The sequence below is a fragment of the Methylovulum miyakonense HT12 genome (assembly GCF_000384075.1).
GTDB lineage: Bacteria > Pseudomonadota > Gammaproteobacteria > Methylococcales > Methylomonadaceae > Methylovulum > Methylovulum miyakonense.
The window spans coordinates 1,214,042-1,271,712 of sequence record NZ_KB913025.1 but is presented as its reverse complement, the minus strand read 5'-3'; the positions used below and the strand labels follow the sequence as shown (position 1 = coordinate 1,271,712).

Annotated in this window: 50 protein-coding genes (2 of these 50 running past the window's edge); 35 read left to right on the top strand and 15 right to left on the bottom strand. The window is 51.5% G+C overall.

Annotated elements, in window-relative coordinates; translation table 11 throughout:
- Positions 1-4, bottom strand: the 5' portion of a protein-coding gene (locus METMI_RS0106625) for a DUF6763 family protein (protein WP_019865488.1). 296 nt of this gene lie to the left of the window's left edge; 4 of the gene's 300 nt are visible here — the first part of the coding sequence; its start codon is at positions 2-4; its stop codon lies beyond the left edge, outside the window.
- Positions 5-75: 71 nt separating this feature from the next.
- Here METMI_RS0106625 and METMI_RS0106620 point away from each other — a divergent pair, with 71 nt between their 5' ends.
- The 8 genes from METMI_RS0106620 (at position 76) to METMI_RS0106585 (ending at position 8,703) form a co-directional block, all read left to right on the top strand.
- Positions 76-240: a hypothetical protein gene (locus tag METMI_RS0106620; RefSeq protein WP_156829782.1), complete on the top strand. Its 165-nt coding sequence runs from the start codon at positions 76-78 to the stop codon at positions 238-240.
- 28 nt (positions 241-268) lie between these two features.
- Positions 269-1,624 carry a DegQ family serine endoprotease gene (locus tag METMI_RS0106615; RefSeq protein WP_019865486.1) on the top strand — a complete coding sequence of 452 codons (1,356 nt, stop codon included), beginning with the start codon at positions 269-271 and terminating at the stop codon, positions 1,622-1,624.
- Positions 1,625-1,991: 367 nt separating this feature from the next.
- A complete protein-coding gene (gene msbA / locus METMI_RS0106610; RefSeq protein WP_019865485.1) occupies positions 1,992-3,743 on the top strand; it encodes a lipid A export permease/ATP-binding protein MsbA in 1,752 nt (583 codons plus the stop codon).
- Between the two features lie 70 nt (positions 3,744-3,813).
- Positions 3,814-4,410: a Uma2 family endonuclease gene (locus tag METMI_RS0106605; protein ID WP_019865484.1), complete on the top strand. Its 597-nt coding sequence runs from the start codon at positions 3,814-3,816 to the stop codon at positions 4,408-4,410.
- 12 nt (positions 4,411-4,422) lie between these two features.
- The gene (locus tag METMI_RS0106600) at positions 4,423-4,989 is read left to right on the top strand and encodes a D-sedoheptulose-7-phosphate isomerase (protein WP_019865483.1); all 567 of its coding nucleotides are present in this window, start codon (positions 4,423-4,425) and stop codon (positions 4,987-4,989) included.
- 45 nt (positions 4,990-5,034) lie between these two features.
- Positions 5,035-6,462 carry a bifunctional D-glycero-beta-D-manno-heptose-7-phosphate kinase/D-glycero-beta-D-manno-heptose 1-phosphate adenylyltransferase HldE gene (gene hldE / locus METMI_RS0106595; protein ID WP_019865482.1) on the top strand — a complete coding sequence of 476 codons (1,428 nt, stop codon included), beginning with the start codon at positions 5,035-5,037 and terminating at the stop codon, positions 6,460-6,462.
- On the top strand, positions 6,459-7,403 hold the full coding sequence (gene rfaD / locus METMI_RS0106590) for an ADP-glyceromanno-heptose 6-epimerase (protein ID WP_019865481.1): 945 nt from the start codon (positions 6,459-6,461) through the stop codon (positions 7,401-7,403). Before hldE ends, rfaD begins: the two co-directional genes overlap by 4 nt.
- Before the next feature lie 622 nt (positions 7,404-8,025).
- On the top strand, positions 8,026-8,703 hold the full coding sequence (locus METMI_RS0106585) for a hypothetical protein (RefSeq protein WP_019865480.1): 678 nt from the start codon (positions 8,026-8,028) through the stop codon (positions 8,701-8,703).
- Between the two features lie 301 nt (positions 8,704-9,004).
- Here METMI_RS0106585 and METMI_RS0106580 read toward each other — a convergent pair whose 3' ends face one another.
- Positions 9,005-9,688, bottom strand: coding sequence for a YggS family pyridoxal phosphate-dependent enzyme (locus tag METMI_RS0106580; protein WP_019865479.1), 684 nt, complete (start codon positions 9,686-9,688; stop codon positions 9,005-9,007).
- A gap of 115 nt (positions 9,689-9,803) precedes the next feature.
- On the opposite strand from METMI_RS0106580, the gene METMI_RS0106575 reads away from it, so the two are divergent.
- Genes METMI_RS0106575 through METMI_RS0106565 form a run of 3 tightly spaced genes read left to right on the top strand, consistent with a single transcriptional unit; the run spans position 9,804 to position 12,938 of the window.
- Positions 9,804-10,841, top strand: coding sequence for a type IV pilus twitching motility protein PilT (locus tag METMI_RS0106575; RefSeq protein ID WP_019865478.1), 1,038 nt, complete (start codon positions 9,804-9,806; stop codon positions 10,839-10,841).
- A gap of 8 nt (positions 10,842-10,849) precedes the next feature.
- Complete coding sequence (locus METMI_RS0106570; protein ID WP_019865477.1) at positions 10,850-11,989, top strand: PilT/PilU family type 4a pilus ATPase; 1,140 nt, start codon at positions 10,850-10,852, stop codon at positions 11,987-11,989.
- A 55-nt stretch (positions 11,990-12,044) separates the two neighbouring features.
- Entirely contained in the window at positions 12,045-12,938 is an 894-nt protein-coding gene (locus tag METMI_RS0106565; RefSeq protein ID WP_019865476.1) for a phosphoribosylaminoimidazolesuccinocarboxamide synthase, read from the top strand.
- Between the two features lie 99 nt (positions 12,939-13,037).
- Here the strand turns inward: METMI_RS0106565 and METMI_RS0106560 are convergent, their stop codons facing one another.
- The 10 genes from METMI_RS0106560 to METMI_RS0106515 all read right to left on the bottom strand — a co-directional run bounded on the left by METMI_RS0106560 (position 13,038) and on the right by METMI_RS0106515 (position 22,476).
- Positions 13,038-13,301, bottom strand: a complete 264-nt coding sequence (locus METMI_RS0106560) for a YbeD family protein (RefSeq protein WP_019865475.1) — start codon at positions 13,299-13,301, stop codon at positions 13,038-13,040.
- Positions 13,298-14,140 carry a D-amino acid aminotransferase gene (locus METMI_RS0106555; protein WP_019865474.1) on the bottom strand — a complete coding sequence of 281 codons (843 nt, stop codon included), beginning with the start codon at positions 14,138-14,140 and terminating at the stop codon, positions 13,298-13,300. The genes METMI_RS0106560 and METMI_RS0106555 overlap by 4 nt, the downstream gene beginning before the upstream one ends.
- A complete protein-coding gene (locus METMI_RS0106550) occupies positions 14,130-15,302 on the bottom strand; it encodes a D-alanyl-D-alanine carboxypeptidase family protein (protein WP_019865473.1) in 1,173 nt (390 codons plus the stop codon). The genes METMI_RS0106555 and METMI_RS0106550 overlap by 11 nt, the downstream gene beginning before the upstream one ends.
- A 226-nt stretch (positions 15,303-15,528) precedes the next feature.
- A complete protein-coding gene (locus METMI_RS28125) occupies positions 15,529-15,978 on the bottom strand; it encodes a septal ring lytic transglycosylase RlpA family protein (RefSeq protein ID WP_051102309.1) in 450 nt (149 codons plus the stop codon).
- Positions 15,926-16,975, bottom strand: a complete 1,050-nt coding sequence (mltB, locus tag METMI_RS23295) for a lytic murein transglycosylase B (protein WP_051102307.1) — start codon at positions 16,973-16,975, stop codon at positions 15,926-15,928. Before mltB ends, METMI_RS28125 begins: the two co-directional genes overlap by 53 nt.
- Positions 16,972-18,105 (bottom strand): rod shape-determining protein RodA, encoded by a 1,134-nt coding sequence (gene rodA, locus METMI_RS0106535; RefSeq protein ID WP_019865470.1) that lies wholly within the window; start codon positions 18,103-18,105, stop codon positions 16,972-16,974. Before rodA ends, mltB begins: the two co-directional genes overlap by 4 nt.
- The gene (gene mrdA / locus METMI_RS0106530; protein WP_019865469.1) at positions 18,095-19,948 is read right to left on the bottom strand and encodes a penicillin-binding protein 2; all 1,854 of its coding nucleotides are present in this window, start codon (positions 19,946-19,948) and stop codon (positions 18,095-18,097) included. Before mrdA ends, rodA begins: the two co-directional genes overlap by 11 nt.
- A gap of 11 nt (positions 19,949-19,959) precedes the next feature.
- Complete coding sequence (mreD, locus tag METMI_RS0106525) at positions 19,960-20,448, bottom strand: rod shape-determining protein MreD (protein ID WP_019865468.1); 489 nt, start codon at positions 20,446-20,448, stop codon at positions 19,960-19,962.
- A complete protein-coding gene (gene mreC, locus METMI_RS0106520) occupies positions 20,435-21,331 on the bottom strand; it encodes a rod shape-determining protein MreC (RefSeq protein WP_408630394.1) in 897 nt (298 codons plus the stop codon). Before mreC ends, mreD begins: the two co-directional genes overlap by 14 nt.
- Before the next feature lie 101 nt (positions 21,332-21,432).
- Positions 21,433-22,476, bottom strand: a complete 1,044-nt coding sequence (locus METMI_RS0106515) for a rod shape-determining protein (protein ID WP_019865466.1) — start codon at positions 22,474-22,476, stop codon at positions 21,433-21,435.
- 110 nt (positions 22,477-22,586) lie between these two features.
- Here METMI_RS0106515 and gatC point away from each other — a divergent pair, with 110 nt between their 5' ends.
- From gatC to METMI_RS0106455, 12 genes are all read left to right on the top strand, one after another.
- On the top strand, positions 22,587-22,874 hold the full coding sequence (gene gatC, locus METMI_RS0106510) for an Asp-tRNA(Asn)/Glu-tRNA(Gln) amidotransferase subunit GatC (RefSeq protein ID WP_019865465.1): 288 nt from the start codon (positions 22,587-22,589) through the stop codon (positions 22,872-22,874).
- Between the two features lie 10 nt (positions 22,875-22,884).
- Positions 22,885-24,330: an Asp-tRNA(Asn)/Glu-tRNA(Gln) amidotransferase subunit GatA gene (gene gatA, locus METMI_RS0106505; protein ID WP_019865464.1), complete on the top strand. Its 1,446-nt coding sequence runs from the start codon at positions 22,885-22,887 to the stop codon at positions 24,328-24,330.
- Positions 24,331-24,340: 10 nt separating this feature from the next.
- Complete coding sequence (locus METMI_RS0106500) at positions 24,341-24,946, top strand: Uma2 family endonuclease (RefSeq protein WP_019865463.1); 606 nt, start codon at positions 24,341-24,343, stop codon at positions 24,944-24,946.
- A 57-nt stretch (positions 24,947-25,003) separates the two neighbouring features.
- Complete coding sequence (locus METMI_RS0106495) at positions 25,004-26,083, top strand: YkgJ family cysteine cluster protein (protein WP_019865462.1); 1,080 nt, start codon at positions 25,004-25,006, stop codon at positions 26,081-26,083.
- A gap of 121 nt (positions 26,084-26,204) precedes the next feature.
- A complete protein-coding gene (locus METMI_RS0106490; protein ID WP_019865461.1) occupies positions 26,205-26,810 on the top strand; it encodes a Uma2 family endonuclease in 606 nt (201 codons plus the stop codon).
- Positions 26,811-26,837: 27 nt separating this feature from the next.
- Positions 26,838-28,280 carry an Asp-tRNA(Asn)/Glu-tRNA(Gln) amidotransferase subunit GatB gene (gene gatB, locus METMI_RS0106485; protein WP_019865460.1) on the top strand — a complete coding sequence of 481 codons (1,443 nt, stop codon included), beginning with the start codon at positions 26,838-26,840 and terminating at the stop codon, positions 28,278-28,280.
- Positions 28,281-28,314: 34 nt separating this feature from the next.
- Positions 28,315-28,470: a type II toxin-antitoxin system HicB family antitoxin gene (locus METMI_RS26065; protein ID WP_019865459.1), complete on the top strand. Its 156-nt coding sequence runs from the start codon at positions 28,315-28,317 to the stop codon at positions 28,468-28,470.
- Positions 28,467-28,694 carry an addiction module protein gene (locus METMI_RS0106475; RefSeq protein ID WP_019865458.1) on the top strand — a complete coding sequence of 76 codons (228 nt, stop codon included), beginning with the start codon at positions 28,467-28,469 and terminating at the stop codon, positions 28,692-28,694. The genes METMI_RS26065 and METMI_RS0106475 overlap by 4 nt, the downstream gene beginning before the upstream one ends.
- A complete protein-coding gene (locus METMI_RS0106470; protein WP_019865457.1) occupies positions 28,691-29,941 on the top strand; it encodes an AAA family ATPase in 1,251 nt (416 codons plus the stop codon). Before METMI_RS0106475 ends, METMI_RS0106470 begins: the two co-directional genes overlap by 4 nt.
- A gap of 4 nt (positions 29,942-29,945) precedes the next feature.
- Entirely contained in the window at positions 29,946-30,596 is a 651-nt protein-coding gene (locus METMI_RS23290; RefSeq protein ID WP_019865456.1) for a hypothetical protein, read from the top strand.
- Between the two features lie 76 nt (positions 30,597-30,672).
- A complete protein-coding gene (locus METMI_RS0106460; RefSeq protein ID WP_029151516.1) occupies positions 30,673-32,259 on the top strand; it encodes an ABC-F family ATPase in 1,587 nt (528 codons plus the stop codon).
- A 263-nt stretch (positions 32,260-32,522) separates the two neighbouring features.
- Entirely contained in the window at positions 32,523-33,971 is a 1,449-nt protein-coding gene (locus tag METMI_RS0106455) for an outer membrane protein assembly factor BamB family protein (RefSeq protein WP_019865454.1), read from the top strand.
- A 96-nt stretch (positions 33,972-34,067) separates the two neighbouring features.
- On the opposite strand, the gene pdxJ is transcribed toward METMI_RS0106455, so the two are convergent.
- Positions 34,068-34,811 (bottom strand): pyridoxine 5'-phosphate synthase, encoded by a 744-nt coding sequence (gene pdxJ, locus METMI_RS0106450; RefSeq protein ID WP_019865453.1) that lies wholly within the window; start codon positions 34,809-34,811, stop codon positions 34,068-34,070.
- Between the two features lie 642 nt (positions 34,812-35,453).
- On the opposite strand from pdxJ, the gene METMI_RS0106445 reads away from it, so the two are divergent.
- The 3 genes from METMI_RS0106445 to METMI_RS0106425 all read left to right on the top strand — a co-directional run bounded on the left by METMI_RS0106445 (position 35,454) and on the right by METMI_RS0106425 (position 38,546).
- Positions 35,454-36,185 (top strand): class I SAM-dependent methyltransferase, encoded by a 732-nt coding sequence (locus METMI_RS0106445; protein WP_019865452.1) that lies wholly within the window; start codon positions 35,454-35,456, stop codon positions 36,183-36,185.
- A 387-nt stretch (positions 36,186-36,572) separates the two neighbouring features.
- A complete protein-coding gene (locus METMI_RS0106435) occupies positions 36,573-37,355 on the top strand; it encodes a TIGR01458 family HAD-type hydrolase (RefSeq protein ID WP_019865450.1) in 783 nt (260 codons plus the stop codon).
- 894 nt (positions 37,356-38,249) lie between these two features.
- Positions 38,250-38,546 (top strand): hypothetical protein, encoded by a 297-nt coding sequence (locus METMI_RS0106425; protein WP_019865449.1) that lies wholly within the window; start codon positions 38,250-38,252, stop codon positions 38,544-38,546.
- 214 nt (positions 38,547-38,760) lie between these two features.
- Here the strand turns inward: METMI_RS0106425 and uvrD are convergent, their stop codons facing one another.
- Entirely contained in the window at positions 38,761-40,932 is a 2,172-nt protein-coding gene (gene uvrD / locus METMI_RS0106420; RefSeq protein ID WP_019865448.1) for a DNA helicase II, read from the bottom strand.
- Positions 40,933-41,049: 117 nt separating this feature from the next.
- On the opposite strand from uvrD, the gene METMI_RS0106415 reads away from it, so the two are divergent.
- A complete protein-coding gene (locus METMI_RS0106415) occupies positions 41,050-41,313 on the top strand; it encodes a YgaP family membrane protein (RefSeq protein ID WP_019865447.1) in 264 nt (87 codons plus the stop codon).
- A 44-nt stretch (positions 41,314-41,357) separates the two neighbouring features.
- Here METMI_RS0106415 and METMI_RS0106410 read toward each other — a convergent pair whose 3' ends face one another.
- Positions 41,358-41,795: an FxsA family protein gene (locus tag METMI_RS0106410; protein ID WP_019865446.1), complete on the bottom strand. Its 438-nt coding sequence runs from the start codon at positions 41,793-41,795 to the stop codon at positions 41,358-41,360.
- A 114-nt stretch (positions 41,796-41,909) separates the two neighbouring features.
- Here METMI_RS0106410 and cutA point away from each other — a divergent pair, with 114 nt between their 5' ends.
- The 8 genes from cutA to METMI_RS0106370 form a co-directional block, all read left to right on the top strand.
- On the top strand, positions 41,910-42,230 hold the full coding sequence (gene cutA, locus METMI_RS0106405) for a divalent-cation tolerance protein CutA (RefSeq protein WP_019865445.1): 321 nt from the start codon (positions 41,910-41,912) through the stop codon (positions 42,228-42,230).
- Complete coding sequence (gene dsbD, locus METMI_RS0106400; protein ID WP_019865444.1) at positions 42,218-44,437, top strand: protein-disulfide reductase DsbD; 2,220 nt, start codon at positions 42,218-42,220, stop codon at positions 44,435-44,437. Before cutA ends, dsbD begins: the two co-directional genes overlap by 13 nt.
- Complete coding sequence (locus tag METMI_RS0106395; RefSeq protein WP_019865443.1) at positions 44,434-44,958, top strand: TlpA family protein disulfide reductase; 525 nt, start codon at positions 44,434-44,436, stop codon at positions 44,956-44,958. Before dsbD ends, METMI_RS0106395 begins: the two co-directional genes overlap by 4 nt.
- 604 nt (positions 44,959-45,562) lie before the next feature.
- Positions 45,563-53,155 (top strand): type I polyketide synthase, encoded by a 7,593-nt coding sequence (locus METMI_RS0106390; protein WP_019865442.1) that lies wholly within the window; start codon positions 45,563-45,565, stop codon positions 53,153-53,155.
- A gap of 2 nt (positions 53,156-53,157) precedes the next feature.
- Positions 53,158-54,486, top strand: coding sequence for an aminotransferase class I/II-fold pyridoxal phosphate-dependent enzyme (locus tag METMI_RS0106385; RefSeq protein WP_019865441.1), 1,329 nt, complete (start codon positions 53,158-53,160; stop codon positions 54,484-54,486).
- Positions 54,483-55,754 carry a capsule biosynthesis protein gene (locus tag METMI_RS0106380; protein ID WP_019865440.1) on the top strand — a complete coding sequence of 424 codons (1,272 nt, stop codon included), beginning with the start codon at positions 54,483-54,485 and terminating at the stop codon, positions 55,752-55,754. The genes METMI_RS0106385 and METMI_RS0106380 overlap by 4 nt, the downstream gene beginning before the upstream one ends.
- Entirely contained in the window at positions 55,751-56,524 is a 774-nt protein-coding gene (locus METMI_RS0106375; RefSeq protein WP_019865439.1) for an SDR family NAD(P)-dependent oxidoreductase, read from the top strand. The genes METMI_RS0106380 and METMI_RS0106375 overlap by 4 nt, the downstream gene beginning before the upstream one ends.
- A 95-nt stretch (positions 56,525-56,619) precedes the next feature.
- Positions 56,620-57,671, top strand: partial view of an LTA synthase family protein gene (locus METMI_RS0106370; protein WP_232215186.1) — the 5' portion only. Its footprint extends 436 nt past the window's final position; 1,052 of the gene's 1,488 nt are visible here — the first part of the coding sequence; the start codon lies at positions 56,620-56,622; its stop codon lies beyond the right edge, outside the window.

The following is a 57,671-nucleotide window of genomic DNA, read 5'->3' as shown; positions in this document are numbered from 1 at the left end:
TCATGTGTGTTGCCTCAAAGTAAATTTATGTTGCTGCTGTCCCCGATAGGAAACCGCAATAGCAATATTATGGGTATGGCTAAAGAAATTGCCAAAACATTTTCGAAATCGGCGGTGTTCCTGCCAAACGGTTTTATACCAAAAATATCAGCAATAGGAGCCGTATTTATCGGCCATTTAGCTTGTAAAGGCCTTGTATTAAACATTTTTAAACCTATATTGTCTATCGGGCCTGTTTAATCCATTGACACACTGGGAATTTAACTCCATGAAATCACGATTGTTATTATTAGCCATGCTGCCGCTGTACTTGGGCTTGTCCTCAGCAAGTTATTCTGCTTTACCGCTGTATGCCGAAGGCCAGGCTTTGCCTTCGCTCGCCCCCATGCTTGAACGCAGTATGCCAGCCGTGGTGAACATCTCCACGGCCACCAACATTGAAATTAGCCAAAACCCCCTATTGCAAGACCCGTTCTTCCGGCATTTTTATAATTTGCCGAACCAGCCGCACCGCCAACAACAGCAAAAAAACAGTTTGGGTTCCGGGGTGATTATCGACAGCAGCCAAGGTTTGGTGTTGACCAATAACCACGTTATTGATAAAGCCGATAAAATTACGGTGACTTTAAACGATGGCCGCCAGCTTAATGCGGAACTGGTCGGCACTGACCCTGAAGCGGATGTGGCGATTATCCGCATTCCTGCCGACCATCTGACGCAGCTAGCATTCGCCGATTCCAGCCAGCTCAAAGTCGGTGATTTTGTCGTCGCCATCGGCAATCCGTTTGGCCTGGGGCAAACCGTCACATCCGGCATCATCAGCGCCTTAGGCCGTTCTGGCTTGGGCATCGAAGGTTATGAAGATTTTATCCAGACCGATGCGTCTATTAACCCGGGGAATTCCGGGGGGGCGTTGGTTAACTTGCGTGGCGAGTTCGTCGGTATGAACACGGCCATACTTGCCCCTACGGGTGGCAATGTCGGTATCGGTTTCGCCATTCCTGCCAATATGGTCATGTCGATCAAAGAATCACTGGTCAAGAACGGGGAAGTGCGGCGCGGTTTATTGGGAGTGACGACACAGGACTTAACACCGGAACTGATCAATGCGTTTAATCTGGAAAACAAGCATGGCGCAGTCATTAGCCGTATCGAAAGCGGCTCCCCCGCCGAAAAAGCAGGCTTGGAACCCGGTGATATCATTGTCGCCGCCAATGGCCGTGCCGTTAAAGATAGCCATGATATCCGTAATATTATCGGTTTGATGCAAATTGGCGATAATGTCGAGATAGATTATTACCACGGTAACGATAAAAAACGTACCTCAGCGACGATAGGCAAACCGGAGCGCCCGCAGTTGGCCGGTGAAAAACTGCACCGGAAATTGCGCGGTACCGTGTTAAGCTCCACCGATAGGAACCAGATTGAAGGCGTGTTGATTGAAAAGATCGACCAGTCTGCGGAAGTTTGGCGTATTGGCCTGCGCCCGGGTGATGTGATTGTCTCGGCAAACCGTTACCGGATCCGCAATCTGGATGAGCTAAAACAAGTGGTTAATCCGGGCGGCGCGTTGTTGATTAATATCCAACGTGGGCAAGAAGGCTTTTTCGTTGTGTTACAGTAGGCGTATTTTTAGTGGGCGGGAAAGGGATTTAATCCCGCCCATTGTCATACCCGTCGTCATAGATGGTGCTGATAATAGGGGAGGGGGGCTAAAATCAGTGCCTTTATTAACTTGCGATTAATGTTTTACTGATATTGTTAGCCCGCTAAAAATCCCACAACTGCTTGAAAAACCCGATGCCCAATCTCAATAAGGTGTGGATTAACCTTGCCGTTACTTTAAAATGCGCCACCCAAGAATATTAAAGCAGTGGCCAACACCATCCGCAATACCCCTACACCGAACTTCCCTCGCACCTATATTCCGCTTTGGTTTCGGTAAACCCCCGTTTCGATGCTGGACGGGTCAGTCCTTGACATTAATAAATATGCATAAAACAACCAAAACCAATAGCGAGATTTATAAACGCCTGCTCACTTATGTCAAACCGCATCGGCGGCTTTTTATTATCAGCATTTTTGGCTTCCTCATTTATTCCAGCACCCAGCCTTTGTTTGCCAGCCTGATCCAGCAAATTATTGACACCTTGCAGGCCAGGTCACGTGACAAGATGTATTACCTGCCGTTATTTTTTAGCGGTTTGGTCGTGCTGCGCGGTGTCGGCAATTATCTGGGCAACTATTTTTTGGCCAAGGTCTCGTTAAATGTCATCCATACCCTGCGCTGCGAGATTTTTGATAAATATACGCAGCTGCCCACCGCGCATTTTGATGACAATAACAGTGGCTACATGATTGCGCGGATCACGCATAATGTCGGGCAGGTGGCGCAGGCGACCACCGATGCGGTGCGCAAAGTGGTGCAAGAGGGTTTGACCGCCTTAGGTTTGCTGATTTATTTGTTTTATATCAACTGGCTGTTATCCCTGGTCTTTTTGGTCGTCGCCCCGGTGATTGCCTTGTTGGTAAATTACGTCAGCAAACGCTTGCGGATGTTAAGCAAGCGCATCCAAGAATCCATCGGTGATATGACCCACATCACCTCGGAATTGGTCAACGGGCACCGCATTGTCCGCAGTTATGGCGGCGAAGACTACGAGAAACGCCGCTTTTTGGAGAGCAGCCTTTATAATCGCCGCCAATCCTTAAAAGCCACCACGACCGGGGCGATACATAACCAGGCCATGCAATTGGTGATCGCCATCGCGCTGGCGTTTTTAATGTATATGGCCTTGTTTTTCATGGAGCAATCCAGCGTAGGTTCATTTGTCGGGTATTTGACGGCGGCGTTTTTATTGCCTAGGCCGTTCCGGCAATTGAGTGACGCCAACAGTGATATTCAGCGAGGCATCGTCGCGGCCGAATCCTTGTTTGAGGTGCTCGATACCGAAGGCGAGCCGGACATTGGAACATATGAAATTGCTCGCTGCCAAGGCACGTTAGAATTCAAGGATCTGACCTTCCAGTATGCTAGGGCCCACGAGCCAGCATTGGTTGACATTAACTTTAAGGCCGAATCCGGCCAGACCATTGCTTTGGTGGGGGCCTCGGGCGGCGGCAAGAGTACCTTGGCCAATCTGGTGTCGCGGTTTTATCCACATGAACACGGGCAGATTTTGTTGGACGGGGTGGAAGTTAATGACTATAAATTGGGCAATTTGCGCCAGCACATCGCCTTGGTGAACCAGCAAGTGATTTTGTTCAATGACACCATCGCCAATAACATCGCTTACGGGGCATTGGCGGGCGCAAGCCGCGAAGCCATCGAACAGGCGGCGACCGACGCCTACGCGATGGAATTTATCGGTAAACTGGAGCACGGATTAGATACGGAAATCGGCGAAAACGGCGTAAAATTGTCCGGTGGGCAGCGGCAACGCTTGGCCTTGGCGCGCGCCTTATTAAAAGATGCGCCGATCTTGATACTGGATGAAGCCACCTCCGCGCTGGACACCGAATCCGAGCGGTATATCCAAGCGGCTTTACAAAAAGTCATGGGCAACCGCACCACGCTGGTCATCGCGCACCGCTTATCGACCATAGAAAATGCCGATGTCATCTTGGTCATGGAGCAGGGGCGCATTGTCGAACGGGGCACGCATAACGAATTGCTGGCGAAAAATGGCGCGTATGCGAGGTTACATGCGATGCAGTTTAAGGAACACAAGGATGGGGAGTGAATGCATTAAGGTCGTTGTAACAATGGCAAGCATCCGCACATTTTGCCGAAAATAATGGGGATTATCCGATATGGTGGCGAACCTGATAGAAGAATTGGCATGGATGAGCGAAGAAGACTACTTGCGGACGGAATTGGAGCGCGAGACAAAGCATGAATATATTGATGGATATATTTATGCGATGTCTGGGGCGAGCAAAAACCATCAGCGTATTACGGTGAATATTGATAGGGTGTTCGGGTCGCATTTAAGTGGAAAACCTTGCGAGTCCTTTACCAGTGAGGTTAAGGTCAAAGTCGGCAGCAAGTTCTTTTATCCCGATATCATGGTGGTTTGCGAAGACAATAAGCAAGATTACTACACCGAAACGCCCGTTATCATCGTGGAAGTGCTGTCCAAATCGACTAGGCGCATGGATGAAACCGTTAAAAAATTGGCTTACCAAAATATCCCGGCCTTGCAAGAATATGTCCTCATCGAGCAAGATTTTGTCGATGTCGAAGTGTGTCGGCGCAACCAGGGCTGGGTGTCCAGCCATTATTTTTTGGGCGATACCGTTCACTTTGAAGCCATTGGCTTGGCGATGGCCGTGACGGACATTTACGAGCGTGTCGAAAATGAAGACATGCAGACGTTTTTAGCCCACGTAGAAACTATCATCCCGTAATCAGGAGTTTTTTTGAAAACATTCATATCAGTGCTGGAAGACCATAGGGAAATGATTGCCAACTTGGCAAGCTGCAATGGGGTGATCGAAGCGGCGGGCAATTTGTTGGCCGATACCTTAAACCATGGCGGTAAAATCCTTTTGTGCGGCAACGGCGGCAGCGCCGCCGATTGCCAGCATATCGCCGCCGAGCTGGTGGTGCGCTATGAAAAAGACCGTGCCGCCATGCCCGCGCTGGCCTTGACCACCGATTCGTCCATTTTGACCGCGCACAGCAACGATGTCGGCTTCGAAAGTGTGTTTTCCCGTCAGGTCGACGCCTTTGGCCAAGCGGGCGATTGCTTGGTCGCCATTTCCACGTCCGGCAAAAGCCCGAATATTGTCAAAGCCGCGCAGGTGGCCCGGCAAAAAGGCTTGTCCGTCATCGCCATGACGGGTGGTGATGGCGGGCAGTTGCTGCAACACGCCAGCATCGCCATCATTGTGCCCTCAAGCGTGACCGCAAGAATCCAAGAAGCGCATATCCTGATCGGGCATTGGTGGTGCGGTTGGATTGAAGGCCATTGTTCGAAACCCTAGCGACTGAAAACCCGCAGGGTTTATCCAAATATAAAGGAACCTCCCATGTTAGCCACCCTACCTGATTTCACTCGGGGCAAAATTATCGTTATCGGCGATGTCATGTTAGACCGTTACTGGTCCGGGCAAGCGGCGCGTATCTCCCCGGAAGCCCCCGTTCCAGTGGTGCGCGTCAATGACAGCGAAGACCGCGTTGGCGGGGCGGCGAATGTCGCGCTGAATATCGCCCGTTTGGGCGGGCAAGTCACGTTGCTAGGCGTGGTCGGCGATGATCCGGAAGGGCTGGAGTTGAAACAATTGCTGGAAACCGAAGGCGTGAATTGTGAGTTTGTGGTTGCGCCATCCGCCCGCACGATTTGTAAATTGCGTATCATGGCGCAGCATCAACAGCTTATCCGTGTTGACTTTGAAGATTTGCCGCTGCAATTCGACCGTGCTGGCTTACAAGCCAAACTAAAACAACAATTGCCAGAACATGATGTCCTGGTGTTTTCTGATTACGGCAAAGGCACATTGGCGGAAATCAGCGTCCTGATCGACATTGCTAAAACGGCCGGATTGAAAGTGTTGGTTGACCCTAAAGGCACGGACTTCAGCCGTTACGCCAACGCCGACGTCATTACGCCGAACCTGGGGGAATTGCAGGCGGTGGTGGGTGTCTGCGCCGATGAGCAAGCCTTGCAGGCGCGGGGCCGCAAGCTGATCGCCGACCACCACATTGCCACTTTGTTGCTGACCCGTGGCGAAGCGGGCATGACGCTGGTCCAGCGGGACTCCAGCCACTCCTTACCTGCCCAAGCCAAAGACGTGTTTGACGTCACAGGCGCAGGCGATACCGTCATCGCCGTGATGTCCTTATGCATGGCGGTCGGTATGCCGTTGGTAGAGGCCATGTATCTGGCAAATCTTGCAGGCGGCATTGTCGTGGGCAAGCTCGGCACGTCCAGCGTCTCCAATGAAGAATTGGCCCGTGCCATGCATGGCGACCGTGATGCGGCACAGTTTGGCATTGTGTCCGAAGACGAGCTGGCTTGCCTGATCAACGGCGCCAAGGCCAGTGGCGAGCGCATTATCATGACCAATGGCTGTTTTGACCTGCTGCATGCAGGCCATGTCACGTATCTGCAACAGGCGCGGGCTTTGGGTGACCGTCTCATCGTCGCGGTCAATTCCGATGCGTCAGTGAAAATGCTCAAAGGCGAAACCCGTCCGATCAACGGCCTGCCGCAACGGATGACCGTATTGGCGGCCTTGGCCTGTGTCGATTGGGTGGTGGCGTTTGAGGAAGAAACGCCGGAACGCCTGTATTGTAAGCTCTTGCCGGATGTCATCGTCAAAGGTGGCGATTATTCGCCCGATCAAGTGGCGGGTGGCGATTGCGTCATTAAAGCGGGTGGTGTAGTGAAAATTTTACAATTTGTTGAGGGGCATTCCACAACATCAATGATTAACAAAGCACGGGGTGGGGAATGATAATTGTCACAGGTGGGGCTGGGTTTATTGGCAGCAATTTGATCCACGCCTTAAACGGGCGCGGCGAACGAGACATCTTGTTGGTTGATAACCTGGCCAACGGGCGCAAGATGCTCAATATCGCCGATTTGGACATTGCCGATTACTGCGACAAACAGGACTTATTGGCCAAACTGTCCGTGCCGGAATTCATGCAAAAAGTCCGCGCCGTTTTTCATCAGGGCGCGTGCTCGGCGACCACCGAATGGGACGGGCAATATGTCATGAAGAACAATTACGAGTATTCCAAACAGCTCCTGCATGCTTGCCAAGCCGCCAAAATCCCGTTTATCTACGCGTCGTCCGCATCGGTTTACGGCAATGGGCAGCATGGTTTTAGTGTTGACCGCGCCTGCGAGCAGCCGATCAACATGTATGCCTACTCAAAATTCCAATTCGACCAATATGTGCGCCGGGTCTTGCCGGCCGCCACCAGCCAAATTGCCGGTTTCCGGTATTTTAACGTCTACGGGCCACGCGAACAGCACAAAGGCGCCATGAGCAGCACCGCCTTCCATTTCAACCAACAAATCATCAAAGACCAGACCGCCCGCCTATTTGCCGGTTGTGACGGTTATGCCGACGGGCAGCAGCAACGTGATTTTGTTTATGTCGGCGATGTTGTCGATGTCAATTTATGGTTCCTGGACCACCCTGGGCAATCGGGCATTTTCAATGTCGGGACTGGTAAGGCCGAACCGTTTAACACCGTTGCCGAGGCCGTGATCGCTTGGCATGGGCAAGGCCATATCGACTATATCCCGTTTCCCGAGCATCTCAAAGGCGTGTACCAAAGCTATACCCAAGCGGACATTTCCGGCTTGAGGGCGGCGGGTTACAGCAAAGCGTTTTTGACGGTCGGGGAAGGGGTCAGCTGTTATTTGGATTGGCTGAACCGCTAAGGTATCAGAGGGGGCCGTTCCGGCTGCCAAAAAGGCCATACGCCTTGGAGACTGTGAAAGTATTGCAAAAGGCTCTAAGAATTAATGATTGTCCACAAAAAATAAGAAACAATTAAATATAGATTTCAATAAGTTATATTTAATCTGGTTTTACACTTTCGTGATTTTCGTGGACATAAAATAATTCTTTCACAGTCTCCTTGCCGTTTGGCCACGGCCCGATAAAATGGTACGGATGTCCATCGGCGGGGGCATGGCTGAAGGTTATGGATTGCCGGGCCGATGGCGTGAGGCTCCGGAAGGTACCCCATCTTCCTGTATCTCCAGCAGCACACTGTGTGATATGCCGCAGCCACTGCGGAAAATCACACACTGACCATTCCAAAATCCTCTAAAAAGCCCGGTTTATATGGCTTTCCTGCAAACAAATAAATCAATTAAGCAAATTAAATGCCAAAAACAGCGGCATTTTGCCGCGTGACAACGTGTCGCATTTTCAATCGCTTATAGACACTTTAAACTTCGCCGTGACTGTTGATGACTCTCGGCAGTTAGTATCCTTCCTCTCGATAATGCGGGCAGAGGTCTAGCCCGCATTTTTTTTCTAAACCGAGGTATTTCTATGAATCGTAGCTATCTGGCCAAACTGGCTGTCCAATCAACGGATATGAAAGAACTCAGCAGAAAAACCGCCATTCATGAAGCGGGCCATGCCGCGGCGATCTATTTTGCCAATAAACAAAAAGCGTTGCCCCCCGTTTGTTTTCAAATAATTGTCAGCAATTTTGGCCAGCGCCTCCAAACCCCTATCCAGTCAGGATTATGGTTTGCCAAGATAGAGGGCGGGCGATTGATCCATACGCTGCCTTCTTCGGTCGCTGAAGCGACCCGTGGTTTTTCAAGTGTGCAAAAACACGCGTATATCAAGGCATTTGAAGCCGACATGATGAACTTGTTGGTCGGGCCATTGGCTGAAGCTAACTATATCGCCTTACGTGACGACGAAATATTTAATTCGCGTCTGGTCAATATGAATGCCCTGCATCACTACGGCGGCAGCGCTGACCTTAAGTTAGTCGAAGAATACCTCGGTTGCCTGTCCGTAGACCAAGAAACATGCGGGCAGAAAATGGCGGAAATTTTTGCCGCGGCGTTTGAGTTTATCAATGACCGGGACAATTGGCGTGCGATCCTCGGTTTGGCAAATTACATACTGGCGAATGGCCAGCAGGTTATTGCTTGTGAAGAAATAATTTCTGTACTTGATGCGCGTAGGGATGTGAGAAGGAAAGCGGCTTGACTGTCATGATTGATAAGGTGCAGTCAACAGCTTTAGGGATTGAATCAGCTCTTAACCGTTTAAAAAGCCATCTTGTTAGCAAACGGCAGCTTGCTTATCCACTTATGCGGCTGGATACGCAGGGAAAATCCAGTCAGGGGCGTTATCATAAATTGTATGGAGAAACCTTGGCCCGGTACATGACATCATATCCCTTAAGGGCCCATAACCAGTAAAGCCTCTTTAGCGGGCCGTTTGGTAATCCGCTTTGCCTGTGGGTATTCAAACGGTAGGTTTTGGGTCGGGCCGAAGTTCCCGCCAATCAGGCAATTGATTGCCCCCGTGTACCAAACAACGCCGTACCAATCCTGACAATCGTCGCCCCTTCGGCAATCGCCGCCTCCAAATCCCCGCTCATGCCAAACGAAAACGTGTCCAAACGGGGTTGCCCCAATGCGGCGACGGCTTGCATCAAAGCCTTATAAGGCAAACGCTGTTCGGCAAAATCATCGGCAGGTGCCGGAATCGCCATCACTCCGCGTACCCTTATATTAGGCAAGGCAGTTATCTGCCGGTAAATATCCGGCAATTCATCCAAGGCAATCCCTGATTTGCTGCTTTCATCGCTGATATTGACTTGTAGGCAAATATTTAGCGGCGGCAGGTTCTGCGGCCGTTGGCCGCTTAGGCGATGGGCAATTTTGACACTGTCGACGCTGTGCACCCAAGCAAAATGGCGGGCGATAAGTTTGGTTTTGTTGGATTGGATAGGGCCGATAAAATGCCAGGTCATATCAAAAGCCCCCAGCAATTGCTGCTTGCTGATGGCTTCCTGCACATAATTTTCGCCAAAATGCCGTTGCCCGGCCTGATAAGCCGCCGCTATTGCTTCGGCTGGCTTGGTTTTGCTGACAGCTAACAGGGATACAGCGTTTTCATGCCGGCCATATAGCCGTTCTGCGCGGTGGATTTGGGCGCGGAGATCATTAAGTCTTTTCTCTATCATCGTTTTCAGTAGGTATAGAAGGTTATGGTATTAAACTATGCAGCTTGAAAAAAGCAAAGCCCTAAACTATGGTATAAAGTATCGGTATTTTTACTTCACTTGGTAAGAGGAACTTATGGATATTAGCGAATTACTTGCGTTCTCGGTTAAAAATAAAGCGTCGGACTTGCATTTGTCGGCGGGCTTGCCGCCAATGATTCGGGTGGATGGCGATATTCGCCGTATCAATATTCCGGCGTTAGACCATAAAGAAGTCCATGCCTTGATTTATGACATCATGAATGACAAGCAACGGCGCGATTACGAGGAGTTTTTGGAAACTGATTTTTCGTTCGAATTGCCTGGCGTGGCCCGGTTCCGGGTGAACGCATTCAACCAAAACCGGGGTGCTGGCGGCGTGTTCCGGACTATCCCGTCTAAGGTCTTGAGCCTAGAAGATTTGAACGCCCCGAAATTTTTTGAAGAACTGTGTAAAAAGCCACGCGGGCTAATCCTGGTCACCGGCCCTACCGGTTCGGGCAAATCGACGACATTGGCGGCGATGGTCAATTATATTAACCAAAACGATTATGCGCATATCCTGACCGTTGAAGACCCTATCGAGTTTGTCCACGAAAGCCAGAAATGCTTGGTTAACCAACGTGAAGTCCACCGTGATACCCATGGTTTTAATGAGGCGCTCCGGTCAGCGTTACGGGAAGACCCGGACATCATCCTGGTCGGTGAGATGCGGGACTTGGAAACTATCCGCTTAGCCCTGACCGCCGCCGAAACAGGCCATCTGGTGTTCGGGACTTTGCATACGACATCCGCCGCAAAAACCATAGACCGTATTATTGACGTGTTTCCCGCCGCAGAAAAAGATATGATCCGCGCGATGTTGTCAGAGTCTTTGCAAGCGGTCATCTCCCAGACCTTGATGAAGAAAATTGGCGGTGGCCGGATTGCCGCCCATGAAATCATGGTGGGGACGTCGGCGATCAGGAACTTGATCCGGGAAGCTAAAGTTGCCCAGATGTATTCGGCGATACAGACAGGGCGCAAAGACGGTATGCAAACACTGGATCAAAATTTGCGCGAGCTGGTTGACAAAGGTTTGGTGAACGCCAAAACGGCGATGGTAAAAGCTGTGAACAAAGATATGTTCCTGTGAGGTAAATTATGGACTTTAACGCGCTACTGACATTGATGGTGCAAAAGCACGCTTCGGATTTGTTCATCACCGCAGGTGTTGCCCCGACGCTAAAAATCGATGGCCAATTGGTTGAGGTATCAAAGACGAAATTGACCCCTGAGCAATCGATGGCTGTTGTTTTGAGTATTATGGACCAGCGTCACAAGGACGAGTTTTTGCAGACCATGGAATGCCAGTTTGCAATCAGCATATCGGGCCTTGGCCGGTTCAGGGTCAGCGCATTTACCCAGCGCACTTCGGCGGGTATGGTGTTGCGGCGTATTGAGCATAATATCCCTGATTCCGATGCCTTGCATTTGCCGGCGGTTTTAAAAGATCTGATTATGGAAAAGCGGGGGCTGTTGCTGTTTGTTGGCGCCACCGGTACCGGTAAGTCAACGTCCTTGGCTTCGTTGATTAAGTACCGCAATGAAAACAGTAGCGGCCATATCATCACTATTGAAGACCCCATAGAATACCAGCATCACCATATAGGCTGTATCGTCACCCAGCGCGAGGTTGGTATCGACACCGAATCGTATGAAGTGGCGTTAAAAAACACCCTGCGGCAAGCCCCTGATGTGATTCTGATCGGTGAGGTCAGGACCCGCGAAACGATGCAAAATGCCATTACTTTTGCCGAAACCGGCCATTTATGCCTGACCACGCTACATGCCAATAACGCCAACCAGGCATTGGACCGGATCTTGCATTTTTTCCCCGAAGATATGCACGACCAAGTGCTGATGGATTTGTCGTTGAATTTACGCGGCATTGTTGCGCAGCAGTTAATCAGGCGCTCTGACGATAAGGGGCGTTATCCTGCCGTTGAGGTGCTGATCAACACCCCCTTGGCCAGGGATTATATCCGCAAAGGCGAAATCCATAAGCTCAAGGAATTGATGAAAGATTCTAGGGAGCAGGGCATGCAGACCTTCGACCAGGCTTTGTATGATTTATATGCCGATGGCAAAATCAGTTATGAAGATGCGTTGAACCATGCCGATTCCAGAAACGAAGTGCGCCTGATGATCAAGCTGGGCGCAGAAAATGGCGGCAATTTTGTCAACGCCGGTATGATGCTGACCGATGCTGATGAAGACAATGGCGTATTCAAAACTTTTTGATTATTAAACGCCGCCGATTGACAAAAACTAGAACCGTAACCCAACAAGAGACACTATGACCGCCCCACATGCACTGCACCAATCGACATTGACTTCCTTAAAATTGCTGGCACGAGGCAAAGTCCGCGATATTTATGATATTGACGACAACACCATGTTGATTGTGGCCACTGACCGGTTGTCGGCTTTTGATGTCATTCTTCCTGATCCCATTCCTGGAAAAGGCCGTGTGTTGACCCAGGTGTCAAATTTCTGGTTTAACAAAATGCGCACGATTATCCCTAACCATCTGACTGGCATACCTTTAGAGCAAGTGCTCCCTGATGCGGCTGAACGCGAACAGATAGAAGGCCGTGCTGTTGTCGTAAAGAAATTGCATCCCCTGCCTGTGGAAGCCATTGTACGTGGTTATTTGATCGGCTCAGGATGGAAGGATTACCAAAAAACCGGTGCGGTTTGCGGCATCGTTTTGCCGGAAGGCCTGCAACAGGCCCAACAATTGCCCGAAGCGATTTATACGCCGTCTACCAAAGCGGGGGTTGACCAACACGACGAAAATGTGTCGTTTGCCGCCACCGTCGAGTTAATAGGCCAAGATTTGGCCGGACAAGTCCGGGACGCCAGTTTGTTGTTGTACAAGACCGCGGCGGCTTATGCCAAGGAACGTGGCATTATCATCGCCGATACCAAATTTGAGTTTGGTGTTGATGGGCAAGGGACGCTGTATTGGATTGATGAGGCATTGACCCCCGATTCCTCACGCTTCTGGCCTGTTGACCAATATCAAGTCGGCATCAGCCCGCCCAGTTTTGACAAGCAATATGTCCGCGATTATCTGGAAACCTTAGCGTGGGACAAAACTTTTCCCGCCCCTGCCTTACCGGCCGAAGTCGCCGAATTTTGTGCGGCAAAGTACCGTGAGGCGGAAACTAGGCTAACCCAGGGATGAGGGGCAGCTTGCGCTTGCGGTGAGTTTAAGGGGGGGATGGGGTTGGTCTGTAGGTTTTAGAACGTTATGGAACGGGCACTTAACCCGTTCCGGCATCAACTATAACGCAAATAAGATCAACGGATGGTCCGTCAAGTCCTGATAAATCGCGTCCAGTTGTTGCTTGCTGTTGGCGGTGATCGTGGCGGTGACGGCTAAAAATCTGCCGTCTTTGCTGGGGCGGGTTTTGATATGGGTTTCATTTATTTCCGGCGCATGGCGTCGGATAATCTCTATCACCAACACATCTATTTCAATATCATTTTTGCCCATTGCCTTAATTGGAAATTGGCAGGGAAATTCAAACAGGGTCTCTTCAGTCATGTAAGGGATTCTTTGTAAGCTTGTAAAATGTCGTTCATGGTATGCCAAACCGGCCCTAGTGTGCCGTTACCCACTACCGCCCCGTCCAATTCGATGACGGCGACGATTTCACGGGTTGAGCTGGTGACCCAAATTTCACTGGCGGATTTTAATTCATCTAGGGCGATAAGGCCTTCACGCCACGCGATGTTGTTTTTGCCGGCAAGCTCCAGGATCACGTCGCGGGTGATGCCAGGTAAAATCCCGTTGCTTTTGGGTGGCGTGACCAGTACGCCATTAATCACGGCAAAAACATTGCTTGCCGCGCCTTCCGTAACATAACCGTCCTTAATCAAGATCGCTTCGGCGCCGCCTTGGTCTATGGCTTCTTGGCGGTGCAGGATATTGGCCAGCAGTGTGATGGTTTTTGCGTGGCAAAGTTTCCAACGGCTATCATCCAGGGTCACGGCTTTTATGCCGGTCTGTGCGCCTGCAAACGGCGCAATGTCCGAACACATCACGAAGACGGTGGGGGCGACGCCTTCGGGAAAGGCATGGTCGCGTTTTTCCGCCGGGCCACGGGTGATTTGCAGGTAAATGTATTGGTTTTTGTCAGCATCCAACAGCGGCGCAAAAATGGCTTGCCATTCGCTACGGCTGTGCGGGTTGGTGATGCGGACGATGGCCAAACTATTTTCCAAGCGTTGCAAATGGTCGTCAAGACGGAACAGTTTGCCGTGGTAAGCCGGGATCACTTCATAAATGCCATCGCCAAACAAGAAGCCACGGTCCAATACCGAAACCTTGGCTTCTTCCAGCGGTAAATAGTGGCCATTCAAGTAAACCGTTTTACTTGCCATCGTCAGATTTCTCCATGGTCATTAATGCGCCGTCATAAAGCCTGCGGAAAATATTGCCTTGCTCCACCGGTTCAAGTGCGATTAAGTCTTTGCTAATCAGGGGAGCCCCTTTTAGGGTGACGTTGACGGTGCCGAGCTTGTCGCCTTCTTTGACGGGCGCAGTGATTTTTTTATTGACGGTGATGACCGCTTTCAGGTCGTTGTAATGGCGGCGGGGGATTGTGACATAAAGGTCCTCAGGCAAGCCTAGGGGCAGTTTTTGTATTTCACCTTTCCAAACCTTCGCTTCGCTTAAGGCCGTTTTGCCTTGGTATAAGCGATGCGACTCATAAAAACGGAACCCGTAATTCAATAGGCTTTGGTTTTCGTTAGCCCGCGCCTTGGCGCTTTTAGTGCCCATGACTATAGAAATCAAGCGCATATTTTCCCTAAGCGCGGAAGCGACTAGGCAATAGCCGGCATCGTCGGTGAAACCGGTTTTGACGCCATCGACCGATTCATCCCGCGACAAAAGCTGGTTGCGGTTTTGCTGGGTAATTTTGTTGTAAGTGAATTCCTTTTGCGAGAACCAAGGGTAATACTCAGGGAACTCCCTAATTAACGCTGAAGTTAGCGTTGCCAAATCGCGTGCCGAAGTGTAATGGTCGTCAATCGGCAAGCCATCGCTATTTTTGAAATGGGTGTTGCCCATGCCCAAACGCGCGGCCTGTTGGTTCATCATTTCCGCGAAAGTTTCTTCGCTGCCCGCCACATGTTCGGCCAGGGCGACGCTGGCGTCATTGCCGGATTGGATGATCACGCCTTTGAGCAAATCTTCGATTTTGACACGTTCATTGACTTCGACAAACATCCGGGAACCGGAGGCGGCACGAGCCTTTTCGCTAATGGTGACGAGATCATCCAAGTGCAAAGTGCCTTTTTTGATTTCGTTGAAAACCACATAAACGGTCATGATCTTGGTCAAACTGGCGGGCGCTAGCTTGGCGTCCGCGTTGTTTTCGGCGAGGATTTTGCCTGTGTTGTGGTCTTTTAAAATATAAGCGGTGGCGGCGATGGAAGGTGCCGGAGGTATGGCAAGTTCGGCCTCGGCTGCGTAAGCGGCGAAGGCGGCGATTTGCAAACCCATAAACAGAAACAAAGTAAGTTTTTTAATGGATGTCATTGCTCTTTTGGGGGTGGGTAGGCTCAGTAAAACAGGGCGTTATTGTATCATGGCGCAATTTGTTTGTTTGGTTTCGTAACAAACTTTGCACAAGGAGGCAACCACCATGCGGCGCCAGAACGGGCCGGACAGCTTGTTTTAGTAAGCAGAACCCATCAGCTTAAGCCGTACGGCAAGGCCAGGTGCTGTTTCAGGGAAATCGGGGGGGCTTTGGAAGGCAGGGTTTTTAGTTCATCGCTAACGGCGTGATTTTAATCGCGGCAGTGCCGGATTTATGGATGCCCAATTCTTTGGCGGCGGCATAGGATAGGTCCATGACACGGTTGCCGCTATACGGGCCCCGGTCATTGATACGGACAACCACCGTGCGGTTGTTCCTGATGTTGGTCACTTCCACATAAGATGACAAAGGCAGCGAATTATGGGCGGCGGTCATGGAGTACATATCATAGCGTTCGCCATTTGCCGTGCGGTGGCCTTGGAACTGGTGGCCGTACCAGGAGGCTATGCCTTCGTTACCGCCCCTGCGCGTATGGTGGGCATGATGCCGGTGTTTGCTTGCGTGATGGCTGTGGTGTTTGCTATGGCCATGTTTGGCGGCCACGGCAGTGGAGATAGGGTTACTAAAAAAACTGCATACCATCAGAAAGAGCGTTGCTGTTATGAGTTTGTTCATGGGAATGTCCCCGGTTATTTAAGATAGATTCACTTAATTGGTACACGGCCATGGCATATAAAGGACTGTGGTTATAGCGGGTCAGGCAATAGAAATTGTCTGTGACCGCCCAAAGTTCTTCGCCTTGTTCTTGTTTTAATTCAAGAATTTTGACTTTATCGGCTAAAGCCAAAGGCTGTGATATTTTCAAGTTGAGTGATTCTAACTCAGCAAGTCTTAAATCCGGCTTAAGGTTGCCAGTCATGATTGCTTTATATTCCTCCCCTTTTGCTATGACAGGCGCGGCAATGGCTTGGCCGGTTTGCCAATGGAACTGGGCAAAATAATTGGCGACACTGGCGATCACGTCGGCGTTGCCATGCCAAATGTCCCGGCGGCCATCTTTATTAAAATCAGTGGCATAGCGACGGAAACTGCTGGGCATAAATTGCGGTGTGCCCATCGCCCCCGCATAAGAACCTACCGGCTCCAAAGGGTTGATACGCTCTTCGCGGCAGAGCAATAAAAACTGTTCCAATTCGCTTAAGAAAAATTCGCTACGCGGCGGATAAGCAAAGGCCAGCGTGGATAAGGCGTCAAGCACACGGTATTTGCCCGGATGCTGGCCATACGCAGTTTCGACACCCAAAATGGCGACAATAATACCCGCCGGAACCCCGTAGCGGCGTTCCACATCGGCCAGCGTTTGTGCGTTTTCATCCCAAAATTTTACGCCATCGGCAATCCGCTTATCGGTGATGAAGATTTTCCGGTATCGGTGCCAGGGCAAGCCTTCGGCGGGTTTGGCCATTTTTTTGAGGATGTCGTCCTTGATTGCCACGTTGGCAAACAAAGCCTTAAGTTCCGTTTCATTGAATTGGCGGGCCGCCACCATCTTGGCGAAAAAGCGGTCCATTGGGCTGGCTGGCTTGACCGGGTTCATGCAGGAGCTCAGGCAAGCCGAAATGATCAGCGGGGCGAAAAGTTGCCGGGGGAGTCTGGTGAGGTGGTTTTTCATGTGCGGGACAAGCGTTTTTTGTGGGTATGGATGGACATCAAAATCCCGAAGCCCGCCAGTAACGTGACAATGGATGTGCCGCCGTAACTGATTAGTGGCAACGGCACGCCCACCACAGGCAAAATGCCGATGACCATGCCAATATTGACGAAGACATAGACAAAAAACGTAAACGCCAAACTGCTCGCCAACAAGCGGCAGTAGGTGTCATGGGCTTGTGATGCGATGTACAGGCAACGGGCGATAATCAGCAGGTATAAAACCAACAGGCTGACGCAGCCGAATAGGCCAAATTCTTCGGCGAATACCGCAAAGATGAAGTCCGTGGAGCTTTCCGGTAAAAAATCCAATTCGGATTGGGTGCTGCCTAGCCAGCCTTTGCCATAAATGCCGCCGGAACCAATCGCGATTTTTGATTGGATAATATGGTAACCCCGCCCCAAGGGGTCGGCTTCCGGGTTTAGAAAGGTCAGGACGCGGTCGCGTTGGTAGCCGTGCATAAAATGCCAAATAATCGGCGTGAGTGCGCCTAGGGCGGTAATGATGCCGATAATGAACCGCCACGACAACCCCGCAAAAAACAGCACCCCGGCACCGGAACTGGCCACCAGTAAGGCCGTGCCTAAATCCGGCTGCTTGGCGATCAGTAGGGTAGGGATCAAAATCATAACGGTGGCGATGGCCAGCTGTTTGATTTTCGGGGGCAAGGCATGTTCGGATAAATACCACGCAATCATCATCGGCGTGGTGATTTTGATCATTTCAGAGGGTTGGAAGCGGAAAAAGCCCAAATCCAACCAACGTTGCGCCCCTTTGCCGATTTGCCCCATGATCAGGACCGCCAGCAACAAAAATACCCCCATGCCAAACAATAATGCCGAATAACGTTTGAATTGGTAGGGGTTGACGTGCGCCAATGCGGTCATCAGGATAAAGGCCAAACAGATGCGCGCCGCCTGGCGGTACAGGATGTTCATGTCCTGGCCGCCAGCGCTGTACAGGATAATGAAGCTCAACAGGGCGGTAAAAAACAAGGCGATGAACAGCGGGATGTCGATGTGCAGCCTTCTGAGCAAGGTGCCGAGAATGGATGGCGCTTCAAAATGTTCGGCGCGGGTTTCAGTTTTCATGCGCGGCCTTCAGATGATGTAAATATTGCTTGATGACTTTTGCGGCCATAGGGGCGGCGATGGAGCCACCATGGCCGCCATTCTCGGCCACCACGGCAACGGCAATTTGCGGGTCGTCCACCGGTGCGAAGGCAATAAATAAAGCGTGGTCGCGCAATTTAAAGTCGATGGCGTTTTCATTATATTTGGCGTTCTGTTTGATGTTGAACACTTGCGCCGTGCCGGTTTTGCCGGCGATCTGATAGGGGATGCCCCAGCCTATGCTTTTCGCCGTGCCGCGGTCGCTATGCACGACATTGACCATGCCTTCAATGACGCTGTCAATATTCGCCGAGTGGAGCGGGATGGTTTGCCGGGCCGGGCGCGGGGGCGCTTGGGTGCCGTTGGGGGAAACAATTTTATCGACCAGGAAAGGCATGACCGTGTTGCCCCGGTTGGCAAGGGTTGCGGTTGCCCTGGCAAGCTGTAGCGGCGTGACTTGGAGGAAGCCTTGCCCTATGCCGGTTATCAGGGTCTCGCCTAAGGCCCAATCACGGTTTTTATGCTCTTGCTTCCATTGCCGCGAGGGCACTAGCCCGGATTTTTCACCGCTTAGGTCAATCCCGGTCTTTTCACCGAACCCGAACTGTTGCAGGAAAGCGTGCATCCTGTCTATGCCCAAAAGTCCGGCAAGCCGGTAAAAATAGACGTCACAGGATTGGGTGATGGCCTGGTTCATATTCACCGAGCCATGCCCGCCTTTGCGCCAGTCACGGTATTTATGGGTGGTGCCGGGGATTTGGTAGGAACCTGGGCAAAACAGTTTTTGCGGCGCACTAATGGCTTCGTATTCCAGCCCCGCAAGCGCGATAAAAGGTTTGATGGTCGAGCCCGGGGGGTATAGCCCGCGTAAGGCGCGGTTGTATAGCGGCTGGTCGTCGGATTGGCTCAAGGCCTTGTACGCGTCATTGCTGATGCCCACCACGAAGGGGTTCGGGTCAAAGCCCGGGCGGCTGGCGAACACCAAGACCCCGCCTGTTTTTATGTCTATTGCCACCACCGCGCCGTTATAGCCTTCCAATGCGTCAAATGCGGTTTTTTGCAAATCAATATCCAGCGTCAAGTGCAGGTTTGCACCGGGTTCGGGATTATTTTCGCTCAACGTGTTCAAAGACCGGGCCTGGACATTGGTTTCGATTTCCGCGTAACCGGTTTTGCCATGCAGTATTTGTTCATAACTGCTTTCTATGCCCAGCTTGCCGATATGTGTGGAGCCACGGTACTCGGCCAGCGGCAAGTCTTTCATCTCCGCTTCGTTGATGCGCCCGACATAGCCGATGACATGTGCCGCCAAGTCGCCGTAAGGGTAATGCCTGACCAGATGGGTGCGGATGTCGACACCCGGGAAATAAGGCCGGACAACGGCAAATTTTGCCAATTCATCATCGCTCATGTTCAGCAGCAATGAGGAACTGGTGAAACGTTTTTGGCGTTTGCGTTGCTTTTCAAAAAGGTCAATTTTATCTGGCGGGATGTCCAGCAGCTTTTGTAAACGCTGGAGGGTGTCATCCATGTCGCTGATTTGCTCAGGGATCAGGTCTAGGCTATAGGAAGGGGTGTTGTCGGCAAGGACTTTGCCGTTGCGGTCATAAATGATGCCCCGTGTCGGCACTAACGGCATAATTTTGACGCTGTTTTCTTTCGCCAGCGACGCATAATGTTCATGGCCGACAACTTGCAGATAAATCAGGCGCACGATCAGCGCGGCGCTGAGCAGGGTAATGACGAAAAATGCAGCGACAATGCGCTGCAGAAACAAGCGGTTCCCTACTGCATTATCATTGAACGGATAGGTACCTGGCATGGGGAGCCCTGTTATTTAACGGGCTTCGACAAACGTACAAAGCGCAGGAGGGTATAAACCACAGGCCAGCACAAAGTCCCCGTGATGACTGGCCACCAGAAAGTGCCGTGCAACTGTGCCGGGTGCTGTAAGTTTTTGATTAGAAACAATAGTAACTGTGATAACAACAGGCAGCAAAAAATAAACAATTCCTGTTGCAAGAGCGGGAAACGGCGTAAACGTTTATGTAATTTCAGGCAAATGTAAATGACCAGCGAATAAGCGAGCGCATATTGCCCCAATAGGCGTCCGGTCAGGACATCGGTAAGCAGGCCAAATGTCCACGCATGGAAAATGCCGACCCTTTCAGGAAAGGTGATTGACCAGTAAATCAGCACCATCAATACCCAGTCGGGATTGAAACTGGCCAGGTCGTAAGGCCATGGGGCAATACGCAGGCACATGGCGCAGGCCAAGCTAAAAATGATACGGCCAAAGCCATAATAATTATTGATGGGCATTTTCTTCTGTAACGGCAGTTTCTGGGGCTTGCGGTTTGGCTATGAGGGGTACGGGTGCCGAATTGCTCCAGACGATCATCAGTTCGCGGTTACGGTCAAGCTTTGCCGTAGGGGTCGCCGTAATGCTGGCAAAAGCCTTGTTGGGTTGGGATGTGAACTCATCGACAATGGCGACTGGATAGCCTTGTGGGAAGGTACCGCCCAACCCGGAGGTTATCAGCAAATCGCCCGGGTGAATATCGGCGTTGCTGGGCAGGAACGGTAATATCAAACGGTTAGGCTGTCCGCTGCCAACCGCAATGGTCAACAAACCGTTGCGGTTGACCTGCACCGGTATCGCATGGTTCGGGTCGGTAATCAGCATGATTTCCGAACTTAATGGCAAGGCCCGGAAAACCTGGCCAACGACACCATTGGCGTCAAGCACCGGTTGTTGTGGATGCACGCCAAAGCGTGTGCCTTTGTTGACCACCAAGATGTGTTCATACGGGGCCATGTTAATGGCCAGCAATTCGGCAATCAGCACCTGTTCGCCGAGTTTAAAGGAGTTTTCCAGCAAAGCCCGCAAACGGATGTTTTCTTTTTCTAAGGCCTCAAGTTTCAGCAGGCGGGTTTGGTGGATAAGCTGTTCGTCACGCAAACGCCCATTTTCATTTTTGAGTTCCACATAGGAATTGATTGATTCGGTGGTCTGTTCGATAAGCACCGTCGGCAGGTCCACCAGATGCCGTAACGGTTCGATAAAAAAAGATAAAGTGGCACGCAAAAAATCCAGTTGCTGGCCTCGTTGTTCGGTGATTAGCAGTGCCACAGACGTAATGACGGCCACGAGCAGACGGGTATTGATGGATGGGCCGGTTGCAAATAGGAGTTTTATAGGGATATTCCTCGGTTAAGGCAATAATCCTGAGGCCAGATTTGGATTGCCAACACCGTTGCGGTTTAGAAATCTGGCGATCAGTTGCAGGCTGGGTGCTGAACCGCTTACTCAAGTGAAAAAGTTGATACGCCTTTTTTATCAAGCATCTCCAACACCATCCCGCCACCCCTGGCGACACAGGTCAAAGGGTCGTCAGCAATAAATACAGGCAGCCCCGTCTCTTCGGCGATCAAACGGTCTATGTCTTTCAGCAGCGCCCCGCCGCCAGTCAAATAAATGCCGCGATTGGCGACATCCGCGCCCAATTCCGGCGGGGTTTGTTCCAGCGCCACTTTAACCGCGCCAACAATGCCCGATAACGGTTCTTGCAGCGCTTCCAAAATTTCATTGCTGTTCAGTGCAAAGCTCCGCGGTACGCCTTCCGCCAGATTGCGGCCTTTGACTTCGATTTCCCTGACTTCACTGCCAGGATAAGCCGTGCCGATTTCCATCTTGATACGCTCGGCGGTGGCTTCGCCTATCAAGGTGCCGTAATTGCGGCGCACATAATTGATGATGGCGTCATCAAAACGGTCGCCACCGATGCGCACAGAGTTTGAATAGACGATGCCGTTGATGGAAATCACCGCGACTTCCGAGGTGCCGCCGCCGATGTCCAGCACCATCGAGCCACAGGCTTCATCCACAGGCAGGCCCGCGCCTATCGCCGCCGACATGGGCTCTTCGATCAGGTACACTTCCCGCGCCCCCGCCATGGCGGCGGATTCTTTAATGGCACGGCGTTCGACTTGCGTTGAGCCGCAAGGCACACAAATCAGGATACGCGGGCTGGGGCGCAGCAATTTGCTTTTATGGACTTTTTCTATGAAAAAACGCAACATGCGTTCGGTGACGGCAAAGTCGGCGATCACCCCGTCTTTTAAGGGCCGGATGGCGGTAATGTTACCCGGAGTACGTCCCAACATGCGCTTGGCGTCCATACCAACCGCCGCGATGGTTTTAGAACCACGGATTTTGTCTTCTTTAATGGCGACCACTGAGGGTTCGTTCAGGACAATCCCTTGCCCCGGAATGTATATCAAGGTATTGGCGGTTCCTAAATCAATAGACAAATCGTTAGAAAAAAGGCCGCGAATTCGTTTGAGCATTTGTACCTGTTCTTTAAGGGAATAAATTGTTACTACTGTATCAATCAAGCAGGTATTTGAGCAAGATATAAAGTATCATATTTAAATAGTTAGTTTTTACGGAGCAAATAATGTCGTTGACGGCGGATGATGTAAACAAAATCGCGCACTTGGCGCGGTTGGGAATTGACAAACAGGATATTGATTCTTATGCCAAAGATTTATCCGGGATGCTGGATTTGATGACCCGGATGGGCGGCCTTGACACGGCGGGTGTGGAGCCGATGGCGCACCCTTTAGACCAAGTGCAACGCCTTCGTAAGGATGTGGTGACCGAGGCCGACCAGCGCGGGCATTTCCAGGCGATTGCGCCGCAGGTGGAAGATGGCCTGTATCTGGTGCCGAAAGTTATCGAATAAGGGAAGGATCATGCACACCAAAACCATAAACCAATTGGCGCAAGGCCTGCGCTCCGGCGAGTTTTCCAGCGTTGAGCTGACGCAACATTTTTTGCAACGGATCAGGCAACACGAATCCTTAAACGCCTTCATCACCGTTACCGAAGGGCTGGCCTTACAAGCCGCCCAAGCCGCTGACCAACGGATAGCTTCTGGTGACGCCAGTTTATTGGCAGGCATCCCGATAGCCCAAAAAGACATTTTCTGCACCCTAGGCGTCAAAACCAGTTGCGGGTCGAAAATGCTCGATAATTTCATCGCGCCTTACAACGCCACGGTGGTGGAGAAATTCAACCACGCGGGGGCGGTCATGCTTGGCAAGCTCAATATGGACGAGTTTGCGATGGGTTCATCCAACGAGACCAGTTTTTACGGCCCTGCACGCAATCCGTGGGACACGCAAACCGTACCGGGCGGCTCGTCCGGCGGTTCGGCGGCGGCAGTCGCGGCAGGTTTGGCCGTGGCGGCGACAGGCACGGACACGGGCGGTTCCATCCGCCAGCCCGCGGCATTCTGTGGCATCACCGGCTTGAAACCGACGTACGGGCGCGTCTCCCGTTACGGCATGATCGCCTACGCCTCCAGCCTAGACCAAGGCGGCCCGATGACACGCACTGCCGAAGATGCAGCGATACTGTTGCAGACCATGGCGGGTTTTGATGCAAAAGATTCCACCAGCGCCGATTTGCCCGTACCGGATTATCCCGCCGCCTTAAATCAACCCTTGGCTGGCCTGAAAATCGGCTTGCCTAAAGAATTTTTTGGCGAAGGTTTGGATAGCGGTGTCGCCGCCGTGTTGGAAACCGCAATCAGCGAATACCGCAAGCTGGGCGCGGAGGTTGCCGACATTTCCATGCCCAACTTAAATATGGCGATTCCGGCGTATTACGTCATCGCCTGCGCCGAAAGCTCAGCGAATTTGTCACGCTATGACGGCGTGCGTTTTGGCTACCGTTGTGAAAGTCCAGTGGATTTGACTGATTTGTACACCCGCTCGCGCGGCGAAGGCTTTGGCAAAGAAGTCAAGCGCCGTATCCTGATGGGCACTTACGCCTTATCGGCCGGGTATTACGACGCGTATTATCTGAAAGCGCAAAAAGTCCGTCGCCTGATTAGCCAAGATTTCCAACAAGCCTTGGCGCAAGTGGATGTCATCATGAGCCCGGTCACACCCACCACGGCATTTGGCATCGGTGCGAAAATGGACGACCCTATCGCCATGTACTTGGCGGACATTTACACCATCGCCATCAATCTGGCGGGTGTACCCGCCATGTCCGTCCCAGCCGGATTTAGTGGCGGTATGCCCGTGGGCTTGCAAATCATCGGCAACCATTTCACCGAAGACCGTTTGCTGAACATCGCCCACCAATACCAACAAGTCACGGATTGGCATCAACAAACACCCACACTCTGAGGTAACCGTCATGGCGCAGATCACCGAGCTTTCGCAGTTAGACATGGATGGCACTTACAGTTACGCCGATTATTTGACATGGCAACTGGAAGAAACCGTCGAGCTGATACGCGGTAAGATCATGTTGATGGCGCCAGCACCGAATGTTAAGCATCAAAGCATCATCACCAATTTGGGTGGGGCGTTGTTTAATTATTTTCACAAAAAGCCCTGCCGGTTATTTTATGCCCCGTTTGATGTCAGCCTTTTCGACGGCCATAAGTCCAAACTTGCCGACCGCGAAATTTTCACGGTCATCCAACCGGACTTATGCGTGATCTGCGATCCTGACAAGCTCACCGAGCAAGGTTGTAGCGGCGCACCGGACTGGGTGATTGAAATCCTGTCGCCCAACAACTCCAAACGCGATGCCCGTATCAAATTCGATTTGTACGAAGAAAACGGCGTGACCGAATATTGGCTGGTTTACCCCTACGAGCAGTCAGTCTACCAATTTGTCTTAAATGAGCAGGGCCAAAAATACCAATTGCATGGCATGTACGCACAAGACGGGTTGGCTGTGCCTTATTTGTTTCCCGATTTGCAGATTGATTTGGCGGACGTGTTTGCGGAGTGACCCGCGTTATTGCAGCAAATCCCACCAAGTACGCGGCAAGATCAGGATGACCGTATCATGACCGACAGCCTCCGCATCCCCACACGCCGCTACCAAGACCCCTTAGCACGGGTGTGGTTGGCGTGTGCCGGACAAATGGGTTTCCGTGTCCGGCGCACCACCGAAGCGTACGCATCCAGCGACGGGCGCGGCACGCTGTTGATAGCTGACGATAGCCTGTTCGACCCGGACGACTCGCTCGCGCAAATGGTTTTCCACGAGCTTTGCCACGCGCTGATCGAAGGCGACGTGGGCGAAACCCGCGAAGACTGGGGTTTAAGTTATGCCATCGGCAACAACCCGTGGCGCGAACATGCCTGTTTGCGCTTGCAAGCTTATCTGGCGGGTGGCGTGGGCTTACGGGATTTTTTTGCCCCGACCACCGATTTTCGCGTCAGCTTTTGGCAGGGCCTACTGGAAAACCCGTTCGCCGCGCCTCAAGAAGCGGGCGGATGGCGCGAGCGCAGTTGCATCGCCGCCCGTATCGGCGCATGGCGGGCTTCCTTGCCACGCTGGCAACCGCTGCACCACGCCCTGGCGGCAAGCGCAGCCATTGCCGCCGTTATTCCGCGCCAAATCGCCGACGACCTAGACCCTGCGCTATTACCATCCCTATGGGCTGATACCGTACCACTGCCCCCGTTGCATCCGGCTGGCCATGCGCCCGTTGCCGGTTATTTTCCAGGCCACGGTTGTAATGATTGCGCTTGGCGTTTTACAGAAGTCCCCCACCACTATTGCCAGCACGCGCCGGACATGCCTTTACCTGCCCATGCCCCGGCTTGCCAACGCTGGGAACCCGCCGCCGAACTCGATTGCCTCACCTGTGGCGCGTGTTGCCGCGAAGCTTACGATGCCGTTGAAGTCGGCGATGATGAAGCCATCCATCAATCCCACTCCGACCTAGTGGTCATCGACGGGAACCGCCGCAAACTTAAGCGTACAGGTTCACGCTGCGCCGCCCTGTCCGGCGGCCACACAGCCCACGAAACGTATGCTTGCTTGATTTACCCAGACCGCCCTAGCACCTGCCACGATTTCACCTTAGGCAGCGGCAATTGTTTGGATGCCAGACGGCGGGTCGGGTTGTCATTGTGATGCGCCACACCCAAATTCAATCGAAATGCGCTATTAGGCCTATTAGCTATTGATTTGGCTTATAATGCAAAAAATCTTGCTGCGCCAAAACAATCTCCGAATACTTAAGGATTGACATGTTATGACAACCATCACCGACTTGTCCCAATTGGATTTGAACGCCACTTACAGCTACGCCGATTATCTGACGTGGCGGCTGGAAGAAACCGTGGAACTGATACGCGGCAAAATCATGCTGATGGCGCCCGCGCCCAATGTGAAGCATCAACGAATTTCCCGAAACCTGCTCATAGAACTTGGCAATTACTTTCGCAAAAAACCTTGCCAAATTTTTGATGCCCCGTTCGATGTCAGTCTGTATGACAACCGCAAATCCAAACTGGCTGACCGCGAAATTTTCAGCGTTGTGCAGCCGGATTTATGCGTGATTTGTGACCCGGAAAAGCTGACCACGCAAGGCTGTAGCGGCGCACCGGACTGGATTATCGAAATCCTCTCGCCAGGCAACAGCAAAAAGGAAATGCGCCTGAAATACGATTTGTACCAAGAAAATGGCGTGCTTGAATATTGGCTGGTTTACCCTTACGAACAAGCCGTCTACCAATTTGTCTTAAATACAGAAACCGAACATTATCAATTACATGCCATGTATGCTGGAGATGACATGGCGACACCGTACCTATTCCCCGAATTGTCCATTGATTTGGCGGATGTGTTTGCCGATTAGCACCCACTTAAACATGAAGGAAAACTTATGAGCACCACTTGGGAAACCGTCATTGGTTTGGAAATCCACACCCAATTGTCCACCCAATCTAAAATCTTTTCCGGCGCATCCACCGCGTATGGCGCCGAACCCAACACCCAAGCCTGTGCGGTCGATTTGGGCCTGCCCGGCGTGTTGCCTGTGTTGAACGAAGCTGCCGTGGAAAAAGCCGTGATGTTTGGTTTGGCGATAGATGCACACATCGCCCCACGTTCGGTGTTCGCTCGGAAAAATTACTTTTACCCCGACTTGCCTAAAGGCTACCAAATCAGCCAGATGGATTTGCCTATCGTCGGTAACGGGCACATGGATATTGAAGTCGATGGCGAAACCAAACGTATCGGCATTACCCGTGCGCACTTGGAAGAGGACGCGGGCAAATCCTTGCACGAAAGTTTCCACGGCATGAGCGGCATAGACTTGAACCGCGCCGGTACGCCGTTGCTGGAAATCGTGTCCGAACCGGACATGCGTTCGGCGAAAGAAGCCGTGGCCTATATGCGTAAACTGCACGAATTGGTGCGTTATTTGGGGATTTGCGACGGCAACATGCAGGAAGGTTCGTTCCGCTGTGATGCTAACGTTTCCGTACGTCCGGTGGGCCAAAAAGAATTTGGCACCCGCGTGGAAATCAAGAACATCAATTCCTTCAAATTCGTCGAAAAAGCCATTAACCATGAAGTGGAACGGCATATCGAGCTGATTGAAAACGGCGGCAAAATCGTCCAAGAAACCCGCTTGTACGATGCCAACAAAGACGAAACCCGCTCTATGCGCAGCAAGGAAGAAGCCAACGATTACCGCTACTTCCCCGACCCCGATTTGTTGCCTGTGGTGATTACCGAAGACTTTAAGGCACAAGTCAAAACCACCTTGCCGGAATTGCCCGAAGCCAAAAAACAACGTTTCAAAGACCAATACCAGTTGGATAACGAAAGCGCGACCATTTTGACCTCATCTCGCCCGCTGGCGGATTATTTTGAAAGCGTGGTCGTCGAGTCTAAATGTGAAGCCAAATTGTGCGCCAACTGGGTGACAGGCGAATTGTCCGCTGCGCTCAACAAAGCTGATTTGGAAATCACCGATTCCCCCGTTACAGCCAGTCAATTGGCAGGTTTGTTAGCGCGGATCAGCGACGACACCATTTCAGGCAAAATCGCCAAGCAAGTTTTCGAAGAACTCTGGCAAACGCCAGATTCAACCGCCGACAGCATCATCGAAGCTAAAGGCTTGAAACAAATCACCGACACCGGAGCGATTGAAGCCGTCATCGACCAAATTATCGCCGCCAACGGCAAGCAAGTCGAGCAATACCGAGGTGGTAATGACAAAGTCTTTGGCTTTTTTGTCGGGCAAGTGATGAAGGCGATGCAGGGTAAAGCGAATCCAGCGGAAGTGAATAAGATGTTGATGGCGAAGTTGAAAGCTTAAGTTTTAAGGCGACTAACGATAATCAGGCAATCCAATGAAACACACATTTACTTTGGAATATTGGCAAGATGACGGTTGGTACGTCGGCAAATTGAAGAAAGTGCCTGGCGTATTTAGCCAAGGCGAAACCCTAGCAGAGCTGGAAGAAAATATTGGCGATGCTTATTTGCTGATGATGGAGCAATCATGAAAACCAAAGACCTGATAGCAGAAGCGGTTTCCTTACCCGTTGAAGAACGGGCGATAGTGCTTGATTCATTGCTCCGAAGCTTAAATACCCCTGACTCAGAAATTGATGCTAAATGGGCAGAGCTTGCACAATCGCGCTTGCAGCAACTCAAATCAGGTGAAATAACACCCATTTCAAGTGCCGATGCGTTCAAAATATTTGGCATACAAAAACTTAAATCATGATCCGCGCTCTCCAAATCAATAATTACAAATCCCTGCACGAGCTAAAGCTGGACGTAGGCCGTTTTAACGTCTTGATCGGCGAAAACGGTTGCGGGAAAAGTAACGTGTTGGAGGCGATTGCGTTGGCGGCGGCGACGGCGGCGGATAAATTGGATAATGGGTTTTTGGTTTCTAGGGGAATTCGTGTAACTGAACCCCAGTTAATGCGGGCTGCTTTTAGTGAGGAGAATTTGCGAAAGCACATATTGCTTCGAGTCGATTATCAAAATGCGAGCGGAGCACATGAATATGTCATTAGTCACAATAATGAGCCTTATACGAAATGGACCAGATCTACTAACAGATTAATAGAAGAAATTAAAGAATGGATATACAAATTTAATCAGGAACAAAAAAAGGAGATTGAGGATATATTAAATAAAGCAAAAATTGCTGATATTGATGAAGAAATAGTAAAAATTACTGCTGAAGAGGCATTTAATTCAAGGAAAAAACTAGCATTTAACTCTTTTTCTTGGATATTTCCTAACAAAGAAGAATTCGAAAGTTTTGTTATAGATTCTGAAATTATTACAAATGAAGAAGCCCGGCTAAAAAACTTCTTAATCTACTCTCCAGAAAACACCGCCCTGAGAAATTTCAGCAAAGAAGGCCAAATCGAACCATTAGGCATCAATGGCGAAGGCTTACTGAAACTGTTAAAAGTGATCCAAAGCAAATCGCCCGAACAATTGGAAGAAATTGTCACTTGTTTGGAATTGTTCGATTGGTTCGATAACTTGCATATTCCAGAAAATTTTTCGTCATACGAAGACAAAGTCACCATCACTGACCGATTTTTAAGCACCGCTTTCGACCAACGCAGTGCCAATGAAGGCTTTTTGTTTGTGCTGTTTTACATTGCTTTAATGGTTTCTGACGACACCCCGAAAATCTTCGCGATTGATAATATTGATGTCGCGCTCAACCCTAAACTGTGTACCAAACTGATTAAAGAATTGGTGCGCTTGGCAAAAAAATACGACAAACAAGTCTTTGTCACCACCCACAATCCCGCCATTTTGGACGGTATTGATTTAGGTGACGATGAACAGCGTTTATTGGTGTTGAAACGCAATAAAGAAGGCCATACGCGGGTTAAACGCATTGAATTAAAAGACAAACCACGTTCATCAACGGATGAAGAATTGCGCTTATCAGAAGCTTTTTTACGCGGCTATTTAGGCGGCTTGCCGAAAGGGTTTTAGGCTTATGTTGTTTGGCTTGGCGTGTGAAGGCCCTACCGATCAAATCACGATTGAAAATATTTTATGCGGTTATTTTGACAATCCAGACCTTGGCGAACACATCACCGAATTACAACCACCGTTTGACGAATCCGACCAAAAACACGGTGATGGTGGCTGGCCTCTATTATTCAAATATTTAGCATCCACCCGGTTTCGTGACGACGTGTTCAACACGGATTATGTAATTTTGCAGATTGATAGCGATATTGCCGAGAAAATCCCCGTGCCGCATCGTGATAACAATGGCAATGAACTGGCTGCTGAGTTGTTGATTACCAACATCCAATCCCAACTGATCGCCAGCATCAACAGTGGTGCCAATGGCTTTTACGAAACTCACGCCGAGAAAATTATTTTCGCCATTTGTGTGCATTCCTTGGAATGTTGGCTAGTTGCCCATCATGGCGAACAAAACACCATCCATGATTGTTTTGAGGTGTTAAAAACAGTCACCTTTCCCAAACATATCCGAGTTGCGAAAAAACGCCGAAATTATGACCAACTCAGCCAACCGTTTTTAAAACGGCAAAATCTTATCGCCACTGCCTCAAAAGACACGAGCTTAAAACTTTTTCTCAAAGCGTTGGAACATATTGAAGTCAGTCTTGATTGATATTCACTATCTAACACGTAACATTACGCTAAACTACCTATCTTTAAACCCTTAACTTACCTTTCGGAACATTCTTTTGATCTCTACAGCTAACATCACCATGCAATTCGGGGCTAAGCCCTTGTTTGAAAACGTCTCGGTCAAATTCGGCGACGGTAACCGTTACGGCCTGATTGGCGCGAACGGCTGCGGCAAATCCACGTTTATGAAAATCCTCAGCGGCGATTTGGAGCCGTCGGCTGGCAATGTCAGCATCACGCCGAATGAGCGGCTGGGCAATTTGCGTCAGGATCAATTTGCCTATGAAAACTTCCGCGTGTTGGATGTGGTGCTGATGGGCCATGCCGAAATGTGGTCGGCGATGTCCGAACGCGACGCCATTTACGCCAACTTGGAAGCCACCGAAGACGACTACATGCACGCTGCCGAACTGGAATCGGTGTTTGCCGAATTTGGCGGCTACACCGCCGAAGCCCGTGCCGGGGAAATTTTGCTAGGCCTAGACATCCCGGTAGAACAACATCAAGGCCCGATGGGCGCAGTCGCGCCGGGCTGGAAACTGCGGGTATTGCTGGCGCAAGCCTTGTTCGCCAATCCCGACATCATGCTCTTGGACGAGCCGACCAACAACTTGGACATCAACACCATCCGCTGGCTGGAAAACATCCTCAACGAGCGCAATTGCACCATGGTCATCATTTCGCATGACCGCCACTTCTTGAACAGCGTTTGTACGCACATGGCGGATATGGATTACGGCGAATTGCGCGTGTATCCAGGCAATTATGATGATTACATGGTCGCTGTCACCGAAGTGCGCGAACGTTTATTGGCGGGCAACGCCAAGAAAAAAGCCCAGATCGCCGAGTTGCAAACTTTCGTCAGCCGCTTCTCCGCGAACGCTTCCAAAGCTAAGCAGGCCACCTCCCGTGCCAAACAATTGGACAAAATCAAACTGGATGAAGTGAAGCCATCCAGCCGCGTCAACCCCTTCATCCGTTTTGACCAAACCAAAAAGCTGCACCGATTGGCATTGGAAGTCGAAGGATTGAGTAAAGGCTACGGCGCTGAACCACTGTTCCAAAACCTTAACCTGATGATTGCCGTCGGTGAGCGGGTGGCGGTGATCGGCCCTAACGGTATTGGTAAATCCACGTTACTGAAAACCTTAGTTGGCGACTTGACACCAGATAAAGGTATTGTCAAATGGTCGGAAAATTCCGAAGTCGGTTATTTCGCGCAAGACCACGCCGATGATTTTGCCGAAGATTTGAGCCTGATCGAATGGATGGGGCAGTGGCGCAAGGAATCGGATGATGACCAAACGATACGCGGCACCTTGGGGCGGCTGTTATTTTCCAGCGATGACATTAACAAATCCGTCAAAGTGCTGTCAGGTGGCGAACAAGGCCGGATGCTGTTCGGCAAACTGATCCTGCAAAAAAACAACATCATGGTGATGGACGAACCGACCAACCATTTGGATATGGAGTCGATTGAATCCTTGAACACGGCGTTGGAAAACTATCCAGGTACTTTAATTTTTGTCAGCCATGACCGTGAGTTTGTGTCTTCGTTAGCAACGCGCATTATCGAATTGACTCCGAACGGCATTGTCGATTTTAACGGCAATTATGAGGATTATTTGAACAGCCAGGCCTGATGTTAAGCAGGGCGCTTTCTTGCCCATGCACCAACTGTTTACCATTTAGCTTTGCTGTTGGTTTTGCGTTATTTGGCTGCCTTTTAGTGAAAAAAGCCACATATTATTAATGGATAACAGATTTTGCTGCCGATATAATCGAGGCCGGTAAGTGGGGTTTCATTATAGCTGGCAGTTTCATTGAAGGTTGCAAGTGAGGTTACTGGGACAACTGGTTTACTGAATGGCGTTATTAACTTATTGAATCAACAGGATAGAGGATAATGAAAAGAAAATTAGCTATTGCGGTTAGTAAGATGATGGTGCTGGGTTGTGCTTTCTGGGGCGGTTCGGTTATTGCAAGTGACCGATGGGCGATGAACCAAGCGAACCCATCGCATACGGGCTATGTGCCCGTGACGATAAATCCCAGTGATATTGCTTTCCGTTGGAAAAAAAGTGTGGGTTCGAGCGCATTAAGCCCCGTTACCGTAGCACAAAACCAAATCTATGTTTCCGTCCCTGGTTATTTTGGTAACCAACATCTTTATGCCATTAAAAAAAATGGCAATTTGGCATGGGGTAAAAGTTTTTCCGGTATTTTTTCTGTGAATCCACCCAGTTATGACAGCGGTAAGGTTTATTTGCAAACAGTCAATAATGATGGCGATACTTATCTACGTGCTTATGATGCAAAAAGTGGCAATATCCTTTTTCAATCCCTACATGGGGCGCAATGGGAAACCTATTTATCCCCAACGATTTACAAAAACAACGTGTATGTAAACGGCGGCGCTTATGGCGGAATGTATTCGTTTGATGGTACTAAAGACCATGAAAATTGGTTTTATGCTGGTTTGCCACAAGTGGATCGTTGGACTCCTGCTGTTGACGAAAAATGGGCTTATTCGTATATAGGATCGCTTTATGCAGTAGACCGATTAACTGGCAAATTAGGGTTCAGCATAATTAATTCTGGCGAGCAGGCTGAAGTGCCAATGCTAGGTGGTTTGAACGATGTGTTCGTTGTTGACGGCGGCTTGTTAAGCAAATTTAAAACAGACACTAAAAAAATTGCTTGGCAAAAAACCTATAATTTTAATGAAGATTACACAGGACAACCTGCTTTAGCGAATAATGTGGTTTACGCAGGCACGACACAAGGTTCATTAGTCGCCCTCGACCAAGTGACGGGTAAAACCTTATGGGCGTGGAAAAACACGGTCAAAGACAGTGTTATCAACAATCTAGTGGCCACCAAATCGCATGTGTTCTTCGCCACTGCAAACAAGGTTTATGCCATAGACATTAAGACCCACCAAAACGTTTGGTCTTACACCGCGTCCGGGCAGCTGGCTTTAGGTGAAAGCGGGCTGTATGTCGCCAGCGGGGATGGCAAGCTCACCGCTTTCAAACTGGGTTTGCCCGACATTTTCACTCCGTCCGAAGTATCTTTTCCACGGACAGCCATTAATGCAATGGCCACGAAGAAAATATCAATTATGAATGTGGGTGACAAGGAATTGGCGGTCAACTCAATTGCATCTAATAATTCAGCATTTGTCGTCTCATCTCCAAGCCCATTTGTGATTGCGCCTAACCAATCTAAAGTGGTTGAGGTTAATTTTGAACCCAAAAATGTTGGAATTATTGAAACCAGCTTGGTTGTTAAAAGCAATGACGAAAGCGAGCCTGAAACGCTCGTCCATTTGAAAGGTAGGGCTATCAATTAAGCTAATCAACATGGCCTTAATGCTTTGCTGGTTGCGCCACTAGATACGCGGGGCTCAAAACCTGTTTTTGGGCTCCATGTACAAGCACCCCGTCTGCTAAATCCCCTCCCTAGCTTGCCTCATCACTTGCTTCAAATCCCTGACCGTTTGCGCCAAGCCTGAAAACACCGCTTGGGCGATAATCGAATGCCCTATGTTCAGCTCGACAATTTGCGGTATTGCGCAAATGGCCTCGACATTATGGAAATTTAAGCCATGCCCGGCGTTCACTTGCAATCCGGCGCTGTGCGCATAGTGCGCGGCGGCTTTGATGCGTGCCCACTCTTCGGCTTGTGATGCAGCTGTGGGCGCATCGGCATAGCCGCCTGTGTGCAATTCGATGACGGGAGCCGCGGCGGCCACGGCGGCGTCAATTTGCGCAAAATCCGGGTCGATGAACAGCGACACTTCAATCCCGGCCCCGGCCAGTTTGGCGCAAGCTTGTTGCAGGCGGGGCAGGTTGCCCGCGACATCCAAACCGCCTTCGGTGGTCAGTTCGGTGCGTTTTTCCGGCACTAGGCAGCAGGCATATGGTTTGACTTGGGTGGCGATGGCGAGCATTTCATCGGTCACCGCCATTTCCAAGTTCAGGCGCGTGTGCAGTATGTCTTTAAGCAAATAAATGTCGCGGTCTTGGATATGGCGGCGGTCTTCGCGCAGATGCGCGGTGATGCCGTCAGCGCCCGCTTGTTCGGCAACCAGAGCCGCTTGTACGGGATCGGGGTAACGGGTGCCGCGGGCTTGCCGCAGCGTGGCGACATGGTCGATGTTTACGCCTAACAGGATGGGTTGTTTGTTCATTTTTATTCTGCTAAAAAATGTTGGGTCAGTTTTATCCACGAAAAACATGAAAAAGTTTGGTAGGGCACACCCTGCTTTCTAGGGCAATGCCCGTCGCTTTTCCATTGATTTTATGATATTTTTTAAAGATCCGGCTCATCTAAAGGAGCGCAGCTAAGACCGCTTAAGTATACCTTATATCTTGGTTCGGGTTCTTGGCAGGCAAAACTATAACCCTGGGCGGTCATATTTCCGTCCTTTTGCTATTTACCCAATTTTGCAAGACCGTGCTGAAACGGCGGGTTGGCGTCAAGAAATATCGGGCGGCCCTAGCCAATTTCAAGGCATGGTGCCGAGAAAATCGGGGCTTGTGTAAGCCGGTGTTATTTGCCAAATTGAACCAGAAGCTGAAGGCTACCTACAGGACATAACTGGCGTAGCCAGAGACGCCGCTACAATTGGACAGGGTTTATTGCCCTGATCAACGGCTTTAATTTATCTACCCCCCCCGTATATATCATGATTTCTAAGTACCGATATGCTGTGTGCGAAGCGGACAACGTTGAAAAGCCCGCTGCGGTAATTCTGCACGCCGGGATTTGTGAGGGGGTCGCCAGGCAACTGGCTGCCCTGCCTTGATGGCACCATAGTCGGGAGAAATATATGCAATACAGTTACCGGGACGACTTGGCCTATATCCACGATGCAGGCTTTGGCCACTTGGCGGAGCGCGCTGCCCCCATGCTTATCGAGGAATTGCAACGTGCCGGAATTCAGGGCGGAATTGTGGTCGACCTGGGGTGTGGCAGTGGGATTATGGCACGCTTGCTTCATGACGCCGGCTATGAAGTTGTCGGAATCGACCTTTCCACGCCACTCGTCGAGATGGCCCGCAACCGGGTTCCCGAAGCGGTATTCCGCATCGGTTCCTTTGTGACAGAAGACATCCCCCCTTGCGTTGCCGTAACGGCTATCGGGGAGGTTCTCAACTACGCTTTCGATGAGGCAAATTGCACTGCCGTCCGGGCCAGGGCATTTCGCCGGATTTATGCGGCGCTTGCCCCAGGCGGATTGCTGGTCTTCGATATGGCCGGGCCTGCCCGCGCCCCTTCTGACAGTCCACAGCGGACATTTACCGAAGGCTCCGATTGGGCCGTGCTGATGGAAGCAGAAACCGATCGTCCCCACCGCTTACTGACGCGGCGCATAACGACCTTCCGGAAGCTCGGGGAGCTTTATCGCCGCGATTTTGAAACGCATCAGCTCCAGCTGGTCGACCCGGTAGAGGTCGTGGCGTCATTGCAGGGAATCGGCTTTTGCGTGCAGACATTAGCTTGCTATGGCCCGCTAGCCTTGCCACAGGGACTCACCGGATTTCTGGCAAGAAAGCCTTGAGCGGGACGGGATTTCGTACCCAATGCCGTTAAGTTAAGGGTTTTTCCGTTCATCCTGAGCCCTTCGATACCTCAGGAGAGCCTTGTCGAAGGAAGAATGGAAAAATCCGACACGCCTAAGTTAAGCCGTTCATGCTTCGACAAGTCTCAGCACGAACGGCTTAACTTAATGGCATTGATTTCGTACCCCCATCCCTGACGATGCCTCCGCGGTCTTTGAATACAACAAACTTGGCGGCGGGGGTGACATGCCCTATCCGGCCGGAAAAAATTATCATAAAATCAATGTGGCAGCATGCGTGACGCACCCTACGGCAGAATGTAAAAAGCAAAAACCCGGCCGTTTGAAGTAGCTGTGTAGCCCAGTTTAGTTTTGGAGGTGAGGCAAATGAACATCCTATCATCCACTATCAAAGGCATGCTGTTCGATTTGGATGGCGTGCTCTACGTTGGCCCCACCGCCGTCGATGGTGCCGTTGAGGCCGTACGGAGAATTCATGCCAGTGGCTTGCCGTGCCGTTTTGTCACCAACACCAGCACCTTATCGTTGGCATCCTTGCAACAAAAAATGCTCGCTTTGGGGTTTCCTATAGCCCGCGATGAAATTATCAGCGCACCCCAAGCCACGTTGCTTTATTTGAAACGCCAGCAAAATCCAGTGTGCCGTTTGCTGTTGGCTGAGGATGTGAAGCAAGACTTTAAGCGTTTCCGCCAGTCGGACACCGAAGCAAACTACATCGTCGTCGGCGACATTGGCGATGCGTGGTCTTATCCCTTGTTGAACGAAGTTTTCAATTGCCTGATGCAGGGCGCAAAACTGATCGCCATCCATAAAAATCGGTTCTGGCAAACGGAGCATGGCCTGCAAATGGATATTGGCGGGTTCATTGCTGGCCTGGAATATGCCAGCGGCTCCACCGCCATGATTATCGGCAAACCTTCCGCTGATTTTTTCCAAATCGCTTTGGATGATATGGGGCTGCAAGCCCATGAAGCCGCCATCATAGGCGATGATATTGATGTGGACGTGGGCGGAGGGCAGCGGGCGGGCCTAAAAGGGGTTTTGGTGAAAACCGGCAAGTATCGGCAGGCCTATGCCGGGTCGTCCGCGGTCAGGCCGGATTTGGTTATAGATTCCATCAGGGATTTGCCTGGCTTACTGGGTTGTTGATGCCCCAAGATGCAGGCTATTGGCGCTTTGTTTGTGGGTCAACATTGCCTGCCACCTATCCGCTAGGGTTTGTGCCCTCAACGGCTTCGGGCGCTTAACCGATTGCGTCAAGCCTGGAACGCCGCTTTGGCGATGGTCGGATGTCCGATATTCAATTCAACGGCTTGCGGGATGGCAGAAATCGCTTCCATATTTTGGAGATGCCAGCCCTTAACGTTTCAATTTTACGGCTATCTTTGGATGCAACCGTAAATTTTGCGGCGGGTGCCGATTTGTCTCCTCCGGCCAGCAAGCCCGTAAGGAGCGAAGCGGATTACGGGATTTTCCAACTCCGCCCATGCCGTATTTAATCAAGTTGATTCGGTACGGGTGTTTGAAATGGGGAATTGTGCGGTTTCGAGACCCCGTATTTCGCTATCGCTGCATACGGGCTCGTATCTCTCCAAGCAATTATATATTGCTTAGCCAAGTAGGGTGGGCACATGCTGTTCGTGCCCACGCAAAACAAATTCGCAATGTAACGGTGGGCAAAAAAGCGTTGCCCACCCTACCAGGCTTTGTTTTAGGTGGGCCAACGTTGCCTGCCACCTATCCCTAGGGATTGCGCCCTCAACGGTTTCGGGCGCTTAACCGCTTGCGCCCAGCCTGAAATGCCGTATTTAATCAAGTTGATTCGGTACGGGTGTTTGAAATTGGGAATTGTGCGGTTTCGAGACCCCGTATTTCGCTATCGCTGCATACGGGCTACCTTGCTGGTGGATGGAGCTACCTTCAGCCAAGTAGGGTGGGCACATGCTGTTCGTGCCCACGCAAAACAAATTCGCAATGTAACGGTGGGCAAAAAAGCGTTGCCCACCCTACCAGGCTAGAATCAAAAATAAAGCGGGGCTTTAAATGAAATTTATATCTAATCTTGGTGTGTTTATATGTCCACACATTTTCGAAAACACAAGACCAATTCTGTTAGTCATTCACGATGAAGGAGACTGGCAGTGTCTTTGTGGACAATATGATCATGATGGTAAAGGTCATCTTGTGGGCATAGGACACTTAATACAAAGGGATGCCTCTCTTGATGAATTATTTGATTTGCAGGATGGGTGGGAAGCAGAGAGGGCATCAGAGAATGATGCGTGGATTAGGCGATTTGTTAATATAAATCAGGGCACAAATCCAGATACCGTTCAATAAAACCCGCAAGGTGTCAGCAAGTAGCGAGTAGCCCGTATGGAGTAAAACGGAATACGGGTTTTTTCGGCAACGATATGCCGTATTTAACCGTGCTGTTCCGGCACGGGGTTTTCGGAATTGGGTATTATGCGGTTCCGAACCCCGTATTCCGCTATCGCTGTATACGGGCTACTCGCTTTTTTCGTGCTTTTCGTATCTTTCGTGGACACTAAAATCAAACCTTTTCCAATTTGGCAAATGCCAGCATCAGCCATTTAGGGCCTTCGGGGAATTTGATCTGCACCCGCTCCTTCGCGCCTTCGCCTTCGGTTTGCAAGATCGTGCCGATGCCAAATTTTTCGTGTTTGACTTTTTCTCCGGCCTTGAAACTATGGCCTTCGGTCAACACCGCGGGTTTGGCGGCGACGTTGATGTGGGCGACCGGACGTTGCACTTGCGCCCGTTGCCGCACTTCCTGGATGGTGTCGGCAGGGATTTCACGCAAGAAGCGCGACGGCCTGGGGTAGCTTTCGCGCCCGTACAATTGCCGAGATTCGCTGTAAGTGATGTAAAGCTGGCGCATGGCGCGGGTGATGCCGACGTAGCAGAGGCGGCGTTCTTCTTCCAAACGGGCGATGTCATCAACGGACTGTTGCGACGGGAATAGCCCTTCTTCCAGGCCGACCAAAAACACCAGCTTAAATTCCAGGCCCTTAGCGGAATGCAGGGTCATCAGTTGCACACAGTCTTCAAATTCTTCCGCTTGCATGTCGCCGGATTCCAGCGCGGCGTGGGACAGGAAGCGGTCCAATTCGGTGAAGTTGTCCTCGTCGTCCGGCAGGTTGGCGGTTTCAAAATGGCGGGCGGCGTTGACCAATTCTTCCAAGTTTTCGACTTTTTCTTCGGCTTTATCTTTATCTTTTTTGTAAAAATCTTTCAGGCCGCTGCTTTCAATGACGGTTTTGACTTTTTCATGCAGGGTGGAATCCGCCGTGTCGTCGCCCAGTTTTTTGATCAGCAACAGGAAGCCGTTCAAGGCGTTGGCGGCGCGGGCCGACAGTTGCCCGCTTTGCAGCAATAAAATCGCGGCCGACCAGAGCGATGTGGTTTGCCCGCGGGCAAGGTTGCGGATGTCGTCCAAGGATTTTGCGCCTATGCCGCGCGTGGGTGTGTTGATGACACGTTCGAACGAGGCGTCGTCGTGGCGGTTGGCCATCAGCCGCAAATAGGCGAGGGCGGTCTTGATTTCGGCGCGGTCAAAAAAGCGCAAGCCGCCGTAGACTCGGTAAGGCATCCCGGCTTGCATCAGGCGTTCTTCAAATTGCCGTGATTGCGCGTTGGAGCGGTACAAAATTGCCACGTCACTGCGCATCCCGCCGTCGTTGACCCAGGCACGGATGCGTTCGACGACAAAATAGGCTTCGTCCTGTTCGTTGAAGGCGACGTACAGCAAAATCGGCTCGCCCGTGCCGGATTCGGTCCACAATTCCTTGCCCATGCGCCCGCTGTTGTTGGCGATGATTTTGTTGGCGGCGGCGAGGATGTTGCCCGTCGAGCGGTAGTTTTGTTCGAGCTTAATGACTTGGTGGCCTGGATTGTCTTTCTGGAAGCGGTAGATGTTTTCGATTTTCGCGCCGCGCCAACCGTAAATGGATTGGTCATCGTCGCCGACCACGAACAGGTTGTTGGCATCCTGCGTCAACAGCCGCAACCACGCGTATTGGATGCTGTTGGTGTCTTGGAACTCGTCGACATGGACATGCTGGAAACGTTGGCGGTAATGCGCCAACACGCCGGGGTTGTCGCGCAGCAATTCATGGGCGCGGAGCAGCAATTCGGCAAAATCAACTAGGCCGGAGCGGTCGCACAGTTGTTCGTAAGCGAGGTAAATTTGTAGCATCGTGCGCTGGTAGACATCGCCGACATCGGCGGTATGGCGGGCACGGATGCCTTCGTCTTTTTGCGCGTTGATATGCCACTGTATTTGTTTGGCGGGCCATTTGGCCTCATCGTAACCCAGTGACACCAATATCCGTTTGATGACGCGCAACTGGTCAGCCGAATCCATGACTTGGAAGCTGTCCGGCAAGCGTGCCTCGGTCGTGTGGCGGCGTAATAGGCGGTGCGCCAAACCGTGGAAGGTGCCTATCCACAAGCTGTGTGCCGACATGTCCAGCAAAGTTTCGATACGGCTGCGCATTTCGCGGGCGGCTTTGTTGGTGAACGTCACGGCGAGCAGGCTGTGCGGCGCGTGCCGTCCGGCGACGATTTGCCAGGCCATACGGTGCACCAGCACCCGGGTTTTGCCGCTGCCGGCACCGGCCAACACCAGCATGGCCCCTGAATCGGCGGTGACGGCCAACCGTTGCGCGTCATTCAAAGGGTCTATTATTGCAGTTACATCCATAGAAAATTATATCGCTTGCAGAATTTTGGGAGCTGTGTATATTTGTTGCCGCCCTTGCGGGCCATAACCTATTGCTGTCAATAGATAATAACAACTACATAGAGAGAGGATTTTAAGATGAGTTTTGATTTTAAACGTGCGCTCAAATTCGAACACAATGTCGGTGAAAAAGAGAAAAAATACCGTTTGTATGGTGGCGCAGCATTAATCGTTGTGTCTGTGTTTACGGCTGAAATCGCTTTATTGCTGGTTGGCCTGATTTTGGTTGCCACGGGTTTTACGGGTTTTTGTCCGGCTTATGCGGGCATGAACAAAAATACCTGCACCGCAGCTAGCGAAACGACCACAGCAGCTCCCGACGATAGTTCAGCAAGCAGCTAATCCCCTGGTAAATTGACTACAGGGAAGTAGTTATTTTACAGCCATCACTCTTCTTTATGGAACTCACCTTCCAGCACATCACGCCCGTCAGGCTTGCTTTGGCTGAACCCACCTACAGCCTGGATCAGATGGTTTTCGAGCACATATTGGGCAATCCGTCTACGCAAGGACGGGATCAAACAGGCGATCCCAAGCATGTCGGTCAAAAAACCAGGCGTTAACAGCAGCACGCCACCGAGCAGGATAATCGGCCCCTCGATCATTTCATACGCGGGCACTTCGCCCTGCGCCAAGCTCGCCTGAAAACGTTGGAACGTTGCCAGCCCCTGTTGCCTTAACAATCCCGCGCCAAGCAAGGCCGTTAGCACGACCAAGATAATTGTCGGGAACGCGCCGATGATGCCGCCGACTTGTATCAACAAGTAAATTTCAATAAACGGTACAATCAGCACCACCAGGAACAGTATTTGGATTATTTTCATTTGAGCGCCCTTTGTCATGCTGTTGGCCTTATTAATTTATCCCGACAATATAAGGGTAATTACCGTTAATTTCTAGGATAATATCTGTCCTCAAGTTTTTAGTGAGCCACCGCCATGCCTTCAAGCTTCCAATTGATTCTATGCACCTGCCCTGATAAGGCCACGGCCAAAAAACTTGCGCATTTATTGGTCAGTAAAAAATTGGCGGCCTGTGTGAACATTATTGCAGGGATCAGCTCTGTGTACAGCTGGGAGGATGAAATCGAGTCGGTGACGGAGTGTCTGCTGATGATCAAGACCAGCCAGGACAATTACGCGGCGATTGAAACCACGCTCTTCAAACATCACCCTTACGAACTCCCTGAAATCATTGCGCTACCGATTGAACGCGGTTTGCCTGAATATTTGGATTGGATCACCACATGTCTTTCTTAAAAATAATAATTTTTTGCTGGCTGGGGCTATTCGGCCAAGCCACTTTTGCCATTGACGACGGGCTGTTACCTCCGGCACAAGCTTTCAAACTTAGTGCGCAAGCCTTGAGCGCCGGGCAATTGCAAGTAAGTTGGGAAATTGCTGAGGGTTATTCCGTTTACCGCAACAATATGCGTGTGCAAGCCAAAACCGACAATATCCAGTTAGGCGATATTAGCGCCCCGGACGGCATCATCAAGCATGATGAATTTTTGGGGGATGTGGTGCATTACCACAATAAGTTGCAGGTGCTGGTGCCGATAAAAAATCCCGCCCATGCCGAGACGATGAAGCTGTTCGTGCAGTATCAGGCTTGTGCCGACCGGGGGGTCTGCTATCCACCACAAAAGCAGACCTTGGACATCAAGTTGGTCAATGCCGCCGCCGAAGCCAAGGCCAACCCTTTGGCGCAATTGGCCAAACGTTTTTCGGGGTTTATTCAGTCCCCCGACGAGTTGTTGCCGCCCAACCGGGCGTTTGGTTTTTTCGCCTCGGTCAAAGACGCCAACACGTTGCGGGTTAACTGGAAAATCTCTGATGGATATTACCTCTACCGGGAAAAATTCCAGCTTGCGTTAACCCAAGCGGACGGCATCCAGTTAGGCGCGTACACCATCCCCAACGGCACCCCCAAGCACGATGAGGCGTTTGGCCAAGTCGAAATTTTCCATAATGAATTGGCTTTTGACTTGCCCTTGGTGCGCACTAACACCGCCGCGCAAACGGTCACCTTGGAAGCCAAATACCAGGGCTGTGCAGACCGCGGCGTTTGTTATCCGCCAATGAACAAATTGGTCACCTTAGATTTGCCGGCCGCTTCCCCGTTAAGCGCCTCATCGGCCAATGCCCAAGCGGCACCCGCTTTGTCGGAGCAGGACGCCATAGTGCAATCCTTGCACAAAGACAGTGCGTTTATGACCTTGCTGAGCTTTTTCGGTTTTGGTCTATTGTTGGCTTTCACGCCGTGCATTTTTCCGATGATCCCGATTTTATCGGGGATCATCGTTGGTCATGGCCACCGCATCAGTACCCTGCGGGCGTTTCTGCTGTCACTCAGTTACGTGCTGGCCTCGGCGGCGATGTACATGGTGTTTGGTGTGCTCGCCGCGCTCTTTGGGCATAACCTGCAAGCCACTTTCCAGCAACCTTGGATCATTGTCTTGTTCAGCGCGATTTTTGTCGTGTTGTCCTTGTCGATGTTCGGCTTTTATCATTTGGAATTGCCTAAGTCATTTCAAGTGCAGCTGCACAATTCCAGCGAACGCCACCGTGACGGTTCGCTCTGGGGCGCGGCGATTATGGGGGCGCTGTCGTCTTTGATTGTCGGCCCCTGTGTCGCCGCACCGTTGGCGGGGGCGTTAATCTTTATCAGCCAGACCGGTGACGCTTTGCTAGGCGGCGCGGCCTTGTTTTTTATGGGGCTGGGTATGGGCGTGCCTTTGTTGGCGCTAGGCGCGTCGGCACGGCATTTGTTGCCGAGGGCAGGGGATTGGCTGAACACCACCAAAGTGGTGTTCGGCGTGATTATGTTGGCGGTGGCGGTGTGGATGCTGGGTCGCATCTTACCCGCAGAAATCAGTATGGCCTTGTGGGCGATGTTGTTGGTTTTGCCTTCGGTGTATCTCAATGCCCTGGAGCCGTTGCCGCCGCATTGTTCGGGCTGGCGTAAATTATGGAAAGGCCTAGGCTTAATGATGCTGGCTTATGGCGTGCTATTGCTAGTTGGCGTGGGCATGGGCAATAGCAACCCTTTAAAGCCTTTGCAAGGCTTTGCCGTTGGCAGCGCCCCGGTGGCGGAAGGGGCACTTAAGTTTATAAGAGTGGCCTCGCTCGCTGAGCTGGACGCGAAAGTTGCAGCGGCGGCCGCCAACCATCAGCCCGTGATGCTGGATTTTTATGCCGATTGGTGCATTTCCTGTAAAGAGATGGAGGCTTACACCTTTACCGACGCGCGGGTTAAACAGTCTTTGGCGCGTTTTGTCTTGCTGCAGGCGGATGTCACCGCCAACAACACCGATGACCAAGCGTTGCTGGCCAAATATAAGCTTATCGGGCCGCCCGCCATTTTGTTTTTCGGCGCCGACCGTCAGGAACAGGCCCAACAACGGGTCGTCGGTTATCAAGACGCGGAAACTTTTATCAAAACACTGGAACGTATCAAGCTATGAACAAAATCGGGCTTTATTTACTCACCGCCTTATTCGCCCTGGCCTGCGGCATACTGGCCAATAATTACCGGGTATCGTCAAAAATGTCCGATCTTGTCCAGATGCCCGCGTTTAAATTGCCGGATCCGGAAGGCAAATGGCATCACAGTTCAGAATGGCAGGGCAAAATCCGCATCATCAATTTCTGGGCCACTTGGTGCCCGCCCTGCCGCAAGGAAATCCCCGAATTTGTGGCCTTGCAGGCAGAATTGGCAAACCAAGGCGTGGTGTTTATCGGCATAGCGATTGATGAAGAAAAAGCCGTGAAAAACTATCAGGAAGATATGGCGATCAATTACCCGGTGCTGGTCGACAATGCCACGGGCGTTGAATTGGCGCGTGAATTCGGCGATAGCATGGATGCCGTGCCGTTCACCGTGATTGTTAACCGGGAAGGGCAAATTGTCTTCCGAAAACCCGGCGAAGTGACTAGGGACGAACTAATGTCCCAGATTGACCCGTTGCTTAAGCCACAAAAATAGCTTATAAATACGCTCTTGGATGAGTCAGGCATGACAAATTTCAGAACAGATCCGCCGTTTTTAATAACACCTAAATAAGTATTTTCAAAATCAAAGCTCTAGCTGCGATTAATATCATGCGCAATACCTCGCTCTGCGTTTAAGGAAACCTGCTTTTCCGCTGCCACTTTTAGTTCACGCTATCGGCCGATAGCGGGTAACACAGTAAACTGCGCATCGCCGCTTACTAAAATAAAAGATTTGGTATCGTTATTGCACGCCAAATTACATTACACAACAAACCACGCCAATTCTTTTAACCCATAAAGCTTCAACGGGCATCGCCGTATCTGTGCCAATTTAAAATCAACTCCGTAAATCTGAAAATTATTTGTCAAGGTTTTTTTTAGGTTTTTTATGGTGCATAGTTACCTTGTTATGAAAAAAAAACCCCTATATAGTGTGTTTAAGTTTTTGAATTCACTTGCATCGGGAGTCCCCGCAAAAGCCCTGCGGCCATTTTCGATAGCGCCAACCTACAACACCGATAGCCTGGCTGATTTTTTTAGCCATCAGCTCCGCTATATTCATTTACCCACTTTAGCGAAAGGACAGATTCTTTAGGATGAATAACCGTGTTGCATTGATAGCTTATTCTGTGCGGTTTCCTGGCACAGATACCCAACGATTTTGGGGCGATCTGCTAGCCAAAAAAGATTTAGTCACCTGTGTCGATCCAACACGCTGGTCTCAAGATACCTTTCTCCATCCTGACAAACGCCATCCGGGCACCAGCTACAGTTTCGCCGCCGGCAGCATTGGCGACGTGTCCGGTTTTGACGCCGCTTTTTTTGGCATCTCTCCGCGTGAAGCAACCTTGATTGATCCCCAGCAACGGGTGCTGTTGGAATTGGCTTGGGAGACCATCGAAAACGCCGGTATTGCACCCAGTTCTCTGCGGGGCAGTGATTGTGGCGTGTATGTCGGCATTTCCAATGTCGATTATGCCTACCGTTTGGCGGATGATCTGGGAGCCATCGAAGCGGCGGCGGCGACGGGCATCATTTCCAGTATTGCCTCCAATAGAATTTCTTATGTTTTTGATTTGCATGGGCCGAGCATTTCCATGGATACGGCCTGCTCCTCGTCGTTGGTGGCGTTCCATCAGGCGTGCCAAGCCATACGTTCCGGTGAAATAAGCCAGGCATTGGCGGGCGGCATCAATTTGCATCTGCATCCTTACGGTTTTATCTCGTTTTCAAAGGCGACCATGTTGTCAAAAACAGGGTGTTGCCATGTCTTTGACGAGTCGGGTGATGGCTATGTCCGTTCAGAAGGAGGCGGCCTGTTTTTATTGAAAAACTATGAGCAGGCGGTGGCTGACGGTGACCCGATCCTTGCCGTGATTGCGGGTAGTGCGGTCAATACCGATGGCCATAAATCGGGTTTGACCATCCCCAACCCCCAAGCACAAGCGGCTTTGATGTCGGCGGTGTATGAACAGGCGGGGATAGGGCCTAACAATATTGATTATTTTGAAGCGCATGGTACGGGAACCTCCGTCGGTGACCCGATTGAAACCCACGCTATCGGCTTGGCGTTGGGGCAAAAACGCGACCGGCCTTTGTTGATCGGTTCGGTGAAAAGTAACTTGGGGCATTTGGAATCGGCTTCAGGTGTCGCAGGTTTGGCAAAAGCGTTAAATTGCCTAAAGCACCGCGCAATTCCGGCAACAATTGGTGTCAAAAATCCGAACCCCAATATTAAGTTTGCCGATTGGAACATCCAGGTAGTCACTGAGACGCGCCCCTTAAAAGCCCAAGGGGAGTTGGTCATCGGTATCAACTCCTTCGGTTTTGGCGGCGCCAATGCCCATGTCATCCTGCAAACGCCCCCGGCTAGGAAACTGCAAAAACCGCCTAAGCAGCCCGCCCCTTGTGGAAGCGTGCCGTTGGTTTTATCGGCCAAAGACCAGCCCGCATTACAACAGGCGGCGCAAGAATTGGCGGATTTTATGGCCGCAAATCCGGGCCTGCCTTTTTATGACTTGGCCTACAGCGCGTTTTTTAAGCGGGAGCGTCATGCCCATGGCCTTGTGGTTTTTGGTGACGGGCTTGCCCATGCCGCCGGGCAGTTGGGGCAATTCGCCAAACAGCAAACGCCGCCCGATAAAACCCAGCCATTAACGCCACAGGCCTATACCGGTTTGCATTTGCCGAAAGCCCAAGGTTTGGCCTTTGTTTATTCAGGCAACGGTTGCCAGTGGCAAGGCATGGGTAAGCAACTGCTTGAGGAATCGCCAATTTTCCGTCGCGCGGTCACCGAAGTTGACGCATTGTTTCAGGGCTATGCGGATTTTTCTTTGCTTGACGAACTGGCGGGGCGTAATGGCGACGGGCGTTATCGGCGCACGGAAATTGCCCAGCCCGCCTTGTTTGCCTTGCAAGTGGGCGTCACCGAAGTGTTGCGCGAACTTGGCTTCCAAGCGACCGCTGTCATCGGCCATAGTGTCGGCGAAGTCGCCGCCGCTTGGGCTTGTGGCGCATTGTCGCTAGCCGCCGCCGTCAAGGTCATTTACTACCGTAGCCATCATCAAGGCACAACCCAAGGTTCAGGCGGTATGACCGCTGTCGGGCTTAATGCCGGTGATATGGGCAAGCTTCTTGCTGACAGTGGCCTGGCTAAAGTGTATTTGGCGGGCAGCAATAGCCACCGTGGCGTGACCATCGCAGGGGATGTTGGCCAGCTGTCACGGATAGAAGGCCAGTTAGCCGCCAACAACACTTTTTTCAAACGCTTGGATTTGGATTATGCCTTCCACAGCCCGGCGATGGACGTTATCGAAGCCGGGGTGCGGGAAGATTTGGCGCGGCTTGAGGTCAAAAAACCGTCTATCCCCTTTTATTCAACGGTTACCGGGCAACTGTTGGCTAAGGTTAAGTTGGATGCGGAATACTGGTGGCATAATATCCGTGAGCCCGTGCAATTTTCCAGTGCGGCCAATGCCTTGTTGGGCAGCGGGACTAATGTGTTGGTTGAAGTCGGGGCGCACACTGTCCTGCAAACCTATCTGAATGATGCTTTAAAAGCAGGCAATCACCAGGGTATCGTCATACCGACCCTCACCCGTAATAACGGCACCGCCGCACAACTCTTAAATAGCGCGGCGCAATTGCTTATCTCGGGTGCGGATTTTGCTGTCAAACGATGGTTTCCGGTAACCGGGCAGTTTAGCCGCTTGCCGAATTATCCTTGGCAACGGGAAAAGCTTTGGCATCCGGTCACGTCCGAATCACAAGGTTTGCTATACCGCACTAAGCATCATCCCTTGTTGGGCTATGCCTTAAAGCAGCACGCCTTAACTTGGGAAAACCAATTGGATACCCAGTTGCAGCCTTTTTTAGCCGACCACAATGTTGGCGGGGCCGTGGTGTTCCCTGGTGCAGGTTTTGCCGAATTGGCGCTAGCGGCGGCACACCAAACGCACGCCAGTGAGTTCATTGAAATTGAAGACCTGGAAATCCGCTCGCCACTGATCCTTAGCCACGACCATAGCAAAGTTATCCGCTTTACGCTGGATGCCGCCGACGGGCGTTTTTATTTACAAAGCCGCGAATTGGGTAAGTCATCGGAATGGTTGCAACACAGTTTGGGGCGGGTTTTAGGCGAAGCGACAGGTTGCCAGCTTGCGGTTGCCGCGCCGGAATTGCCTGCACGCCTTCCCGATTTTGACCAAAGCGGCCATGCGCAATTGACTGGTAGTGTCGGTTTGGAATACGGGGCCGCGTTCCAGGCCATCCAATACGGTTGGGTAGAAGGCGATAGCGCGTTGGGTGTTTTTGTGGTGCCTGAATCCGTACAGGTGGAATTTGACCGTTATTACCTACATCCGTCCCTGTTGGATTGTGCGTTCCAATTGGTTTTCCAAATCCTTAAAGACGAACTGCACCAACATGAAGGCATTGCCTTTGTGCCTGTCAAAATCGGCAGGTTGTTTGTGCGTGGCAACAAAGCCGTCCCCGTGTCGGCACGGGCGGTTTTGCTGCATCGCGGGCCGCATTCGTTAAAAGCCGAATTCGTCCTCTTTGATGCCCAAGGGTCGGCAATAGCTGTTGTTAAGGATGTGCGGTTCCGCGCCATCCGGTTGCATAAAGCCCAGGCGCAGCCTCTGCATTATCTGGATTATCATCTGACCGCGGCGCCGCTTTTGGTTACGGATGCGCCGCTATCGACGCCTTCGGATAATTTCAGTGGCGGTATTGCCGCCGCCGTCGCGGCGATGGCGGCCAGCCGTTACAGCACCGAAGTGGAGCCTTTGCTTGATAGCCTCTGCCAACAATTTATCGCCGAAGCGTTGGGGAAATATGCCGATGCCCAAGGCCTGTTAAGCGAGGCATGGTTTGCCGGCCATTGCCGTGAGCATCCCCAGTCGCTTGGGCTGTTACGTACGCTATTGGCCATTGCCACGGATAACCAAATACTGACTTTTAACGAAGGCGTCGGCTGGCAATTTGGGCACGACGCCTTGCAGCTGGACATCCCCGCTACGGCCATTTGGAATACGTTAGTGCAGGAATACCCTGACTACTTTTATCTGGCGCAACTGGCGGGCCGTGTCGGCATGCAACTCAACAGCCTGCTATGTGGTGAAGCCCAAGCTGATGGGCTTGGCGTCGGCCCGTCACTCTATGCGGCCATCAGTAGCCATATTTTTGAGCACACCAGTAAAAAAATACTGGCGGACGCCTTGTTGAAACAATACACCGAAACCATGGGCGGTTTGCCATCGGGCCAGCGGCTGCGGATTTTGGAAATCGGTGCTTATGCCCCCCAATTCGCGCCGTTGTTGTGCCCGCGATTGGATTTCAACCAGGCGGATTATTGTTTTGCCAGTTTGTGCGGCCATGCGTTTACGGTCGCCAATGGCCTGCGCGAGCATTTCCCGTTGTTGCGCAGTATCCGCTTGGGTGATGACGCTGAAGCGAACCGGCAAGCCCTGGAAGCCCCGGCTAATTTCGCCATCGTTCATTTGAACTCCGGCAATACCCAAGAAGTGCAACATTTGCTAAGCCAATTGTCCGGCCTGCTGTTGCCTGGAAGCCCGGTGTGGGTTATTGGCCAGCAGCCGGCACCTTGGATAGACGCGGTCCTGGGCATTTCGCCGGATTGGTGGTTAAACGCCGAAGCGGGGCAATTGTCACCGCAATTGTCCGCCCCTATGGTCGTCAGCCAATTGCAAACCTTGGGCTTTAACGGGGTCAATACCTTCGAATTTATGCCGGGTTGCTATTCGGGCACGTATTGTCTGACCGCGCTAAGCGCGGAAACGGGGCTTAAGCATTCCGGCGATAGCCAGCATTGGCTATTGCTCGCCAGTGCTTCCGGGGCGGAGCAGGATCTTGCAGGGAAACTTGCCGGACAATTGCGCGGGCACGGTCAAAAAGTTGACATCGCCGGGCCCGAGGGCCCTTTGCCTGTCCACGGCTATCACCACGTTGTCCATTTGTCGGGTTTTGGTCAAGATGATGCGCAAGTCCAGGCAAGCCGTTGTTGGTTGGCGACTAATATCATCCGGGATTGTGAAAGTGGCGGCACGGCTGCGACGGTTTGGCTGGTGACTTCCCAAGTGGCTTCCCTGTTCGCTTGTGACCAACCCGCCGCTTTTTCGGGTTCATTAAAACCGGATGCCATCGCCCATGATGCCGCCTTGTGGGGTTTTGGCCGCTGTTTGATGAATGAAAGCAGCCAGCGCGTGCAGTTGTTGGACATCAACGGCGACACGCCGGCCTTGTTGGATGCCGTCATCGCCGAGTTTTTGCATGGCGATGCCGAGCAGGAGGTGGCCTTGAACCAAGACGGCAAGCGGTTCGCCGCCAGATTGCGCAGTTGGGACACCTTGGCGGTCGGCAAGGCGGCGGCTGCGTTGGCGCCAAGCGAGGGGGCGGCTGACCCCACCTTGCGGCTGTCCTTTAAATTGCCAGGACAGTTGCGCAATTTGCAATGGCAGGCTGTGCCGGCGCTGGCTCCGGCGGCTGACGAGATTGAAGTCGAAGTCAAAGCCACGGGGCTTAACTTCCGTGATGTCATGTACACCCTGGGTTTGTTATCGGATGAAGCGGTTGAGAGCGGTTTTGTCGGGCCGACCTTGGGCTTGGAATTTGCCGGTTTGGTGACCCGCACGGGGGCGCAAGTCACTAAATTCAAAGCAGGGGACAAGGTGGTTGGCTTAGGCCCCGCGAGTTTTAGCAACCGCGTCCTGACCAAAACCAATGCGCTCACGAAAATCCCGGAAACTATGGGGTATGCGGCCGCTGCGACCATCCCCAGCACTTTTTTCACGGTGTATTACGCCCTGCATCATCAGGCGCGTTTGCAGGCAGGTGAAAAAGTGCTGATCCATGGCGCGGCGGGCGGTGTCGGCATTGCCGCCATCCAAATTGCGCAATGGTTAGGGGCGGAAATTTATGCCACCGTTGGTTCCGAAGAGAAGCGTGATTTTTTGCGTTTGCTCGGTGTCGGGCATATCCATGATTCAAGGTCCTTGCGCTTCGCTGAAGAAATTCTCGCCAAAACCGATGGGCGTGGCGTTGATGTGGTGCTGAATTCGTTGGCTGGCGAAGCCATCAACCGAAATTTCCAAGTGCTAAAGCCATTCGGGCGTTTTTTGGAACTGGGCAAACGTGATTTTTATGAAAACACCCATATCGGGTTGCGCCCTTTCCGCAACAATATCAGTTATTTTGGCATTGACGCCGACCAACTCATGCAAGAGCGTCCTGGACTGACGCAAAAGCTCTTTACCGAAATGATGCAGTTGTTCCATAGCGGCGTATTGCATCCATTGCCTTATACCACGTTCGATGCGAACCAGGCGGTTGATGCCTTCCGCTATATGCAGCAAGCCAAACAGATTGGCAAGATAGTCGTGACTTATGATCATGGCATCCAAGCCAAACCAGCGGAAGCAAAACCCCAGGAATTTCCGGCTGTAAATTTTTCTAGTGACAAATGTTATTTTGTCACAGGTGGTTTAAGTGGTTTCGGTTTAAGATCTGCCCAATGGTTGGTGAAAAGGGGCGCGAAGCACCTTATTCTAATCAGCCGTTCCGGTGCCGTGTCGCCTGATGCCAAAGCGGCGCTGGCCGAGTTTGCTGCCCAAGGCGTTAATGTCCATGCCGCTGCGGTTGACGTGACAGATAAAACTGCGCTGTCAGCCTTACTGGCGGCTTGCGCGAGTAAAATGCCGCCATTAAAAGGCATTATCCATGCTGCGGCGGTGATTGATGACAGCCTTGCACGGAACCTGAGGGAGCCGCAATTGCGGCGGGTGCTGGAGCCGAAAATGCAAGGTGCGATGAATTTGCATGAATTGACCGTTGATAAGGAACTGGATTTTTTTGTGCTGTATTCGTCGGTGACGACGCTGTTCGGCAACCCTGGGCAAGGCAATTATGTGGCGGCCAATTTATGGTTGGAAGCGTTGGCGGCGTACCGCAGGCAACAGGGGCTGCCGGCAAATTGCATAGGCTGGGGGGCGATAGACGATGTCGGATATCTGGCCCGCAATGAAAAAATCAAGGAGGCTTTGCAAAACCGGTTGGGAGGGGCGGCCTTGTCTTCCAAGGTTGCGTTGGCGCATCTCGATACCATTTTGCAGGCCGATAGCCCGACAGTGGCGGTTATGGCGTTTGACTGGCGTAATCTAAGCGGATTTTTGCCCAGTGCACGGTCACCGAAATTTAGGGAATTGGCGATTCACGCACCCGGTAATGACCATGGCGATGACAATGACGCCGAAATCAAACGCTTGCTGGAGGCCTTGTCTGATGACGAGCTGAAAGCGACATTCGTCGAAATGTTAAAAGAAGAACTAAGCCAGATATTGCTTGTTAACCAGGACAAGATTGACGCCAACCATTCCATGTATGACATGGGGCTGGATTCCTTGATGGGCGTGGAACTGATGATTGCTATCGAAACCCGGTTTAGGGTGCAGATTCCGGTCATGGCTTTAAGTGAAGCGTCCACTTTATGCAAGCTGGCTGACCGCTTAATTGCCCACTTGCGGGGTGATCAGGATAACGCCAGTGATGGCAATGACACCCAGGCCAATATCCAGGAGTTATCAAAGCGGCATGCCTCGGCGGTCACGGATGAACAAATGATGGCCTTAACTAAAGAGCTCGAAAACCAAAATACTAGCAGGATCATAACTTAACCATGACCGGTAAAAGTCTTTCGGGACACCTTAAAGACAAGCTCATTCAGCAAGCGCTCGAGCATAAGCTGAAAAATATGGGGCAAACCGCATCTGGATTCAATCCGCTGTCCAGACGGGCCGATATTCCTGATGCTTGGTGCCGTTTCGACCAGCAAGCCGGTTACAAACAGATCCAGATTATTTACAAAGGTGGTGCGCAGCTAGGCGTGGGCAATCCGTTCTTCCGTCTGCACGAAGGCATCGCCGGGGCGACCACCCGGATTGGCGGCCAAGAGTACATCAACTACGCCAGTTATAATTACCTGGGTTTGTCCGGTGATGCGCGGGTCTCCCAAGCCGCCAAAGACGCCATAGACCAATACGGCACGTCCGTTTCCGCCAGCCGGTTGGTGTCAGGGGAAAGGCCGGTACATAGGCAATTGGAAGCGGCCATCGCGGAAACTTATGGTGTTGACGATGCCGTTGTGATGGTCAGCGGCCACGCCACGAACGTGACCACCATCGGCTATCTGTTCGGTGCCAATGATTTGATCTTGCATGATGAGCTGATCCATAACAGCAGTTTAGTGGGGGCGCAATTATCGGGGGCCAAGCGCTTGTCGTTTCCGCATAATGATTTTGCGGCGCTGGACAAACTGCTGGCCGAACAACGGCGGCATTATGAACGCGTGCTGATTGTGCTGGAAGGGCTGTACAGCATGGATGGCGATTATCCGGACTTGCCTGAGTTCATCGCCATCAAGCAAAAGTACCGGGCTTTTCTGATGGTTGATGAGGCGCATTCATTGGGCGTCCTCGGCGACAACGGTTTAGGTATCCGTGAGCTTTTCAATATTGACGGTAAAGATGTTGATATTTGGATGGGGACACTCAGTAAATCCTTGGCCGGATGCGGCGGTTTTATCGCCGGCGAATCGGCACTGGTCGAACACCTTAAATTTTTGGCGCCCGGATTTTTATACAGTGTCGGGATGCCGCCGCAAGTCGCCGCCCCTGCGCTTGCCGCATTGAATATCCTTAAACAGGAGCCGGACCGGGTGCGCCGCCTGCAAGCGCGTTCGGCCTATTTTTTAAGCAAGGCCAAAGCTGCCGGCATTGATACCGGGCACAGCCAAGGCGTGGCGATTATAGCCGCCATTACGGGTAGCTCACTGAGCGCGGCAAGGATGTCCGAAGCTTTATTCCACAAAGGTATTAACGTCCAACCGATTTTATATCCTGCTGTTCCTGAGAAAAGTGCGCGGTTGCGGTTTTTTATTTCCTGCGAACATACTGAAGGGCAAATAGGCCAAACCATTCAAGCTTACTGTGAGGAGATATCAAGATGATCTTCATTAAAGCCCAGGTATATCGAAATACCGTCGTCAATACTGGCAAGCGTTCATTCCTTTTTCTGCAAGGCCCCTGTTCGCCATTGTTTGCAAAACTGGGCGATTATCTTCGGTCACAAGGCCATTCGGTCCATAAAATCAATTTTACTGGCGGGGACTTGGCTTACTGGACACCGCGCAAGGCAACGTTATTTCGGAATGAACTTGACCATCTGCCGGACGTGCTGGAATCTGTCCGCTTAAAATATTCCATTACCGATCAAATCTTGTTCGGCGATTGCCGGCCAATACACCTTGCTGCCAAGCAATATGCCAAAAAGCACGGCATCCGCACCCATGTCTTTGAAGAAGGCTATTTCCGCCCGTACTGGATGACGCTTGAGCGTGAAGGTGTCAACGGATATTCGATGCTGCCCAAGGATCCGGATTGGTTTAGGCATGTCGCACGGCACGTCCCGGCACCGCATGACACCCAAACGTTTCATGCGCCTTTCAGGGTTCGGGCCACCCATGATGTGGTTTACCATATTTCCGGCCTTAGCAACCCGTTTTTGTTTAGGCATTATAAAGGCCATGCCCCGGATCCGGTGCCGCTGGAATATGCGGGTTATATCAACCGCTTTGTCCGGCATCATTTGACCAAAAAGCAAGACAATGAAAACATCCAACACCTGTTCCGAAAAAAAATCCCCTACTACCTGTTCCCCCTGCAATTAAATAGCGACTCGCAAATTCAAGTGCATTCGACCTTTACCAATATGGTTGAAGTCATTGACCTGGTCACGCGTTCATTTGCCAAGCATGCCCCTACCCATTCCTGGTTGGTGATCAAAACCCACCCGCTGGATGCCGGGTTGCTGAATTACGGTAAAATTATTGAGAAACAAGCGGAAAAATTAGGCATAACCGGGCGCATTCTGTTTTTACAATCGGGGCACCTGAATACCTTAGTGGCCCATGCCCGTGGGTTGGTGACGGTCAATAGCACGGCTGGCGGCCTTGCCTTGGAGCTGGATTGCCCGACCGTCACCCTGAACAATCCGATTTACAACTTGCCAGGGCTGACGTTTCAAGGTGGTTTGGACGCTTTTTGGACAAACAATGAAAAGCCTGACCAGGAGCTGTTCCGTTGCTTCCGTAACACCGTCATTTACACGACGCAAGTGAACGGCAGTTTGTATTGTAAACAAGGCATTGATCTGGCGGTTAAAAATGCCTACCGTTTTTTGGATGGCGACAAATCGCCGCTCGAAGCTTTGCTATGATGCTGGCCGCGCCAACAACCATCCTGGTCACTGGCGCGACCGGCGCGATTGGCGGCGCGTTGGCACGGCATTATGCCAAGCCTGGGATTTGCCTGATCCTGCAAGGGCGCAATGCCGCCGCTTTAGACGGCATTGCGCGGGCTTGCACCGAAGCTGGCGCAAGCGTTTCCACCCAAGTCATGGATTTGCGCGACATCGCTGGCTTGCAACAATGGCTGGCGGAGCTTTCGATCAAGCAACTGCCCGATTTGGTGATAGCCAATGCGGGCATCAACATTAACCATGGCAGTGGCCGTCGGGGCGAGCAGTGGCCGGAGATGGAGGCTTTGCTTGACCTTAATGTCAAATCCACACTGGCGTTGGCCAATGCCTTAGTGCCGGCTATGCGCCAACGCCGTAGCGGCCAGATTGCCTTGGTCAGTTCCTTGGCGGCCTATTATGGTTTGCCGGTGACGCCCAGTTACAGCGCCAGTAAAGCCGCTATCAAAGCCTATGGCGAGGGGATGCGTGGTTGGCTGGAACGTGATAACGTCCAGATCAATGTGGTCATGCCCGGCTATATCCAGTCCGATATGGCAAACGCCATGCCCGGCCCCAAACCGTTTTTATGGGCACCCGATCGTGCCGCCCGGGTGATTGCCCAAGGCTTGGCAAAAAACCAAGCCCGCATCAGCTTTCCGTTCCCATTGAATTTTGGCACTTGGTTTCTCGCGGTTTTGCCTGCACAATTCTCCCAGCGGATTCTCGCGCTTATCGGTTACAAAGGCTAAACCGGTAAGTCCGCCGCTCACCGGTTTTTGGCCACCCTAGTAAGCAAACTATGATAATCACTTCTATTTTGCCCCCGCTGATTGCGGGAGTGGCAATGTCTTTCCTGTTGGAATACTGGCTTTCACCTAAACCGATCCCCGTCTGGAAACGTCCCCTGTCAACCGCGCTGATCCACATCGGCCTTTGGGGCATCTGTTTCGCCTTATTGTTAGTGTTGTTGCAACGCCCTTGGTTTGCGGTCATCAACCTCTTGGCCTTCCAATTGCTGTTGGTGCTGGTCAACCAAGCCAAATTTGACAGCCTGCGCGAACCGTTCATCTTTCAAGATTTTGAATACTTCACTGATGCGCTCAAGCACCCCAGGCTATACCTGCCGTTTTTCGGGGTCGCCCGCACCATTGCCGCGACGCTAGGTTTCATCGGTGCATTTGTCATAGGCATTGCTTTGGAGCCTTCGTTGGTTGCCACGCTGACGCCCCCGGTTTTTATTTTGGTTCCGGTTGTGCTGGTGTTGTCCGGCCAACAAATGGTCAGATGGGGTTTACGGCGCTGCCCCGCCATCTCTTGCCGTCCCGCTGAGGATTTAATGGCATTAGGGCAATTGGCATTTTTTTATGGCTATTGGCGTATGGAGAGGTTGACCCGCCAATTGGATTCCCAAGACACCGCTTTCCTCAACCCGCCCGTCAGGGCTCCCGAATCCCTGCCGCACATGGTTGCCGTACAAAGCGAGTCATTTTTTGATCCGCGCGGATTGTCAGACAATATCAGGCGCTCGGTTTTGGAGCAATTCGATACCGCCCTAAGCGAATCCTGCCAATACGGGCGCCTGCAAGTCCCCGCTTGGGGAGCCAACACGGTCCGCACCGAATGCGGTTTTCTGGCCGGATTGACGGCAGGGCAAATGGGCATACATCAATTCAACCCTTACCGATTATTGGCAAACCACAGCATCCCCAATCTGGTCGGCTACCTTAAGGTAGCAGGCTACCGGACATTGTGCATACACCCCTACCACGCCAGTTTTTACCAGCGTGACAAAGTTTTCCCGCGCATGGGGTTTGATGAATTCATCGACCTTAGCGGTTTTGACGATAGCCAAAAAAGCGGGCAATTCATCGGCGACCTGGCCATTGCCGATAAGAT

Bases quoted from the DNA above. Each gene is read 5' to 3' on its own strand.
- METMI_RS0106560 (WP_019865475.1), bottom strand. From the start codon at position 13,301: ATGACTGAAGAGACCCTGTTTGAATTTCCCTGCCAATTTCCAATTAAG.
- METMI_RS0106395 (WP_019865443.1), top strand. From the start codon at position 44,434: ATGAACAAAATCGGGCTTTATTTACTCACCGCCTTATTCGCCCTGGCC.
- METMI_RS0106565 (WP_019865476.1), top strand. From the start codon at position 12,045: ATGACCGCCCCACATGCACTGCACCAATCGACATTGACTTCCTTAAAA.
- dsbD (WP_019865444.1), top strand. From the start codon at position 42,218: ATGTCTTTCTTAAAAATAATAATTTTTTGCTGGCTGGGGCTATTCGGC.
- cutA (WP_019865445.1), top strand. From the start codon at position 41,910: ATGCCTTCAAGCTTCCAATTGATTCTATGCACCTGCCCTGATAAGGCC.
- pdxJ (WP_019865453.1), bottom strand. From the start codon at position 34,811: ATGAACAAACAACCCATCCTGTTAGGCGTAAACATCGACCATGTCGCC.
- hldE (WP_019865482.1), top strand. From the start codon at position 5,035: ATGTTAGCCACCCTACCTGATTTCACTCGGGGCAAAATTATCGTTATC.
- METMI_RS0106615 (WP_019865486.1), top strand. From the start codon at position 269: ATGAAATCACGATTGTTATTATTAGCCATGCTGCCGCTGTACTTGGGC.
- METMI_RS0106425 (WP_019865449.1), top strand. From the start codon at position 38,250: ATGAAATTTATATCTAATCTTGGTGTGTTTATATGTCCACACATTTTC.
- METMI_RS0106390 (WP_019865442.1), top strand. From the start codon at position 45,563: ATGAATAACCGTGTTGCATTGATAGCTTATTCTGTGCGGTTTCCTGGC.
- msbA (WP_019865485.1), top strand. From the start codon at position 1,992: ATGCATAAAACAACCAAAACCAATAGCGAGATTTATAAACGCCTGCTC.
- mreD (WP_019865468.1), bottom strand. From the start codon at position 20,448: ATGCCCATCAATAATTATTATGGCTTTGGCCGTATCATTTTTAGCTTG.
- rfaD (WP_019865481.1), top strand. From the start codon at position 6,459: ATGATAATTGTCACAGGTGGGGCTGGGTTTATTGGCAGCAATTTGATC.
- METMI_RS0106515 (WP_019865466.1), bottom strand. From the start codon at position 22,476: ATGCTCAAACGAATTCGCGGCCTTTTTTCTAACGATTTGTCTATTGAT.
- METMI_RS0106490 (WP_019865461.1), top strand. From the start codon at position 26,205: ATGACAACCATCACCGACTTGTCCCAATTGGATTTGAACGCCACTTAC.
- METMI_RS0106555 (WP_019865474.1), bottom strand. From the start codon at position 14,140: ATGGCAAGTAAAACGGTTTACTTGAATGGCCACTATTTACCGCTGGAA.
- mltB (WP_051102307.1), bottom strand. From the start codon at position 16,975: ATGAAAAACCACCTCACCAGACTCCCCCGGCAACTTTTCGCCCCGCTG.
- METMI_RS0106435 (WP_019865450.1), top strand. From the start codon at position 36,573: ATGAACATCCTATCATCCACTATCAAAGGCATGCTGTTCGATTTGGAT.
- METMI_RS0106570 (WP_019865477.1), top strand. From the start codon at position 10,850: ATGGACTTTAACGCGCTACTGACATTGATGGTGCAAAAGCACGCTTCG.
- METMI_RS0106475 (WP_019865458.1), top strand. From the start codon at position 28,467: ATGAAAACCAAAGACCTGATAGCAGAAGCGGTTTCCTTACCCGTTGAA.
- METMI_RS0106375 (WP_019865439.1), top strand. From the start codon at position 55,751: ATGATGCTGGCCGCGCCAACAACCATCCTGGTCACTGGCGCGACCGGC.
- METMI_RS0106550 (WP_019865473.1), bottom strand. From the start codon at position 15,302: ATGACATCCATTAAAAAACTTACTTTGTTTCTGTTTATGGGTTTGCAA.
- METMI_RS0106585 (WP_019865480.1), top strand. From the start codon at position 8,026: ATGAATCGTAGCTATCTGGCCAAACTGGCTGTCCAATCAACGGATATG.
- METMI_RS0106470 (WP_019865457.1), top strand. From the start codon at position 28,691: ATGATCCGCGCTCTCCAAATCAATAATTACAAATCCCTGCACGAGCTA.
- METMI_RS0106385 (WP_019865441.1), top strand. From the start codon at position 53,158: ATGACCGGTAAAAGTCTTTCGGGACACCTTAAAGACAAGCTCATTCAG.
- gatA (WP_019865464.1), top strand. From the start codon at position 22,885: ATGCACACCAAAACCATAAACCAATTGGCGCAAGGCCTGCGCTCCGGC.
- METMI_RS0106445 (WP_019865452.1), top strand. From the start codon at position 35,454: ATGCAATACAGTTACCGGGACGACTTGGCCTATATCCACGATGCAGGC.
- METMI_RS23290 (WP_019865456.1), top strand. From the start codon at position 29,946: ATGTTGTTTGGCTTGGCGTGTGAAGGCCCTACCGATCAAATCACGATT.
- rodA (WP_019865470.1), bottom strand. From the start codon at position 18,105: ATGAAAACTGAAACCCGCGCCGAACATTTTGAAGCGCCATCCATTCTC.
- METMI_RS0106620 (WP_156829782.1), top strand. From the start codon at position 76: ATGGCTAAAGAAATTGCCAAAACATTTTCGAAATCGGCGGTGTTCCTG.
- METMI_RS0106415 (WP_019865447.1), top strand. From the start codon at position 41,050: ATGAGTTTTGATTTTAAACGTGCGCTCAAATTCGAACACAATGTCGGT.
- METMI_RS0106455 (WP_019865454.1), top strand. From the start codon at position 32,523: ATGAAAAGAAAATTAGCTATTGCGGTTAGTAAGATGATGGTGCTGGGT.
- gatB (WP_019865460.1), top strand. From the start codon at position 26,838: ATGAGCACCACTTGGGAAACCGTCATTGGTTTGGAAATCCACACCCAA.
- METMI_RS0106500 (WP_019865463.1), top strand. From the start codon at position 24,341: ATGGCGCAGATCACCGAGCTTTCGCAGTTAGACATGGATGGCACTTAC.
- METMI_RS28125 (WP_051102309.1), bottom strand. From the start codon at position 15,978: ATGAACAAACTCATAACAGCAACGCTCTTTCTGATGGTATGCAGTTTT.
- mrdA (WP_019865469.1), bottom strand. From the start codon at position 19,948: ATGCCAGGTACCTATCCGTTCAATGATAATGCAGTAGGGAACCGCTTG.
- METMI_RS0106495 (WP_019865462.1), top strand. From the start codon at position 25,004: ATGACCGACAGCCTCCGCATCCCCACACGCCGCTACCAAGACCCCTTA.
- METMI_RS26065 (WP_019865459.1), top strand. From the start codon at position 28,315: ATGAAACACACATTTACTTTGGAATATTGGCAAGATGACGGTTGGTAC.
- METMI_RS0106380 (WP_019865440.1), top strand. From the start codon at position 54,483: ATGATCTTCATTAAAGCCCAGGTATATCGAAATACCGTCGTCAATACT.
- METMI_RS0106580 (WP_019865479.1), bottom strand. From the start codon at position 9,688: ATGATAGAGAAAAGACTTAATGATCTCCGCGCCCAAATCCACCGCGCA.
- METMI_RS0106410 (WP_019865446.1), bottom strand. From the start codon at position 41,795: ATGAAAATAATCCAAATACTGTTCCTGGTGGTGCTGATTGTACCGTTT.
- METMI_RS0106605 (WP_019865484.1), top strand. From the start codon at position 3,814: ATGGTGGCGAACCTGATAGAAGAATTGGCATGGATGAGCGAAGAAGAC.
- uvrD (WP_019865448.1), bottom strand. From the start codon at position 40,932: ATGGATGTAACTGCAATAATAGACCCTTTGAATGACGCGCAACGGTTG.
- METMI_RS0106575 (WP_019865478.1), top strand. From the start codon at position 9,804: ATGGATATTAGCGAATTACTTGCGTTCTCGGTTAAAAATAAAGCGTCG.
- gatC (WP_019865465.1), top strand. From the start codon at position 22,587: ATGTCGTTGACGGCGGATGATGTAAACAAAATCGCGCACTTGGCGCGG.